Consider the following 49,343-nt stretch of genomic DNA (forward strand, 5'->3'; position numbering starts at 1 on the left):
CATGAGCTATGAAATGAGAGCTACTATCAAAATAAAGTTTCATCCAAACGATTGGATCTGTCATGAAAGCAGTGGACGCGCGCGACAGCGGCCCGGTCACCGGGTCGCAGGAGGTGGCGGCACAGACGTCCGGCAGGGCCCGCTGGCTGGCGCTGGGAGCGCTCGCGACAGCCATGCTCGCGATCGGGCTGGATACGACGGTGCTGGTGGTGGCCCTGCCCACCATCTCGGTCGACCTACACGCCGGTACCTCTGCGCTGCAGTGGTTCACCACGGCGTACACGCTGGTGCTGGCCGCGCTCATGCTGCCCGCGGGCGCGCTCGGAGATCGCTACGGCCGCAAGCGTTTTCTGCTCGCCGCGCTGGTCCTGTTCGGCGGGGCCTCGCTGTGGTGCGCGCTGGCGACCTCCTCCGGTGAGCTGATCATCGCCCGTGCGCTGCTGGGGATGGCCGCCGCCGCGATGATGCCGCTGTCGATGTCGGTGCTCCCGGGACTGTTCCCCGAGAAGGCCGATCTGCAACGGGCACTGACGGTCTGGGTCACCTCCACCGCGATCGGTATGCCGCTGGGGCCGATCGTCGGCGGCTGGCTGCTGCGAAACTTCTGGTGGGGTTCGGTCTTCCTGATCAACGTCCCGATGGTGCTGATCGGCTTGATCGCGGTGGCCCTGCTGGTTCCGGAATCGCGCAGCGAGAACACCTTCCGGATCGATCTGCTCGGTGTCGCGCTGTCCGCGGCCGGAATGCTCGGGCTCACTTACGGTTTCATCCGCCTGGGCGGACAGGGCTGGGGTGACGCGCTGGGCTGGAGTGTGGTCGCCGCGGGTGCGGTGGTGCTGGTGCTCTTCGCCGGGTGGCAGCGCCGCGCCGATCGCCCGCTGGTGGATATCGGGCTGTTCGGTGTGAGCGGATTCCGTTGGGGGACAATGTATTCCATTGTCATCAACTTCGCGATGTTCGGGATGTTCTTCACCGTGCCGCAGTATTTCCAGGCGGTGCTGGGCGTCGATTCGCTCGGCAGCGGATTGCGATTGCTGCCCCTGATCGGCGGCCTGCTGGTCGGCACCCGGCTGGTGGACAAGCTGCTGCCCAGGGCCGGACTGCGCGTGGTGCTGGTGATCGGATTCCTGCTGCTGGCGGGCGGTCTGGTGATCGGCGCACTGACCACGGTGGGCAGCGGATACGGATACACCGCACTGTGGATCACGCTGCTCGGGGCCGGGATGGGATTCGTGATGCCCGCCGCGATGGGTATGGCGATGAGCGAACTGGACGCCGAGCGATCCGGCTCGGGTTCGGCGCTGATCCAGGCGCTGCGCCAGGCCGGTGGGACGATCGGCGTCGCCGTCCTGGGCACCGTGCTGTCCACCCGATACCGCGCGCAATTGGGCGGTTACGACCATTCCCCGATATCCGACGGCGTCAGCGGGGGAGTCGCGGTCGCGCACAAGCTCGGCGACGGCGTGATGCTGGCGAAGGTGCAGACTGCCTTCGTCGGGGGCATGGGCGCGATGCTGTGGGTGTGCGCGGGAATCTGCCTGATCGCGGCCGTCGTCGCCGCGATCCGCACCCGTAGTCGGGCATCGTCCGCGCGGGCCGTGGACGATGCGGGAGAATCGGTGCATGTCGGCTGATTCGAAGGCTCCGCCAACGCAGGTCCATTCCGCGGTGAGCTCGCCGCGGATGGGCCTGCGCGAGCGCAAGAAACAACGCACCCGCCGCACCATCCGGACCGAGGCCATGCGGTTGTTCCTCGAGCAGGGCTATGCCGAGACGACGGTCGAGCAGATCGCGGAGGCGGCGGACATCTCGCCGAGCACGTTCTTCCGCTACTTCCCGTCCAAGGAGCAGGTCGTGCTGACCGACGACCTGGATCCGCCGATGATCCGGGCCGTGCAGGCGCAGCCCGCGGAGCTGTCGCCGCTGCGCGCGTTCGTCCAGGCCACCATCGAGGTCTTCGATGCGCTCGAGCCGGAGGATCTGGAATTCGAACAGCAGCGGATGAAGCTGATCTACTCGGTTCCCGAACTGGCCAGCGTCATCGCCCGCGAGACCGAGCGCAATGTGCGGATGGTCGCCCGGATGGTCGCCGACCGGATCGGCCGTTCCGCCGACGACTTGGAGGTCCGCGCGTTCGCGGGCGCGCTGATCGGCGCGATGAGCACAACGTTCGACACCGTCACCGGGCAGGGCCTGGACATGACGAAGATCAAGCGGGTCGCCGACTTTCTCGAGTCGGGGATGACGCTGTAGCGCGCCGCGCGACCACATCGTCGGTCACCGTGGCGAAGAAACCGCCCACCACGTCCTCGATCTCGGAAATCGAAGCCGCGCAATACAATACGGGCTGGTAGTGGGTGATGTCGTAGACCGCGGTGCCCATCTCGTGCACGTTCAGCGGACGCAGTTCGGCGTCGCGGAACTCCTCGATCTCACCGTAGGAGGACAGCAGACCCGCACCGTAGCAACGGATCTCGCCGTGCTCGCGGACCACGCCGAATTCCATCGAGAACCAGAACACGTCGGCCAGGAACTTCAGCGCCGCATCGGTTTCCAGCCGGGCCACCGCCGCGCCGACCTCGGCGTAGATCGCGGCGAACCGCGGGCTGGCCAATTGATTGGCGTGGCCGATGATCTCGTGGATCGCATCCGGTTCGGGCGTGTAGAGCGGGGCGGAATGATGCCGGATGTACTGGGTGGAGTGGAAGATCCGGTCGGCGAAGGAACCGAAGAACTCCCGCAGCGGCACCAGCCCGGCGGCGGGCACGTAGCGAAATCCGCTGAGCGGCACCAGTTGCGCGGACACCTCGTCGAGCTGCGGAATGTGATCGTGCGGCAGGCCGAGACGGTGCGCGCCCGCGAGCACCTCCGCCGACGCGTACCTCTCGTGTTTGCGGGACAGCTCGGCCGAGGCGATCCGCCACACCCGCTGTTCGTCCTCGGTGTACTCGATGCGGGGCGTCGGCTCGCCCCGCCGGTAGGCCAGCGCCCGTGCCGCGATCGCATTGCGGCGAGCGCGGTAGGCCGGATCGTGCACGCCGGGATGCTCCTGGCTCAGGTGCACGGTCACGTCGCCGTCGGTGCCCGTGGTCACCGGCGAGTACAGCTGAGCTTCGGAGAACATGCCTCGATGCAATCACCGCTGCGCTCAGACGACAATTAAAGATCGATTACCTTGACAAATTGACTAGTTGGTTCGGTATCGATCGGGGTTCGGAGCCATCAGAAGAAGCCGTCGTCCCGGTTGCCGTCCTCGAAACCGCGTTCGTACGCATGTTCGGAGTCATCGTCGCCGTCCAATAGCTCACCGAGCAGCATGCCGCCGACCACGCCCGCCGCACCCGCGCCGACCACCGCGGCGGTGCTGTGCCCCTGACGCTGTGCCGGGTACCCGGGCTGCTGATAGCCGGGCTGCTGATACCCCGGCTGCGGCTGATATCCCGGCTGGGGATAGCCCGGCTGCGGGTAACCGGGCTGCGGGTATCCGGGCTGGGGATAACCCTGCTGCACGGGCTGATAGAAGGGCGGCTGCGTCGTCTGAATACGTTGCGCACACATCTGGCAGACCTCGACGGGGCGCGCCACACCCCACTGTGGCAGCCACATCGCCTGCGTTACGGCCTGGCCGTGCGAGGGATCGAAGAAGCAGATCACAACATATTCCTTCTACGAAAGCGCCCGGCTCCCTACAGGAGTCGGACTTCGGGACTGTCTGGACTGCCAACGCCGGGAGCGTGCCGCGAAGTTCCCGTTCTCCTCGCCCCTCACGGTTCTGTGACCACTGCCATCCGCGTGCTCGCCCACCCGCGAATCGCCGACGGATGTGACCGGAATCCGCTCGCGCGGCGGAACCGCGGCGTCCCCGAGGTGATCACGCCACGGTCGTACGACGAAGGCCGTTCGCATCCGAGGATGCGAACGGCCTTCGGGGCCTTGCCTTTCCGGGCGTCCCGGAGCGAATCCCTACCGCGCGAACAGCAGAGCGCGCTTGACCTCCTGGATCGCCTTGGTCACCTCGATGCCGCGGGGGCAGGCGTCGGTGCAGTTGAAGGTGGTGCGGCAGCGCCACACTCCCTCGACGTCGTTGAGGATGTCCAGGCGCTCGCGGGCGCCCTCGTCACGGCTGTCGAAGATGAAGCGGTGCGCGTTCACGATCGCGGCCGGGCCGAAGTAGCTGCCGTCGTTCCAGTACACCGGGCACGAGGTGGTGCAGCAGGCGCACAGGATGCACTTGGTGGTGTCGTCGAACCGGTGCCGGTCGGTCTGCGACTGGATACGCTCGCGGGTGGGCTCGTTACCCGAGGTGATCAGGTACGGCTTGACCGCGCGGAACGCGTCGAAGAACGGCTCCATGTTCACCACGAGGTCCTTCTCCACGGGCAGGCCGCGGATGGGTTCGACGGTCATGGTGAGGGTCTTACCGCTCTTGGGCAGCATGTCGCGCATCAGCACCTTGCACGCCAGCCGGTTCACGCCGTTGATGCGCATGGCGTCCGAACCGCAGACGCCGTGCGCGCACGAGCGGCGGAAGGTGAGCGTGCCGTCCAGATAGGACTTGATGTACAGCAGCACGTTCAGGAAACGGTCGGTGGGCAGCACCGGGACCTGGAAGGAATCCCAGTGCGCGCCCAGATCGTTCTCCGGATTGAACCGGGCGATCTTCACGGTGACCATGACCGACCCGTCCGGAACGGGGGCCGGTTTCTGCCCTGCGGGAGCTTCGGCTACAGCAGTCATCAGTACTTACGCTCCATCGGCTCGTAACGGGTCTGCACGACCGGTTTGAAGTCCAGCCGGATGTCGGCGATCAGCTCCGCCGGCGTACCGGGCTCGACCTGCTTGTACGCCATGGTGTGGCGCATGAAGTTGGTGTCGTCGCGGTTGGGGTAGTCCTCGCGGGCATGGCCGCCGCGTGACTCCTTGCGGTTCAGCGCGCCCACCACGGTCACTTCCGCCAGTTCCAGCAGGAAGCCGAGTTCGACGGCCTCGAGCAGATCGCTGTTGTAGCGCTTGCCCTTGTCCTGCACGGTGATGTACTGGTAGCGCTCCTTGAACCCGTGGATATCGGTGAGGACCTGCTTGAGGGTGTCCTCGGTGCGGAACACACCGGCATTGGCGTCCATGGTGGCCTGCAGTTCGCCGCGGATGTCGGCGACGCGCTCGTTGCCGTGTTCGGACAGCAGATTGGCCAGCCAGTCCTGCACCATCGTCGCCGGGTTCTCCGGCAGGTCGACGAAGTCGTGGCGCTGGGCGTACTCCGCGGCGGCGATACCCGAGCGGCGCCCGAACACGTTGATGTCCAGCAGCGAGTTGGTGCCCAGCCGGTTCGAGCCGTGCACCGACACGCACGCGCACTCACCGGCGGCGTACAGACCGGGCACGATATCGGTGTTGTTGCGCAGCACTTCGCCGTGGATGCGGGTGGGGATGCCGCCCATGACGTAGTGGCAGGTCGGCATGACCGGTACCGGCTCCTTGACCGGGTCCACGCCCAGGTAGGTGCGGGAGAATTCGGTGATGTCCGGGAGTTTCTCCTCGAGCACGTCCGCACCGAGGTGGGTCACGTCGATGAAGACGTAATCCTTGTTCGGCCCGCCGCCGCGGCCCTCGGCCACCTCCATGACCATCGACCGGGCGACGATGTCGCGCGGGGCGAGGTCCTTGATGGTCGGTGCGTAGCGTTCCATGAACCGCTCACCCGAGGCGTTGCGCAGGATGCCGCCCTCGCCGCGGACCGCCTCGGAGATGAGGATGCCCAGACCGGCCAGGCCCGTGGGGTGGAACTGGTGGAATTCCATGTCCTCCAAGGGAAGTCCCTTGCGGAACACGATCGCCATGCCGTCGCCGGTGAGCGTGTGCGCGTTGGAGGTGGTCTTGTACATCCGGCCCGAACCACCCGTGGCGAAGATGATCGCCTTGGCGTGGAAGACGTGCAGCTTGCCGGTGGCCAGCTCGTAGGCGACCACGCCGGTCGCGACCTGGCCGCGGTCGGTGTCGGTGAGCAGCAGGTCCAGGACGTAGAACTCGTTGTAGAACTCCACGTCGTGCTTGACGCAGTTCTGATACAGCGTCTGCAGGATCATGTGACCGGTGCGGTCCGCGGCGTAGCACGCGCGCCGGACCGGCGCCTTGCCGTGGTCGCGGGTGTGACCGCCGAAGCGGCGCTGGTCGATCCGGCCCTCGGGGGTCCGGTTGAACGGCAGGCCCATCTTCTCCAGGTCCAGCACCGCGTCGATGGCCTCCTTGGCCATGATCTCCGCGGCGTCCTGGTCGACCAGATAGTCACCACCCTTGACGGTGTCGAAGGTGTGCCACTCCCAGTTGTCTTCCTCCACGTTCGCCAGCGCGGCGCACATGCCGCCCTGGGCCGCGCCGGTGTGGCTGCGAGTGGGGTAGAGCTTGGTCAGCACGGCGGTGCGGACCCGGGGCCCTGCCTCGATCGCCGCACGCATACCCGCGCCACCGGCGCCGACGATCACCACATCGTAGCGGTGTTCCTCAATCGGGTTCTCGGTCATACTGTGTCCTTTTCTTCGCATGATCGGGCGGCTTCCGTGGTTACGCACGCTGCCGCCTCCAGCCGCTGACCGCTCATGCGAGGTGGCCCGTTCCTAACTGATGTTGGGGTCGAAGGTGAAGATGACGTAGGTGCCCACGCCCATGATCAGGATCATCGCGATGACCAGCAGGGTCTTGAGCCAGAACCGGGTGGAGTCCTTGCGGGAGTAGTCGTCGATGACGGTGCGCAGGCCGTTGCCGCCGTGCAGTTGGGCCAGCCACAGCATGGCCAGGTCCCAGATCTGCCAGAACGGGCTGGCCCAGCGTCCGGCCACGAAAGCGAAGTTGAGCCGCTTCACGCCGCCGTCGAGCATCAGCATGATCGTCATGTGGCCCAGGACCAGCACGATCAGCAGGATGCCGGAGAAGCGCATGAACAGCCACGCGTACTTCTCGAAGTTGTTGCCCGAGGCGCGCCGCGGCGTGCGGGGCGAGTCGAGGCTGGCGGGGCGGTCGTAGGACTTGCCGAGAACGGGTGCGGTCATGGTCTCAGAGCTCCGTCGTGATCATGTAGAACAGCTGGCGACCCACACCCATACCGGCCACGATCACCCAGACCGCGAGCACGATCCAGAGCATCAGCCGCTGGTACTTGGGGCCCTTGGACCAGAAGTCGACCAGGATGACCCGGATGCCGTTGAGCGCGTGGAACAGCACGGCTACGACCAGGGCCATCTCCATCAGGGCGACGATCGGGTTCTTGTAGGTCTCGATCGCCCGGTTGTAGGTGTCCGGGCTGACCCGCACCAGAGCGGTGTCGAGCACGTGGACGAAGAGGAAGAAGAAGATGGTCACACCGGTGATCCGGTGCAGCGCCCAGGACCACATGCCAGGGTCGCCGCGGTACAGAGTCTTCCGCTTCGGCTGAGCCGGAGCTTCCAGCGTGGTGGTCATAGAGTGCGGTGCCTCCAACGTCGTTGTGGACCCGTCGGGCGGGCCGGCAGTCTGATCCGGTCGCAGATTTCGGCGCGGACATCAGGAGCCGTTGGAGCTGAATACACCAGCTCTGTGCCCGGAGCCGACACCCCGACGGCGGTGGCCGGCGGTGCATGGCCAAACCTGAACCGATCTTTCAGAACTGTAATCCCCGGACATTCGCGGAACTAATTCGGCGTGCCGCTCGTTGGACCGGAATTCCGTGAGTTAGGTTTGCCTTGCCTGATATCCAGAAGTGCTCGAGGTAGCTTTTCCTCGACCGTGAACGACCAGCTCGAGCGGAGCCTCGGAATGTCGGAAATTGATTGGGATATATTGCGCCACAATGCATTCGAAGTTATGCAGAATGCGTATGCCCCATACTCGGAGTATCCGGTGGGCGCCGCCGCGCGCACTGTCGATGGCCGAATGGTGCTCGGGTGCAATGTGGAAAATGTCTCATACGGGTTGGGGCTGTGTGCCGAATGTGTACTGGTCGGTAACCTCTGCGCGTCCGGCGGGGGAAGATTGCTGGCGATTGCTGTGTGCGATTCCCGCGGGGTGGTTCTGATGCCATGCGGGCGTTGCCGGCAGCTGCTCTACGAGCACGGAGGCGGCGATCTGCTGGTCGATCACGCGGACGGTCCGGTGCCGCTGAACCGTTTGCTGCCGTTTGCCTTCGGGCCCGATGATCTTGCGGCGGGACGGAAATGATGTGAGCTTTCGCACGGCTTTTCCGTGACGCTGACCGTTCGCTCGACAGGGGGTTCGTCCGGTTGGAACCGGTTTGCCGCGCGGGTGATCTGACCGTGTTTCGGAAAGTCTTGTGGTGCAACGAGTTACGGTGTCCCACCGGGTGGCCGAAGAGGCGGATGTGAGCTGCGTTACGTGCCGATCGGCCGTGCGCGAGGCCCGGTCTCGCATTCGCTGCGTCGTGACGGGATATCGGCGAACGGACATTTCTCCCCGGAATCCGCACGAGATTCCCCGGTACTCGGCATCCTCTGGGAGTCTGTCGGGCATGGTGAGTGTGCATTCGGCGGTGTCGGTGATCGCGGCCAAACGCGACGGCGGGGAGTTGACGGACGAGCAGATCGACTGGGTGGTCGACGGGTTCACCCGCGGCGAGGTGGCCGACGAGCAGATGTCGGCCTTGGCGATGGCGATCGTCCTGCGCGGGATGAATCGGCGCGAGATCGCCCGTTGGACGGGCGCGATGATCGAGTCCGGGCAGCGGATGAGCTTCGCCGATCTGCCGCGCCCGACCGTCGACAAACATTCCACCGGCGGTGTCGGAGACAAGATCACCCTGCCGCTCGCGCCACTGGTCGCCGCCTGCGGTGCGGCCGTGCCGCAGCTGTCCGGGCGCGGCCTGGGACATACCGGCGGCACGCTGGACAAGCTCGAGTCGATACCAGGTTGGCGAGCAGACGTCCCGGTCCCGCAAATGCGCCGGATGCTGGCGGATCCGGCGATCGGCGCGGTGATCTGCGCCGCCGGGGCCGATCTGGCGCCCGCCGACAAGCGGCTCTACGCATTGCGGGACGTCACCGGGACCGTGGAATCGATTCCGCTGATCGCCGCCTCGATCATGAGCAAGAAGATCGCCGAGGGCACCGCGGCGCTGGTACTGGACGTCAAGGCCGGGGCGGGCGCGTTCATGAAGACGCTCGATTCGGCGCGTGAATTGGCAACGGCCATGGTCGAACTGGGCGCCGACGCGGGCCTGCGCACCGTGGCGCTGCTGACCTCGATGGACACCCCGCTCGGCCGGACCGCGGGCAACGCCCTCGAAGTCGCCGAATCGGTCGAGGTGCTGTCGGGCGGCGGTCCCGCCGATGTGGTCGAACTGACCCTCGCCCTGGCCCGGGAAATGCTGGCGCAGGCCGGAATCCGCGACGTCGATCCGGCGGACGCCCTCGCCGACGGTCGTGCGATGGATCACTGGAAGGCGATGGTCCGGGCCCAAGGCGGCGATCCGGACGCGGCCCTGCCCGTCGCCGCGCATACCGAGATCCTCACCGCCGAACGATCCGGCACGCTCACCCGGCTCGACGCGATGGGCGTCGGCCTGGCCGCGTGGCGTCTCGGGGCCGGGCGAGCGCGTCAGGGTGATCCGGTCCAATTCGGCGCGGGCGTGGAGATGCATGCGAAACCCGGCGAGACCGTCGTCGCGGGGCAGCCGCTGCTCACCCTGCACACGGACACCCCCGAGGCGTTCCCCGCCGCCCGCGAGGCCCTGAGCGACGCGCACACCATCGATCCCGTGCCCGTGTCGGATGCGGTCGTGCACGTCTCGATCGTGCTCGACCGTATTGCCCCCTGAACGCCTGATCGCGTCGGCTCCGATGGTTGTGCCGGTCGGGCCCGAAGCGCCGCGGTCGTGATCGGCATCCGGTCGGATCACCTCTCCGTCGTAATCGCCCTCGATCGCGTGGGCTTCGACCGATCTCTCGGCTCTCTCGCGCGGGCTCGGTCGTAGGTGCTCCTGACCGCGTCGACTCGGGCCGCACGGGCCCTCGGGCGGCCGTCGGCGAGAATCGGCCAGGCTACGTGCGGGCAACCGGAAGGGGACGATTCGCCCTCGAAGGGGTGGACACCGGGAGAGTTCGCTGCGGAACTCGGCGGATGCGGCTAGCGTCGTTACATGACTGGACCGATGCCTTTGACTCTCGCCTCGATCCGCCAGGCCCCGAAGGCCGTGCTGCACGATCACCTCGACGGTGGATTGCGCCCCGCGACCGTGCTGGAACTCGCGGGACAGTGCGGTTACGACCAGTTGCCCGCCCAGGACGCCGCCGCGCTGGGCAACTGGTTCCGCGATGCGGCAGACAGCGGATCACTCGAGCGATATCTGGAAACCTTCGCGCATACCACCGCCGTCATGCAGACCGCCGAGGGCCTGCGCCGCGTGGCCCGCGAATGCGCCCTGGACCTGGCCGAGGACGGCGTGGTGTACGCCGAGGTGCGTTTCGCGCCCGAACAACATCTACAGCGCGGCCTCACCCTGGACGAGGTCGTCGAACACACCCTGGCGGGCTTCCACGAGGGCGAACGACTGGCCGCCGACGCGGGCACGCCCATCCGGGTGGTATGCCTGCTCACCGCGATGCGGCATGCGGCGCGATCGCTCGAGATCGCGGAGCTGACCGTGCGGTGGCGCGATCGCGGCGTGGGCGGATTCGATATCGCCGGGGCCGAGGCGGGCTATCCGCCCAGCCGGCACCTGGACGCCTTCGAATACATGCGGGCCAACTGCGCGCACTTCACCATCCACGCCGGTGAGGCATTCGGCCTGCCGTCCATCCACGAGGCCGTCGCGTTCTGCGGCTGCGAGCGCCTGGGCCACGGTGTGCGCATCACCGACGACATCACCGACTCCGAATCCGAGCCGAAACTCGGGCTGGTCGCCAATTACGTTCGGGACCAGCGGATTCCGCTGGAGCTGTGCCCGTCCTCGAATGTGCAGACCGGCGCGGTGCCCTCCCTGGAGAAGCATCCGTTCGACCTGCTGGCTCGGCTGCGCTTCCGCGTCACGGTCAACACCGACAACCGGCTGATGAGCGATACCAGCATGAGCCGCGAAATGCTCAAACTCGTCGACACGTTCGGTTACGGCTGGAGCGATCTCGAACGCTTCACCATCAACGCCATGAAGTCCGCCTTCATCCCCTTCCCCGAACGCCTCCGCATCATCGACGAACTCATCAAGCCCGGTTACGCGGTACTGCTGGGCTAGCCGACCCCACCCCGCGCCTGCCCGGCGCGGGGTTTCAGTCCTTGTGCAGGCGGCTCTCGAAGGCGCGTTCCAGGGCGCGCCACGCTTCGGCCTCGGCGGCGAAGGGCGGGCTGGGCGCCATCCGGCTCGGGTCGGGCTCGAGCAGGTACGAGACGTACGAGCCGAGTGAGGTGGACTTGGCCAGCGCCTGTTCCACGTCGTCGTCATCGGCGTAATCGGCCGCGTCGGTGAACAATTCGACCGCGAGGTCGAGCTGATCGAGATCCACCGCCTTGGGGCCCTCGGCCAGATCGTCGGCCAGGCCGGGCAGGACGTAGACGTTCTCGTCGGAGACCTCCACCTCCAGCGACCCGTCGATCGCGGCGGTGTGCACCTCGCCGTACGTGCTCACCGCGGCCAGATCGTGATCGTGGTCGTCGGCCAGATAGCGGGCCAGGGCGCGCTCGGAGCCGAAGACCGTGATCTGGCCGTTGCTGCCGAGGAACACCGGTTCGTCGTCGAGGTAGCAACGCAGCGTGAAGAACTGGCCCTCGGAGGTGACGATCCGGACCGGGTCGATGCCGACGCTGTGCCAGAAGGTCTCCTCCTCGTCCTCGGCCTCCTCGTCCTCCGCGTCGAGGTCGACCTGCTCGATCTCGTCGTCCTCGTCGTTCTCGGCCGCGTCCTCGGCGTCGACGATATTCTGTTCCGCCGCAAGCAGTTCCGCCTCGGCGACGGATACCGCGTCCGCGTCGACCTCGGGCGATTTCACCACCGCATCGATGGCGTCCACGACCTCGTCCCAGTCCTTGACGATGGCCGCGCCGATCTTCCCCCACAGCTCCTCGCCCTCGCGGCCGAAGAAGGCGCTCATCCCCGAGGACAGCACGCCGATCTCCGGATGCGAGTCGAAGAACTTGGTCGCCACCTCGAGCTCGCACACCTCCGCGATCGTGCGGGCCATGTCGAGCGTCGCGTCGAGCTCGGCGATGGCCTCCGGATCGGGATCACCCGCCGCCAGCTCCGGCACCGCGACCAGATCGAAGATGTGCTCTTCCTCGGGCTCCAGCTCCGCGGCCGACAATCCGGCGATGACCTTCCACGACGGATGGTCGACCAGATCGTTGTCGTCGTTGGTCCGGATGAACGCGACCAGCTCCGCGACCGAGTCGAAACCGTACAGAGCGTCCTCGTGTCCGAGGAATGCCTCCCACTCGTCCTCACCGTCGCGCCAGCGCGGTGCCCATAGGGTGACGAGATCGCCGTCGGTCAGGCCGAGCTCGATCGGGACGATGTCTCCAGAAGCCATGACCGTGAGCCTATCGACCCTGCGCCTGTGGCACTATTCGGCCCGCCCCACAACATTTCCCGCCTGCGGTGTGGCGAAGCTCGAATTGAGCGTCGCGACGACCGCCGACCGCTGTTCGCCCGCATCCTGGGCCGCCTGTGTACAGGCCTGGATGATGGCCTGCCCCACGTCGGCGGGGGGACGAGAGGTGATCGACTCGGCCAGCCGCAGGCCGACCAGGGCGCCGTCGCTGTTCACCTCGACGCTGATCAGACCGTCGTCGGTGGTGTGCTTGCCGCGCACCTGCCCGAGGCCGTGCAGCGCCGCCTCGAGCGCCTCCAGCTTCTCGGTCGCCGCGGCGACGAGAGCATCCATCTCCGCACTCATACGCTCAAACCTGCCTCATCCAGCTCGTGGGTCCGGTGTCCTCGTCGTCCATGCGGTCCAGCTCGTCCACGGCGGTCTGGCGGGTGGGCAGGCCGAGCTTGTCGAGGATCTCGACCGGCATGCCCGATTCGGCCAGCAGCTCCCGCCTGCGGGCCTTGGCCACGATCGCCGAACGCTTCGTCAGGCGCAGGATCTCCGCGGCCAGAGCCTGTGCGCCGTAACGGTATTCGCTGCGCTCGAACTTGATCTCCACCGGCATGCCCTGATCGGTCGCCCGCACGGAGATGGTGCCGGAACGATTGGTGCTCGAGGCGACCGTGACGTTCGGGATCTCCTTCTGCGGTTGCTGCGGCGCGCTCATGACGTGGGCCTGTAGAAGCCGTGGAACGCCATTCCCATGTTCTCCGTTCGAATCGCGTCGATCTGCACCGGATCTCCGGCCTCGACCATCTTCCCGTTACCCACCACCATGGCGACGTGACCATCCCAGATTGCCAGGTCGCCCGGCTCCACATCGCCGGGACCGACCTGTGTCGCGCCTTGACTCTGATCGGCTGCCAGGCGCGGCAGGTCGACACCCGCCTGGCCGTACGCGTATTTCGTCAGGCCACTGCAATCCAGGCCCTGACCAGGGGTGTTACCGCCCCACACATAGGGGGTGCCGCAGCAGCCGATAGCCGCCTTGACCGCCGTCGCGGCCTTCTGATTGGGCGCTTCGACCTGGGTGCCGTCGGGCAGCGTGATCATCACGCCGCCGTTCTTGGTGGTCTTGTCGGTACTGCTGTTCGCCGCTGTGGAGGTTTTCGAGGCCTTGGCCGAGGCGGGGGTGGTCATCGAGCCGACCGCCGAACCTCCGCTGGACAATACGCCGCCCAGCAGCGAGGACGCCGTCTCCGCGCCGCTGCTGGCCTGGGAGATCAGCGAAGCCGTATTGACCGGTGTGCCGACCGTGGACGGGGTGGACGGGGCCGGGGTCAGCTGGGTCATCGAGGCGGTGTGCGTGTCGAGGTCCGAACGCACCTGCCCGACCACGCCCACCGCCTGGCCGAAGTGGTCGATCGCCGAGGTGACCACGGTCGTCAGGCCGACGGGCGTGGTGGCGGCCGGGCCCAGCACGTTCACCTGGTGCACGAAGTCCTGCAGGATTCCGGCGAGTTTCTGCTGGCCGGTCTGCACCGTGGACGCGGCCTGACTGACCACGTCGGCCATGTTCGTGCCGCGATCGGAGATGTTCGCGGCGGAGGTCTGCACCTGCATCGCCTTGTCCATCGCGGCGTCGCCGGCGCGGCCGTTCCAGGCGTTGGTCATCTGGTTGATGCTCGCGCTACCGGCCTTGTGGATGCCGTCCAACGTCGTGGAGGTCTGGCGCAGCGCATCGGCGGGGCCGCCGGTGGGCAGCACGCCGGTGCCGAAACTGGCGACCAGATCGACCAGCGGCTTGGCCAGCGCGTCGAGGTCGATCCCGGCGATCATGCCTGGAGCTCTTCCTGTACGGCGTGCATCGCGGTGACGCGCTCGGCATCGTTCTCCGCGTAGCTGACCGAGGCGCCGGCCGCGGCGGTGCCCATGGTGCCGAGCACCGCGGACAGCTGGCCGATCGAGGCGACGTGCCCGGCGTGGGCCGCGGAGTACGCGGTGAGGAAATCACCCCCGACGAGCCCGAAGATCGGGCCGAGCAGGGCCGGGTCCGCCGCTGCCGCCGCCGTTGCGGCCGAAGCCATTTCACCGGCCAGTCCGCCGGCTGTCGCACCGTAGGCGGCAAGGCCCTCGGTGTCGACCGAGATCTTTGGCATCACAATCCCCCATCGTGCTGGTCTGGTGGCAGATTACGTCATCCGAGTAGTTTGACGCAGGCTCCACGAGAACGGTTCCACTCCGGGAGGGAGAAATTCCCGGACGGAGTGCGGGCCAGGACCCGACAGAAACCTTATCGTTCCCTCATGCGAACGCATATCGTGGATCATCCGCTCGTTTCCACCCTGCTGACCATCATGCGCGATGTGCGCACACCCAACCCGGCTTTCCGTGGCGCACTGCGGGATCTGACGGGAATCCTCATCTACGAGGCGTTGCGCGAGGCGCCGCTGACGACGTTCGAGGTCACCACTCCGGTCGCGGTCACCGAGGGTGTGCGGCTGGCGCGTCCGCCGCTGCTGGTGCCGGTGCTGCGGGCCGGGCTCGGCATGGTGGACGCCGCCAGCGAGCTGATTCCGGAATCGCGGGTCGGCTTCGTCGGCATCGCCCGCGACGAACGCACCCATCAGCCGGTGCCGTACATGGAGTCGCTGCCCGAGACATTGGCCGGTGTACCGGTATTCGTCCTGGATCCGATGCTGGCGACCGGCGGTTCGATGCGGCACACCCTGGAACTGCTGGCCGCCCGCGACGCCACCGACATCACCGCGGTCTGCGTCGTCGCCGCGCCCGAGGGCGTCGCGGCGCTCGAAGAGTCCGGACTGCCCGTCCGGCTGGTCACCGCGACGGTCGATACCGGGCTCAATGCCGATGCCTACATCGTGCCCGGACTCGGTGACGCGGGCGATCGCCAATTCGGGCCGCGCTGACCCGGATCTGGTCTCGAGCCGGGGGGCGGCGTCGGCGATCCGAATGCGGCCGCGACCGGGTGCCGCGGAAGGGTGCTGGGCCATGGAATTCCGGCGCCGGACGGCGGTGTGCCGAGAGCGATGGCGTGGTCGAGGCGAGGGGCGTGAATTCGGGGCGACGAGCTCAGAGGTTCTCGAAATACTTGCGCAGATCGGACAGGCGTTGCGCGGCAACCCGTTTCGCGCCGGGCAGCGCCGCCCGGGACGAAACCGGTTCGACCACTTCGAGATAGCACTTGAGCTTGGGCTCGGTGCCCGATGGGCGGACCACGATGCGCAGCGCGTCCGCGGTGAAGATCAGCGCGTCGGTGCGCATCGGCCCGCGCACCCGCGCCATATCGGTGCAGGTGACCGGGGTACCGGCGATGGCGTCCGGCGGGTTCTCCCGCAGACGTGCGAGAACCTGTGCGGCAGCGGCCTGATCGGTCAGACGCAGGGAGACCTGATCCCCGGCGTGCAGGCCGAATTCGAGGGCGTAGTCGTCGAGCAGATCGAGCGGCCCGCGATCGTGGGCGCGCAGCCGGGCGACGAGTTCGGCGACCGCGACCGCGGCGGAGATCCCGTCCTTGTCCCGCACCGCCGCCGGATCCACGCAGTGCCCGATCGCCTCCTCGTACGCGTAGACCAGGCGGGGCATGATCGGGGGGCCTGCGTGGTTACGCTCCGCTGCCGCTTCCGGCCCTGACCCGATCATGCCGCTACCCGCACGCGCCAGCCACTTGAATCCGGTCAACGTCTCCGCGTAGCGCGCACCACGGGCCGGGGCGAGCTTGCTCAGCAGCCGCGAGGACACGATGGTGGTCGCCACCAGAGCGTCCGCGGGGGCGTGGCGCAGCACGAAATCGCCCAGCAGCACACCGGTCTCGTCACCGCGCAGCATCCGGTATCCATCCGGTCCGGGCAGCCCGACGGCACATCGGTCGGCATCGGGATCCAGGGCGATCGCCAGATCGGCATCGATCCGATCGGCCAGGGCGAGAAGCAGATCCGAGGCTCCCGGCTCCTCCGGATTCGGGAAACCGACCGTCGGAAAATCCGGATCCGGCGCGAACTGCTCGACCACCGCCTGCACATCGGTGAACCCGGCCGCATGCAGCGCCGCCACGGCCAGCTCGCCGCCCACCCCGTGCATCGGCGTCAGCGCGATGCGGAGTGCGTTGCGCGGCAAGGGATTCGAGACGCCATCTGCTGGCGTCGTAGTGATTCGCGCCGCGCCGTCGGTAGTCGATGTGTCGTCCAGCGAATCGTGCCCGAACACCGTGCCCGATGCGGCGGCGGACGCCCCGGCGCTGCTCGATCGTGCATCGGGTTCGCCGGGCGGTGCGTCTGATCCGCCGACCAGGTCACCGGACGTGCTGGGCAGCGGACCGGGGTCACCGAGCCGGACAGGCAGGGTGGCGACGCGGTCGAGGTAGCGGCGGACGATCTCCTCGCCCAGATCGGCGACCGGAGTGCCGGGCGGCAGGGCCAGCAGTTGCGGGTCGGGGGAGGTCGGCAGGGGATCGGCGCGGGGGACCGGGTCGCGCACGGCCTCGATGTGACGCTCGATCTCGGCGTCGGCGGGCGGGATCAGCTGGGAGCCGCCGCTGAGGTAGACCTTGTAGCCGTTGTCGGTGGCCGGATTGTGTGATGCGGTGATCTGCACTCCGGCCACGGCCCCGAGTTCGCGCACGGCGAAGGCCACGACCGGGGTGGGCAGCGGGCGCGGCAGCGGCAGCACCGAGAATCCGGCCGCGGCGAGGACTTCCGCGGTGGCCGTGGCGAATTCGGCCGATCCGTGCCGGGCGTCGCGGCCGACGATCACCACGCCGCCGCCCAGGCAGCGCTCGCGCAGCCACTCGGCCAGGCCGGCGGTGGCGCGCAGCACCGTGTTCACGTTCATCCCGTCCGGACCGTCCCGCAGCGGTCCCCGCAGACCGGCCGTACCGAATCGCAGCATCAGCACATCCTTTCCGGCACATCGAATTCCGGTGCGGCCCGGCCGCATCCGCGTGGTAGAGGCCCGCCGCCTCAGAGGCGTTCGAGCACTCCGCGCAGCAGTTTGCCCAGTCGCGGGGCGGCGGCGCGTCCCTCGGCCAGCACCTCGGCGTGCGAGAGGGGTTCGCCGGTCACCCCGGCGGCCAGATTCGTGACCAGCGAGATGCCCAGCACCCGCACGCCCAGCGCGCGAGCGGCGATGGCCTCCAGCACCGTGGACATACCCACCAGATCCGCGCCCAGCACGCCGAACATGTGGATCTCCGCGGGCGTCTCGTACTGCGGCCCGGTCAGTCCCGCGTAGACGCCCTCGGTCAGGCTCGGGTCGACTTCCTTTGCCAGGCGGCGCAATTCGGGATCCCACGCGTCGACCAGATCGACGAACGACGCTCCGGTGAGCGGGGTGCGCCCGGTCAGATTGAGGTGATCGGAGATCAGCACCGGCTCGCCCACCCGCAGTCCGGGCCGGATTCCCCCGGCCGCATTGGTGAGTACGACGGTGTCCGCTCCGGCCGCGATCGCCGTGCGCACCCCGTGCACCACCTGCGCGGGTTCGTGCCCCTCGTAGAGATGTTGACGGCCCATCATCAGCAGGACCGGCGAATCGTTCACCGCCACCGAATGCACGGTGCCCTGGTGGCCCAGGGCGGTGGGCGCATCGAATCCGGGCAGCTCGGTCATGGGCACCGATGCCGTCGGGACGCCGATCTCGGCGGCGGCATCCTGCCAGCCGGAGCCGAGTACGACGGCGATACGGTGGTGCGGAACTCCGGTGCGCTCGGCGATCGCCGCTGCGGCCTGTTCGGCAAGCATGGGTTCACGATAGTGCGAAACGTCACGGCATGCGGTTTCCGGGTGACCTGCCGTCACCCGGAGTGCCTGGTAGCGTCGCGCACGCCGGACTCGCGGTGCGCGGGTGGACGTCGTGTCGAAAATGTGGTGGGAACAGAGTTGTGACTGCGCGTGAGCTCGTCGTGCTGGGGACGGCCAGCCAGGTGCCGACCCGCCAGCGTAACCACAACGGGTATCTGCTGCGCTGGGACGGCGAGGGGCTGCTGTTCGATCCCGGTGAGGGCACTCAGCGGCAGATGTCGTTCGCGGGCGTTTCGGCCGCTTCGATCACCCGGATCTGCCTGACCCACTTCCACGGTGACCACTGCCTCGGCCTGCCGGGTGTGCTCGCGCGCCTGAACCTCGATCAGGTGACGCATCCGGTCGACATCTGCTTCCCGGCGGTGGGCCGCGAATTCTATTGCAGGCTGCGCGATGTGGTGCCGTACTACGCCGGGCTGCGCGAACAGCCGGTCGCGGCGGCCGGTCCGATTCCCTTGCCGCACACGGCATTCGACTTCGAGGCGGTGCGGCTGAACCATCGCGTCGAGACCTTCGGCTACCGCCTGATCGAGCCGGACGGACGGCGCATCCTGCCCGAGCGGCTGGCCGAATTCGGTATCTCCGGACCGGATATCGGTCGTCTGCAGCGCGAGGGTTCGCTGCGGCTGTCCGAGGATCGGGTGGTCACCCTGGACGAGGTCTCCACGGTGCGCCGGGGGCAGCGCTTCGCCTTCGTGATGGACACCCGGATGTGTTCGGGCGTAGAGGAATTGGCGCGGGACGCCGATATGCTCGTCATCGAGGCCACCTTCCTGGACACCGACGCGGGCCTGGCGCACGAGTACGGCCACCTCACCGCCGCGCAGGCCGCGCGAGTGGCGCAGGCGGCGGGCGTGCGCACCCTGGTGCTCACCCATTTCTCCCAGCGTTACGCCGACCTCGAGGACCATCGGCTCGAGGCGAGCAAATACTTCGACGGCGAGCTGGTGGTGGCCGAGGATCTGATGCGCGTGCCGGTACCGACTCGCCGGTAACTTGTGCGTACGGCGTCGTTATGCTGCTGCGTATGCCGTATTTGGAACGTGACGGGGACGTGTTCGTGCTCTACCTCGGCAACGAGGGACAGGCCGACACCGAGAACCGCTTCCACCCCGACTGGATCGACACCTTCCACGGGCTGCTGGACGAGGTCGAACGGGCCGGGGTCACGCCCGAGCAGCCCAATCCGCCGGCCGCGCTGGTCACCGTCTCGACCGGCAAGTTCTATTCCAACGGACTGGACACCGACTGGCTGTTCGGCAACTTCGACCGCAGCGGCTGGTATCTGGACCGGGTGCACAGCATGTTCAGCCGCCTGCTGACCTTCCCGATGGCCACTGTCGCAGCCGTGAACGGGCACGCCTTCGGCGCGGGCGCGATGCTGGCCACCTCGCACGACTTCCGGGTGATGCGCGCCGATCGCGGATACTGGTGCCTGCCGGAGGTCCACCTCGGCATGCCGTTCACGGTGGCGATGAACGCACTCGTCACCGAGCGGCTGACCAATCAGGTCGCGGTCGAGGCGATGACCACCGGACGTCGCTACGGCGCGGACGACGCGATCGCCGCCGGGATCGTCGACGCCAAGGCCGACGCGGACGCGCTGCTGGCCGCCGCGGTCGAACGGGCCGCCGCGCTCGCCGGCAACCGCAAGCCGAATCTGCCGGTCATCAAGCGGGCCCTGCACGGCCGCGCACTCGCGGGGCTCGCGGTGCCGACCACCCAGGAGAACCTGGCCTTCCAGGCCTGATCACCGGTTACGCCCGCGGGTCGCCGTCACCGGATCCGCGGGCATCCCGGCCAACACTCCGCAACCCTGGTCTCGGGTGCGAGACTGATGCCATGGCATATCGCGGCGCCGACCGACAGCCCGAGCCTGCGGATCCGTCGCCCGACCCCATCCTCGGACCGGCCGATCCGACGCTCACCGCTGCCGCCGACGCCGGAATCGCCCGCGCCGCCGCGGAGCTGATCGCGCTGTCCCATGCCATCCACGCCGAACCCGAGCTGGCGTTCGAGGAGGTCCGCAGCGCCGCCAGAACCCTCGAGCCGCTGCGCGAACGCGGATTCGCCGTCGAGACCGGGGTTGCCGGGCTGGATACCGCGTTCACCGCGACCTACGGCCACGGCCCGCTCGTCGTGGGAATCTGTGCCGAGTACGACGCGTTGCCAGGAATGGGCCACGCCTGCGGGCACAACATCATCGCCGCCTCGGCGGTGGGAGCCGGCCTCGGGCTGGCCGAGGTGGCCGACGCGTGTGCGATCACGGTGAAGGTGTTCGGCACACCGGCCGAGGAGAGCGGCGGTGGCAAGGTACTCATGCTCGAACGCGGTGTGTTCGACGGCGTGGCGATGATGATGATGGTCCATCCGGGGCCGCACGACATCGTCGATGCGCGCTCGCTGGCCCTGGCCGATCTGTCCATCACGTTCCACGGCCGGGCCGCACACGCCAGCGCGGCCCCCGAACAGGGCCGCAACGCCGGTGACGCGGTCACCGTCGCGCAGGTTGCGTTGGGGTTGCTGCGTCAACATCTCGCGCCCGGACAGCAACTGCACGGTATAGTCGAGTCCGGCGGCGTGGCCCCCAATATCGTGCCCGAGCACGCGGAACTGCTGTATTACCTACGGGCAGCCGACTCCGCATCCCTCGAAGATCTGATGCGACGCGCATCGGCTTGCTTCGAGGCGGGAGCGCTGGCGACCGGAACCACCCACGACATCCGGACGCTCTCGCCCACGTATACCGAGCTCACGCCCGATGCGGCAGTACTGTGTGCCTACCGCGAGCAGATCGCCGGTATCGGCCGGGTACCGCTGGCTCCGGAACTGGCGGCGGCACGTCCGCTGGGCAGTACCGATATGGGCAACGTGACCAATGCCATCCCGGGCATCCATCCGGTCATCGGCATCGATGCCGCGGGATCGGTGACGCATCAGCCGGAATTCGCGGCGGCATGCGTGACCGATTCCGCGGATCTGGCGGTGATCGATGGGGCCACGGCGTTGGCGCGTACCGCGATACAGGTCGCGGGCGATCAATTCCATAGAGAACGGTTGTTGGAACACAGCGTTCAGCGACAGGAGGATTTTCGGTGAGCACAGATGGCCGAACCGCAGCGGCGGCGGGCCCGGATGAGGCGGACCCGTCGGAACCCGGTGGTCCGGGTGCGGGGCGCGCGATCGTCGACGCGTGGCTCCGTGGGAACGCGGACGATCTGATCGGGTGGCGGCGGCATCTGCACACCAACCCGGAGTTGTCCCGCACCGAATTCGCGACCACCGAATTCGTCGAGTCCTGGCTGATCAAGGCCGGACTCGAGCCGCGCAAACTGCCTACCGGAACCGGCCTGCTGTGTGATATCGGTCCCGACGGCCCGCGGATCGCCCTGCGCGCGGATATGGACGCGCTGCCGCTGCAGGAGTACACCGGACTGCCCTTCGCCTCGACCGTGCCGGGCGTCTCGCACGCCTGCGGTCACGACGCGCACACCGCGATCCTGCTGGGCGCGGCCTCGGCGCTGGCCCAGGTGCCGGATCTGCCGGTCGGTGTGCGGCTGGTTTTCCAGCACGCCGAGGAGGTCATGCCGGGCGGGGCCATCGATATGGTCGCTGCGGGTGCGATGGAGGACGTTTCGCGGACGTTCGCGCTGCACTGCGATCCCCGGCTCGAGGCCGGGCGCGTCGGCGTGCGGGTGGGTGCCATCACCTCCGCCGCGGACACCGTGGAACTGGTGCTGGACTCGCCCGGCGGGCACACCTCGCGTCCGCATCTGACGAGCGATCTGGTGTACGCGATCGGCACCGTCATCACGGGTCTGCCCGGACTGCTGAGCCGCCGCATCGATCCGCGCACCAGCACCGTGATGGTGTGGGGCGCGGTCTCGGCGGGCAAGGCTCCCAACGCGATTCCGCAGACGGGCATGCTCACCGGAACCGTCCGCACCGGCGATCACACGACCTGGTCGCTGCTCGAGCCGATGGTGCGCGAGATCGTCGACGGGCTGCTCGCGCCCACGGGCGTGCGGTATCAGCTGAACTACAAGCGCGGCGTCCCGCCGGTGGTCAACGACGAACAGGCCACCCGGATGTTCGAGGACGCCATCCGCGCCGTCGGTCCCGACGCCCTGGCCGACACACCGCAGTCCGGCGGCGGCGAGGACTTCTCCTGGTACCTCGAGCAGGTCCCCGGCGCGATGGCCCGCCTCGGCGTGTGGTCCGGCCACGGCGAACAGCTCGACCTGCACCAGCCCACTTTCGACCTGGACGAACGGGCCCTCGCCGTCGGCGTGCGCGTGCTCACCAACCTGGTCCTGAACGCGAGCTAGCACAACATCTCTCACGTGGCCGCATCCATATCGGATGCGGCCACAGTGTTCTCGACCTGGTTACCTGGTGAATCAGTGTTCTCGACCTAGTTCACCTGGTGAATCAGTGTTCTCGACCTACATCACCTGGTAAATCGAAAGGTGCGCACTTTCCCGGCCCCGCACGGAGCGAGCCTTCGAGCGACCGTTCGCGGCCGGCTCGCCGATGAGCACTCGAAGCGCATGGGCGAAGCCCGAGTCTCGAGTGGTCATCGGCGAGCCTTGGGGGCCGCGAACACGCCGGAGCGAAGCGGAGGCAATCGAACACAGCGCATGGGCGAAGCCCGAGTCTCGAGTGCTCAGCGGCGAGCCTTGGGGGCCGCGAACACGCCGGAGCGAAGCGGAGGCCAAGGATACAGCTACCCAGCCCCGGGGCCGACGTTTCGGGAGTTGCGGGTGCGTAGCGCGTGTACGTATTCGGCTGGGGCTCCGGCCTTTTCGGCGGCATCGGCGATGACGCCGATGTAGCGGGCCGAGGGCAGGCCGCCCTCGTAGGCGTCCAGGACGTACAGCCAGGCCAGCACGGGTTGTGAGCCGGTGCCCGAACTCGGGGTGACGCGCAGCCGGATCTTCTTGTGTATGCCGAAATCCGAGCCCTCCCAGCGGTCCAGGCTGACCTCGTCCTCGTCGGGGACGTCGTACAGCACGACGAACACGCGCGACCCGGGCTCCTCGACCACCGTCGCCAGCGGTCCCTCCCAGCCGATGTCGTCCCCGGCGAAGGTCAGGCGCCAGCCCTCCAACCAGCCGGTTCCGTACACGGGGGAGTGCGGACAGCGCTTGAGCATCTGCTCGGGATCCATATTGGATCCGTATGCGGCGTATATCGGCACCAGGCAAGAGTATCGAATGACTCGGAGTACGGCGAAGGTGCACGCGCCTCGCATCCGGCCGGGTCCCCGCGGCGGCCCGCAAACATGCGGCGGGCGCGCCCGCGTGAACGCGCACAGATACGCTTTCGGAGTATCGGAGATCCCGGTCGAACAGCACGAAGGCGGAGGTATCCATGACCCGCATTGCAATCATCGGTGGCGGCCCGGCAGGTTACGAGGCCGCGCTGGTGGCATCCGCACACGGCGCGGAGGTCACGGTGATCGATTGCGACGGCGTCGGTGGCGCGTGCGTGCTGTGGGATTGTGTGCCCTCCAAGACGTTCATCGCCTCCACCGGCGTGCGCACCGATCTGCGCCGCGCGCGGGATCTGGGCATCACCCTGCATCCGGCGCAGGCCCAGGTGCGGCTGTCCGAGGTGAACTCCCGGGTCAAAGCCCTGGCGCAGGCGCAGTCCTCCGATATCCGCACCAAGCTCCAGGCCGCCGGGGTGACCATCCTCAACGGGGGCGGCGAGCTGATCGATCAGATTCCGGGCCTGGCCACACATCTGGTGCGGGCCAGGCTGAACGACGGCGGGGAGCGGGTGCTCGAGGCCGAGGTGGTGCTGATCGCGACCGGCGCCAGCCCGCGCGTGTTGCCCGGCGCCGAACCGGACGGTGAGCGGATCCTGAACTGGCGGCAGCTGTACGACCTGCAGGAACTGCCCAAGACCCTGGTGGTCGTCGGATCCGGTGTCACCGGTGCGGAATTCGTCAACGCCTACACCGAGATGGGCGTCCAGGTGAAGCTGGTGTCCAGCCGCGACCGGATGATGCCCGGCGAGGACGCCGACGCCGCGCTCGTACTCGAGGACGCGCTGGCCGAACGCGGTGTGGAACTGGTCAAGCAGGCGCGCGCGGATGCGGTGGAGCGCACCGCCGACGGGATCGTGGTCAAACTCTCCGACGGCCGCACGGTCACCGGCACGCACGCCCTGATGACGGTCGGTTCCACCCCGAACACCGCCAACCTCGGCCTGGAGCGGATCGGCATCGAACTGGACAGGGGCGGCTATCTGCGGGTGGACCGGGTCTCGCGCACGTCGGTCCCGGGCGTGTACGCCGCGGGCGACTGCACCGGACTGCTCCCGCTGGCCTCGGTGGCGGCCATGCAGGGCCGGATCGCGATGTACCACGCCCTCGGCGAGGGTGTGCAGCCGATCCGGCTCAAGACGGTGGCCTCGGCGGTGTTCACCCGTCCCGAGATCGCCACGGTGGGCGTGAGCCAGAACGCGATCGACGCCGGTGAGGTCCCGGCGCGCACGGTGATGCTGCCGCTGAACACCAATCCGCGGGCCAAGATGTCCGGGCTGCGACGCGGTTTCGTGAAGATCTTCTGTCGTCCGGCGACCGGTGTGGTGATCGGCGGCGTGGTGGTCGCCCCGATCGCCTCGGAGCTGATCCTGCCGATCGCGATGGCGGTGCAGAACAATCTCACCGTGAACGATCTGGCGCAGACCTTCTCGGTGTACCCGTCGCTGTCGGGGTCGATCACCGAGGCGGCCCGCCAGTTGATGCGTCACGACGACCTCGGTTAGCCTGCGCGCGCACCGTTTTCGGCCCGGTCCGTCGCGGCTGATCAGCCCCCTCGACGAGGCGCCCCACGGGAACGAGTGCGTTTGCGCCACTGGGAATTCGGTACATGTTGCCGGAAACCTGTTCGTGTGATTCACTTCCCGCAGAGATGTGAGTGGTGGGTCGGTTGGCAGGTTTCGTGTGCGGGGGGATGGTGCCTTTCCCGACCGGAATTCGCGAGCGGCCTCCGGGGTCGCGCCAGCGGTCCGGCATCTGATGAGGGATAACAGCAGTGCGGTGGGCCTTGCGCGACGTGACGGCGGCCGTGCTCGGGAAAGGGACTGCGAGCAGTGAAACATCATCGTAGTAAGCCGAATCGGGTGCAACGCGCGGTGGCGACGTCGTTGCCGTTGGCTACCGCAGCCGCGGTGGCCACCCTGCTGGCGGCACCGGCTGGCGCGGACCCGGTGAGTCCGACCCCGGTTCCCACCACGCCCGCTCAGCCGGGCGGCACGCAGGCGGGTAACCCCAGCCCCTCGACGCAGAGCCAGTCGCCGGCGCAACCGGGCGTCACCAAGCCGGGCCAGCAGTCGAACGACAGCAACACTCCGCAGCCCGGAGTGACCCAGCCGCAGCCGGGCGTGACCTCGCCACAGCCGGGTGTCACCCAGCCCAATTCCGATGGGACGCAACCGGATCAGAGTCTGGTCGCTCCGGTCCAGCCGGGCGTGACCACGCCGCGCGTGGCGCCGCTGCCGGTGCCGGGGCAGAACGCTCAGGAGCAGAACGGCCCGGCGCAACCGGCCGTCGTGCCCGGACCGGGCGATACCCAGCCGAAGCCGAGCCAGCAGCCGCAGCCCGGTCAGGACACCAACACCATGGACGGGCTGGCCGGCAACGGCAACGCCCACCAGGGCACCGTGCAGGCGCCGCCGCGCTGGAGCTCGCCGAGTCTGCATTCCGCCCCGGCCGCTCCGGTCGTACAGATGAACGGCCCGCACACCGAGGTCGGCGCGAATATCGACGGCGGCGGCATCGCGCCCGGGTACGTGGCCAATACGCACCACTTCAACAACGCCAACGGCTACGTCGGCACGGTCGGCTACCGGACGCCTACCGGGACCGGCGACGCGGGCGTCTCGATCGAGTACGTCGAGGCCAACAAGATCAAGGTCACCACCTACACCCACACCACGGGTATCGATGACCTCAAGGCCCGCACCGGTTTCAACGACGTCAAGAACGAGACCTACATCGACTCCACCCAGGCCAATGCGGCCAAGGCGGCGGTCGAGGGCTGGATCCGGATGCAGCCGGGCGGGGTCGCCGCGCTCGATGCCGCCGCGCACGTTGGTAGGCTTCCGGAGGGGAATTACGCCCCGCAGACGGTGAATGTCGCCGGTGTCACCACGCAGTGGAGTGGTTCGGTCCAGAACTGATAATCGGTACTGGCCGGCCGGAGGACGCCGGTGCAAGCTGATTCGACGTGGGGCGGTCGTTGGTAGACCGCCCCACGCGGGTGTCATGGGGAAGGAACGGGTGATGGCCTCCATGGACGATGCGGAACACGACGAATCGGGGGAGTCGGCTCCGCCGTCGCGCGATCGTGGCGAGTCGGGTTTCGGACCGCCCGTGTCCGGATTCGGCCCGCCGGTAGGTGATTTCGGTCCCCCGGTGGATGCGTTCGGTCCGCCGACCGGCGGTGGATCGGTCGGCTGGCAACCTGCCGACGGCCCGGATCGTCCCTCGGTCGGCTGGCAGCCCGCCGATACTCCCGAGCGGCCCAGCCTTGGCTGGCAGCCGGTCGATCAGCCCGCGCCGCCCACGGTGCCCGCGCCGCCGCAGCAGTATCGCGCGCCGGATTCGACCGGCTCGCGTGAGATCGTGCAGCCGCAGCAGTATCGTGCGCCGGACTCGACCGGCTCCCGCGAGATCGTGCAGCCGCCGCAGCAGTACCGTTCGCCCGATTCGACCGGCTCCCAGGAGACGGTGCGGTATTCGGATCAGTCCGCCGGTCAGCAGGGTGGGCCGGATACGGGTTCGCGGTGGCGGACCGTGCCGCCGCGGTCGCCGGGCCAGCCCGAGCAGTCTGCCGACAAGCCGCAGTCCCAATACGGCAAGTCCGGGCAGCCGCGCTCGCTGTGGGACGACGACGATCTGGCCAAGAAACTCGCGGCTCCACGCGAGCCCAGCGTCGCGGCCCGCGGCTCTTCCACCGGCAAGGGGTCGTCGCTGTGGGACGACGACGATCTGGTTCTCAAGGTGGGCGGCGCCCCGGGGCGGCAGACCTCCGCGCCTTCCTCCGACGGGCCGCGCCGCAACCGCGGTGTGCTGATCGGCGGAATCGCCGCGGCGGTCGTCGTGGTGCTCGCGATCGTCGGCGTGATCGTGTTCGCCATGCGTGGTAGCAGCGACAAGAGCGCTGGCGGGGCGACGAGTTCCGCGCAAGCCGACAAGGGCCTGGATTGCCAGACCTTCAGCAACGGCGCGCTCACCACCGGTAACGGTCCGGGTGACACCCTCAGTGGGCCGGGTGCGATTCTCGGCTTCGAATACGGGATCTACACCGAGCGCAGCGCCGCGAAGGCGCAGCAGTTCGTGGTTCCGCACCGACTAGATGTCAGCCAGCAGGTCATCGACGCCTATCCGAAGGGGATCACGTACTGCCTGCGAATCAACACCCTGGCTCCGGACACCTTCAAGGTCGACATCACCGAACTCCATCCGAACGGCGACAAGCCGCAATACGGTGACGTGTTCAGTGTGCAGAACGTCAACGGGAAGTTCCTGATCTCGCAGCTCATCCAGAAGTCGCAGTAGGCGGACGACGCCGATATGGATTCTCAGAATGTGAGATAATAATTTCAGATTCTGGGTGAAATATGCGAGAGTGAGGCTATCGTGCCTGCTCTCGGAGGTTTCCCATGTCGCTGACTACGCCCACATTGTCTCGCCGTCTCGACGGTCTGCAGAGTTCGGCGATTCGCGACCTGCTGAAGCTGACCGAGCGGCCGGAGGTGATCGGCCTGGCCGGTGGTCTGCCGGACGAGCAGCTCATGCCGCGCGACCGGATCGCGCTGGCGGCCGAGTCCGCGCTGACGGACCGGTCGCGCTTGCAGTACACGCAGTCGGCGGGCTGGGGGCCGCTGCGTGAGGTGCTCGCCACGCGGGAATCGGCGCGGTTGGGCCGGTCGGTGCCGATCGAGGAGGTGTTCGTCACCCACGGCTCGCAGCAGGCGTTGTCGCTGCTGGGAGAGGTGCTGCTGGATCCCGGCGCACTGGTCGTGGTGGAGGATCCGGCCTATGTCGGTGCGCTGCAGGTGTTCCGGGCCGCGGGAGCGCGGATCGTGGCGGTTCCGCTGGACGAGGAGGGCATGCGGGTCGACGTTCTGGGTGAACTGCTCGAGCGTGGTGAACGTCCGGCGGTCGTGCATACGGTCAGTAACTTCCACAATCCGCGCGGGGTGACGATGAGCACGCGGCGTCGCGGGGAACTGGCCGGACTCGCCGACCGGTACGGCTTCTGGGTGATCGAGGACGATCCCTACGGTGAACTGTGGTTCGACCGGCCCTCGCCTGAACCCGTTGCGACCTACTCGCCCAACGTGATTCGCCTGTCCAGCGCGTCGAAGATCCTCGCCCCCGCGCTGCGCGCGGGCTGGATGGTCGCGCCCGCCGCGGTCTGTCGTGGCGTGGAACTGCTCAAACAGGGTGCGGACCTGTGCGGTTCGGCGCTGACCCAGCAGATCACCGCCGAACTGCTCGCCGACTCGGATTGGCTTGCCGCGCACGTGAATACGGTTCGAAGCAGTTACGGCGAGCGCGCCAAGGCATTGGTCGGCGCGCTGCGGGAGCGGTTCGGGGATCGGGTCGTCAGCACCGACGCGGCCGGTGGCATGTTCGTGTGGGCCGCCTTCACCGACGGCACCGATACCGCCGAATTGCTCTCGCGCGCAGTCGATCACGGTGTCGCCTACGTCCCCGGATCCGCGTTCGCGGTCGATTCGGACTACCGCGGCGCGATGCGCCTGTGCTTCACGACCTTCGATGCTCCGGTGTTGCGTGAGGCGGTCGATCGGCTGGCCCGCGCCCTCGGCGATTAGGACCTGGCAAGCGAATTATGCACTGCCGCAAGCAATTCGTGTCCGGACGGACAGTATTTTCCTGGCCGATGAATACGCCTGCCTGGTAGTCTTCCCATGACCACTTGGGGAGGAGTAGTTCATGATTGTGAACGGCGCAGGATAATCCTCCGTGCACCCCGGGGCCGTGGCAACCGGGAGTGTGCTGCGTGGAGCCGAACGGCAGCGTCGACTGCCACGATCATCAGGCGAGTCTCCCAGGGCCGATGGTTCCGGCCGTTCGGGCGATGGTGCACTACAGTGACGTCCAGCTACCTTGCGGTAACGGGCAGGACGTGTGCGTCACCAACGAGCGGTTCGGCATCGGCTGGAGGAGTCGAGGATGACGAAGACATCGCAATCGCAGTCTCAGCCGTCCGGTGATCTGGGGCCCGCCACGCGGGATGCCGCATGGGAGCGGTTGGGGCGCGACCATTTCGACGTCGTCGTCATCGGCGGCGGGGTGGTCGGCGCGGGTATCGCGCTGGACGCGGCGACCCGTGGGTTGGAGGTCGCGCTGGTCGAGGCCCGTGATCTGGCCTCGGGGACCTCGAGTCGTTCGTCCAAGATGTTCCACGGCGGGCTGCGCTATCTCGAACAGCTGGACTTCGGCCTGGTGCGGGAGGCGTTGCACGAACGCGAGCTGAGCCTGAAAACCCTTGCGCCGCATCTGGTCAAGCCGCTGCGTTTCCTGTATCCGCTGACCCATCGGCTCTGGGAGCGCCCGTATGTCGCCTCGGGACTGATGCTGTACGACACCATGGGCGGTGCGAAATCCGTTCCGGGACAACATCATCTGACCCGGTCGGCGGCGCTTCGGCTGGCGCCCGGAATTCGGCGGGACGCGCTGATCGGCGGGGTCACCTACTACGACACGGTCGTCGACGACGCCCGGCACACCATGACCGTTGCCCGCACCGCCGCGCACTACGGCGCGGTCATCCGCACTTCCACACAGGTGGTGGGGTTTGTGCGGGAGGCCGATCGTGTGGTCGGGGTGGCGGTGCGCGACAGTGAGGACGGCCGCACCACACAGGTGCGCGGGCACGTGGTGATCAATGCGACCGGCGTGTGGACCGACGAGATCCAGGCGCTCTCGCGTCAGCGCGGCCGCTTCAACGTGCGCGCCTCCAAGGGAGTGCACATCGTGGTGCCGCGCGACCGGATCGCCAGCGATACCGCCCTGATCCTGCGGACCCCGACCTCGGTGCTGTTCGTCATTCCGTGGGGTACGAGCCACTGGATCATCGGCACCACCGACACCGACTGGAATCTCGATCTCGCCCATCCGGCGGCGACCAAGGCCGATATCGCCTATCTGCTCGAGCAGGTGAATCAGGTGCTGGTCACCCCGCTCACCCACGAGGACATCCAGGGCGTCTACGCCGGGCTGCGGCCGCTGCTGGCGGGGGAGAGCGACGAGACCTCCAAGCTCTCGCGCGAACACGCCGTCGCGCGGATCTGCCCGGGTCTGGTCGCCATCGCGGGCGGGAAGTACACCACCTACCGGGTGATGGCCTACGACGCGGTGGACGTCGCGGCGCCGGATATTCCGCAGCGGGTCTCGCCGTCGATCACCGAGAAGGTGCCGCTGCTGGGTGCGGACGGCTATTTCGCCCTGCTCAACCAGGCCCCGCAGCTGGCTCAGACCTACGGCGTGCATCCGTATCGGATCGAGCATCTGCTCGACCGCTACGGTTCGCTGGTCACCGACGTCCTGGATCTCGCCGCGGACGATCCCGATCTGCTGCAACCGATCACCGAGTCCCCGACCTATCTGCGGGTGGAGGCGGTCTACGCGGCCACCGCCGAGGGCGCGCTGCATCTGGACGACATCCTGGCCCGTCGCACCCGCATCTCCATCGAGTACTCCCACCGCGGTGTGGCCTGTGCCGAGGAGACGGCCCGGCTGGTCGCGCCGGTCCTGGGTTGGAACGAGGAGCGCATCGCGCGGGAGGTCGCCACCTACAACGCCCGGGTGGACGCCGAGATCCGTTCGCAGACCCAACCGGACGACATCTCGGCCGACGCCTTGCGAGCAGCGGCACCGGAACCGCGTCCGGAGATTCTCGAGCCCGTCCCGATCGAGGACTGAATTCCCGCTGCGGTGAGTCGTGCCGCGGGCTCGGCAGCCGCTCATAGTCGGCCATGCCGACGAGTGCGGCACCGTTGTCGGTGATGACGAGATTCGGTCTGTCGTGGCGAGGCCCGGCCCGGGTGCGTGTGCCGAGGCGTGTTCGCGCCGGTTACCTGACAGGCGGTGATCCAGACCGCCACGCGCCCGGTCACATCCGACGACTGCCGAACGGCTCGGTGTCGGCGGCCCTCTACTACGAGGGCGAGCCGTACGAGGTGACCATGGTCGGCGATCCGCCCTTCGCGCACGGGAAATTCTTCGGCGAACGGGCACGTCGAGGATGCGTGCTGTGCCGTCGACGAGCTGCGCAACAGCCTGTAGGAGTCGAGTTGTGCGTTCGTGCGCTGAGTCGGGTTCGCGCCGCGAGCTATCCGGGGTGGTACGCAGTATGCAGTAACAGGTAGCTGAACAGCAGCATCATGGCCAGCGCGATCAGCGCGTACACCAGCTGGACGGTGATGCGCGCGATGCGTCGGGCGTTGGCTGCGGTCATGGGCGACCCGTCTCGTGTTTTCCCATCGACTGGGATGTCGTACGGGCTGAACGAGATATTAGCTATTGAGTGGCAAACATCACTGTGCAGTGGACGGGCGCGTCGTGGGGGAGATGTGCGAGTGCCGGGTTCACTCCTGGCAGCCGGTGCAGAAGTAGATCGCGCGTTCGCTGTCCGGGCCATCGCCGACGAGCGTCAGGGTGAGGGTGGTGCCGCAGCGGCGGCACGGTTGGCGATTGCGGCGGTAGACGTACGGTCGCCAGGGCGGATCGTGTGCGGCGGAGTGCAGGATTCGATGGGCGCGATCGACCAGGCTGGGCAGGTCGGGCACCGAGCCGACCGGGCGTCGCGGGTCGACGCGTTCCACGAAACAGATCTCGCTGCGGAAGATATTGCCGATTCCGGCCAGATTGCGCTGGTCGAGCAGGGCCAGGCCGATCGGGCGGTCCGGTTCGGCGGCCAAGCGGCGAACCGCCTCGGCCGCATCCCAATTCGGGCCGAGCAGATCCGGGCCGAGCCGGTCCAGGACGGTGTGTTCCTGCTCGCGCCGCAGCACCTCCACGGTTCCCAATGCGAAGCCGACGGCCTCGGCCTCGGCGGTGGCGAGGATCAGCCGCGCGGTGAACGCCGGTTTGGTCCAGCGCTGACCTTGGGCGAACACCCGCCACTCACCCTCCATTTTCAGGTGCGTGTGAACGCTGATCGTCGGGGTCCGCACGAACAGATGTTTGCCGTAACTGCCGACCTCCTCGACGGTTTGTCCGGCCAGATCCAGCGTCGCATAACGCGGGACGCGGAAATCGCTGCGTACCAACGTCTTTCCAGCCAACGCTGTCCGTAGTCTCGCCGCGGTCCGGAAAACGGTGTCACCCTCGGGCATGGTGGCCCCCGCCGGGTGATCGATCTCCGTCGTGTCGCGATGCCCGGATGCGTTCTCGTCGCGCTGTGTACCTCGGGCGCCGTGCGCACTCCGGCTCCGGGCGGGGTGCCGCACCCGATGGCTCGGATCTCCTCACACGTCCCGATCCGCCGCTGATGTGCCGAAGGACCGGGTGCCGCGGACTACCGGTTCGGCCGTGCGCGCTCAGGGTCGGCTCCGTAAGCGGAAGCCGCGGGGTGTGACGGCGAAACCGGCTTCGGTGAGGAAAGCGGCGAAGGTGTTGCCGTGCACGGAATCTCCGTCCACGCGTTCCACGACCAGTGAGTCGACGTGGCGGTCGTGCACCAGCGCGGCCAGCGCGGTGGCGGCGCGGGTGCGCTGGTTCGGGTCCTCGGTGAAGGTCAGCAGGGTCTTGCCGCCGCGTTCCAGGTAGAGGGTGAGTTCGCCGTCCACCAGGACCACGAGTGCGCCCGCCTTGCGCCCGGGCCGATGTCCCGCGCCCTCGGTCGCGCCCTTCGGCCAGGGCAGCGCCGCGCCGTAGGGGTTGGCGGGGTCGCAGGCGGCCAGCGCCAGGGCGGTATCCGAAGCACGTTGTGCGCGTTCGAATTCGGCGGATCGTTCGGTGTCGAAGGAACGCAGCCGGTCCACCACGTCGGTCGTGGAGAACTGCGCACCGCCGAGCGAATCGATGAAGTAGCCGCGGCGGCACCGGCCGCGGTCCTCGAATTCGGTGAGCACGCGGTACATCAGCGCGAATCCGCCCGGAACCTGTTCGCCCTGAACCGAACCCCGGGTCAGCACCCCGTACCGTTCCAGCAGCAGATCGGCCGTGGCGTGTGCGCGAATCGTATTGTCCGCCACTCGTTCCGGTAGCAGCGACCAGCGCCCGGCCACGGTCGGCGGCCCCGTGCGCGAGGGCATATTCGCCCGCGGCAGATACGTCCGCCCGCGTGGCGTGCGCCGGGGTGTGCGATGCGTGGTGGTGCTGCGCGCGGTCCCGGACAGCAGCGCCCGCACCGGCGCGAAGGTGTCACCGGCGACGTGTCCGGCCCACACCAGCTCCCACAGTGCGGCCGCCACCGCCGCGTCATCGAGCCGTCCGGTGGCATCGGAGAGCTGCCGGAAGAAGTACGCCCCGCCGGCCGACGGCACTACTTGGGCCCGCATCGGTTGCGCTGCCGCATGATCCGCGCTCTGTGCCGGATCGTTCGCTGGCCCGGGGGTGCTGGTCCGGGAATTCTGCGGTGTCGCGGCGTGCCCATTGTCCAGCTCCTCGGCGGGAGTATCGGGGGGCCGCCTGCCCGCCGCGCTGGGAGAACCGGTCGGGAGAGCGCGTCTGTGTGCGCCTGGTCCGCGGTTCGAGTCATCGGTGGAATCAGTCACCTGGGGGCTGCGTGCGTTCGAGTTCCGTGCCGGGGCCTTCGCCGAATTCTGTCGGCCGGGGCGATCGGTGAGCGATTCCGGGGCCGTGTCGGGCGAAGGCGGGCTGTCGCGGGATGGTTGCGGGATGACGGTGGCGCCCAGGGCCAGCAGGAGTTGGATCTGGGTTTCGGTGAGGTCGATGTCGTCGGGCGGGGGGAGGGTGAGGGAGGCCTGGTCGGTGGGGTGCATGGCGATCCAGCCGTCCTTGGCGGTGAGGGAGCCGTGGCCGGACCAGATGACCTCGCCGGTGGACATCAGCTCGTCCAGCATGGCGGGTGAGTAGTCGGGTACCCGGGCGGGCAGGATCAGGGACTCCCATGCCGAGGCCGGAATCGGTACGCCCGCAAGCTGTTCCACGACCGCGGCCACGCCGTCGACGCCGCGCAGCTGACCGGTGCCCACCTGCTGCCAGGCGGGCAGGAATCGGGCGAAGGCGGTGGTCGCGACGGGTTCGATCTCCTTGCGCGCCGCGGCCAGCGAGCGCCGCCGCAACCTGCGCAGCACCTGGGTGTCACACCATTCCGTACCGGCCGAGCCGGGGGTGAATTCGCCTTCCACGACCCGCTTTTCGGCGGCGAGCCGATGCAGGGCGGTCGCCGCCACAGCGGGGCCGATGCCGAATCGGCGGGCCAGCGCCTCCAGCCCGAACGGGCCGTGCGTGCGCGCGTACCGGCCGACCAGATCGCCCAGCGGATCGGCGACCGGCTCGATGAAGGCCGCCGGAACCCCGATCGGCAGCGGCACCCCCAGGGCGTCGCGCAGCCGCGCGGCGTCCTCGATCGCCACCCACCACTGCTGCCCGGCATAGGAAACCGCCAGGGCGCGACGGGCTCGCGCGAGTTCGGCGAACCACGGCTCGGGATCGGCGGTGCATCGCCGCGCCGCCTCGTCGGGGGTCAGCGGGCCCAGCAGACGCAGCAGATCCGCCAGCGCCTCGGCGTCGCGGGCCTGGCGTTCGGGAGTCAGGCGCTGCAACTCGCGTTCGGTGAGCTCGAGTACCGCGGCGTCGAGCAATTCCCGCAGTTCCACCCGGCCGAGCAGTTCGGCCAGCAGTCCCGAGTCCAGCGACAACGCCGCGGCACGCCGTTCGGCCAGCGGGCTGTCGCCCTCGTACATGAACTGGGCGATGTAGTCGAACAGCAGGGCATTGGCGAACGGTGAGGGCGTGGCGGTCTCGACCTCGACCAGTCGCAGCTTGCGGTGGGCGATCCCGGTCTGCAATTCGCGCAGGGAGAACAGGTCGTAGACGTCCTGCAGGCATTCGCGCGCGGTCTCCAGCAGGATCGGGAAATCCGGGAACTTGCGCGCCACATCCAGCAGTTGCGCCGCGCGCTGGCGCTGCTGCCACAGTGGTGCGCGGCGGCCCGGATCGCGGCGCGGCAGCAGCAGCGCCCGCGCCGCGCACTCCCGGAACCTGGACGCGAACAGCGCCGAGCCGCCGACCTGTTCGGTCACCACGTCATCGATCTCGTCCGGTTCGAAGACGAACAGATCCGCACCCGGCGGGTCGTCGGTGGTGTCGGGCAGGCGCACCACGATCCCGTCGTCCGAGGCCTGCGGTGCGGCGTCCACTCCGAAGCGCTCACGCAGCCGCGCGCCCACCGCCAGCGCCCACGGCGCGTGCACCGGCAACCCGTACGGCGAATGCAACACCACCCGCCAATCACCGAGCTCATCGCGGAACCGCTCCACCAGCAACGTTCGATCGGTCGGCAGATGCCCTGTCGCCGACCGCTGATCCCGCAGCAGCGCAACCAGATTGGCGGTGGCGAAATCGTCGAGCCCGGCGGCGTGGACGATATTCCCGAGGTCGTCGAGATCGGTGACGCCTCGGCCCTTGCGGCGGGACGAACTGCTCGCCCGGCCGCCTGTCGCACCGGCGTGCTCGCGATGCGAATCCGCCGATCCGCCGTCGTCCGGCGCTGTACCGCGCCGCGATGATCGGCCGGACGATACGGATTCGGCGGAACCGGAGTTCCCGGACCGGTGCTCGGTGGCAGCGCCGTCGGATGGCGACAGCTCCGAGGAGCGCGAGTGCGCGGCGGAACCCGACCGTGCGGCGGACGCGGGTGCCTGTATGTCGTTGACACCCGCCGACGTGTCGCGGCGCTGTGAGCCGCTCGATGATGTGGATTCGGGGAAGGCCTGGGCGGTCGAGTCCGGGGGGGAGGAATAGATCGGGCCGGGTGATGCCGCGGCGCCGAGCAGTGCGTCGATCCTGGCCTCGGGCGCGCGTTCGATCGCCTGACCGGCTGTACGCACGAATTCGCCCAGGGCAGTACCCAATTCGGCCGGGCGGCCCAGGGAATCGCCGTGCCAGAATGGGAGTCGGCCCGGGAGGCCGAAGGCGGGGGTGACCAGGACTCGGTCGTGGGTGATCTCCTCGATGCGCCAACTGGTCGCGCCGAGGGCGAAGACATCCCCGACCCGGGACTCGTACACCATCTCCTCGTCGAGTTCGCCGACGCGGGAAGCCTTCTCGCCCACCATGAACACCGGGAACAGGCCGCGATCCGGAATCGCGCCGCCGGAGGTGACCGCAAGGCGCTGCGCCCCCGGACGCCCGGTCAGCGTGCCCGCATCGCGGTCCCACACGACGCGCGGGCGCAACTCGGCGAACTCGTCCGAGGGGTAGCGCCCGGACAGCAGATCCAGCACCGATTCGTAGGCCGAACGCGGCAGCGTCGCATAGCTTCCCGTGCTGCGGACGATGTCGAACCAGGTGTCCACGTCGATCGGATCCAGGGCGCAGGCCGCGACGGTCTGCTGGGCCAGAATATCCAGCGGATGCGCGGGAATGCGCAGCTGTTCGATCTGACCGGCGGTCATGCGCATCGAGGCGACCGCGCAGTGGATCACGTCGGTGCGGTGTTTGGGAAAGATGACGCCGCGGGAGATCTCGCCGACCTGATGCCCGGCCCGCCCGACGCGCTGTAGGCCGCTGGCCACCGAGGGCGGCGCCTCCACCTGCACCACGAGGTCGACCGCACCCATATCGATTCCGAGTTCGAGACTGCTCGTGGCGACCACACAGCGCAGCCGACCGGTCTTGAGGTCGTCCTCGATGATGGCGCGCTGCTCCTTGCTCACCGACCCGTGATGGGCGCGGGCCAGCAGCGCCGCGCTGCCGTGATTGACATCCGAGGTCGCGCCCAGCAGCGCGGGAGTGCGCCGAGCCGGTTCGGGGGACGTCGATGTCTCCGGGATCTCGTCGCTCGCCCCGACGCGTTCGGCGTAGGACTCGTTCAATCGGGCGGTGAGCCGTTCGGCCAGCCGCCGCGAATTGGCGAAGACGATCGAGGACCGGTGTGCCAGAACGAGATCCACGATCGCCGAATCGACGTGCGGCCAGATCGAACCGGGCTGATCCGAATCACCGGCCGGATCCGGCTCGGTCATATCCGCCACCGGCACCCGCACCGACAGATCGAAGGTCTTCGGTGCGGGCGGGGCCACGATGGTGATCGGCGCGCGGCCGACCAGGAACCGGCCGACCTCCTCCGGTGGCCGCACGGTGGCGGACAGCCCGATCCGCTGCGCGGGACGCTCGGTCAGCCCGTCCAACCGGGCCAGCGAAAGTGCCAGGTGCGCACCGCGTTTGGAGCCGGCGATGGCGTGCACCTCGTCCACGATGACGGTGTGCACCGAGCGCAACGTCTCCCGCGCGGCCGAGGTGAGCATCAGGAACAGCGATTCGGGGGTGGTGATCAGAATGTCCGGCGGGGTGCGCTGCAGCGATCTGCGCGCCGCCGCGGTGGTATCGCCCGAGCGGACCCCGACGCTGATCTCCGGTGCGGGCAGCCCCAGCCGCTCGGCGGTCTGCGTGACGCCGACCAGCGGTGCGCGCAGATTGCGCTCGACGTCCACCGCCAGCGCCTTGAGCGGTGAGATGTACAACACGCTGGTACCGCCCGCCTCCCGCGACGGAGGTCGCCCCGCGAGCTGGTCGATCGCCCACAGAAACGCCGACAGCGTCTTCCCGGACCCGGTCGGCGCGATGACCAGCGTGTGCTCCCCGGCGGCAATCGCACGCCATGCGCCCAGCTGAGCGGCCGTCGGCGCGGGAAACGCGCCGTCGAACCACTCCTGCGTAGGCCGGGAGAACTGATCCATGCGCTTCAGTCTGCACTCCGCCACCGACACCCTGCCCGAACCGCATGTGGAACGGGTGCGAGGCGCGGACATGGGTACCGAAACCCGCAACGGCCGCGGCACGGCCGGAGAAAGCTCCGTTTCGCTCAGCCGAACTCGATGCCCTGCGCGAGCGGGAGCTCGGTGGAGTAGTTGATCGTGTTCGTGGCGCGGCGCATGTACGCCTTCCAGGAGTCCGAACCCGATTCGCGGCCGCCGCCGGTGTGCTTCTCGCCGCCGAACGCGCCGCCGATCTCCGCGCCCGAGGTGCCGATGTTGATGTTGGCGATGCCGCAGTCCGAGCCGTCGGCGGCGAGGAATCGTTCGGCTTCGCGCTGGTCGCGGGTGAACACCGCGGAGGACAGGCCCTGGGGGACCTGGTTGTGCAGGGTGATCGCGTCGTCGAGATCGTCGTAGGCCAGGACGTACAGGATGGGTGCGAAGGTCTCCTCGCGCACCACCTCGGTCTGCGCGGGCATGCGCACGATGGCCGGGCGCACGTAGTAGGACTCCTCGCCGTTGACGATGACACGCTCACCGCCGCACAGCAATTCACCCCCGTCGGCGAGGGCGCGGGCGAGCGCGTCCTGCATGGAGGTGTAGGCCCGACCGTTGATCAGCGGGCCGACCAGCACCCCGTCGTCGAGCGGATCACCAACGCGCAGTTGGTGATACGCGCCGCACAGCCTGTCGGTCAACGGCCCGGCGACGTCCCTGTGCGCGATCACCCGCCGCAATGTGGTGCAGCGTTGCCCAGCGGTGCCCGCCGCACTGAAAACCACTGCGCGCGTGGTCAATTCCAGATCGGCCGACGGGGTGACGATCGCCGCGTTGTTACCGCCCAGCTCCAGCAGGCAGCGGCCGAACCGAGCCGCCACCCGCGGGCCCACCGCGCGGCCCATCCGCACCGATCCCGTCGCGCTGACCAGGGCGACCCGCTCGTCGTCCACCAGGCGCTCCCCGACGTCGGCGGCACCCTGGATCAGCTGATGGATCTCCGGATCCGCGCCCACGTCGAGCGCCGCGCGCCGCACCAGCGCATGGCAGGCCAGTGCCGTCAACGGCGTTGTCTCCGAAGGCTTCCAGACCACGGTGTCACCGCAGACCAGCGCTATGGCGGTATTCCACGACCAGACCGCCACCGGAAAGTTGAAGGCCGACAGCACCCCGACCACACCGAGCGGATGCCAGGTCTCCATGAGCCGATGCCCCGGACGTTCGGAGGCCATGGTGCGCCCGTACAGCTGTCGCGACAGGCCCAGCGCGAATTCGCAGACGTCGATCATCTCCTGCACCTCGCCGCGGGCCTCCGCGCCGATCTTGCCCGCCTCCAGGGTGACCAGCTCGCCCAGCTCGTGCAGGTGCTCGCGCAGCAGCTCGCCCAGCCGCCGCACCACCGCGGCGCGCTGCGGCGCGGGCACCGTGCGCCAGGTGTGAAAAGCGTTGGCGGCCTTCGCGATCGCGGCGTCGACGTCCGCGTCGGCACTCGGCGCGAGAGTGGTCAGGGTGCCGCCGGTGATCGGTGTTCGCGCACTCAGCGAGCCGGGTGCGGGCGGGGTGACGCCCATGCTCGACAGGAGTCCTTCGGCGCGGGCGGTCGGATCGCCGACGACGGATGCGGCACGTGTCATGGGTACCTCCGTAGGGGTGCGGGTGTATGGCAGCGGCCGTGGTTCCGGCCACGAGTCCGAATCGCTGGGTTAGCCTTCGCAGATGGCGGATGCACCGGCGAAATCTGTTCTGGACGAGATCGATCGACTATTGATCCGCGAGCTGACCGAGGACGGCCGCGCCACGCTGTCCAACCTCGCGGAGAAGGCCAACCTGTCGGTGTCCGCGGTGCAGTCCAGGGTGCGCCGCCTCGAGGCGCGGGGCGTGATCCAGGGATACACCGCCAAGATCGATCCGGAGGCGCTGGGGCAGCTGCTGTCGGCATTCGTCGCGATCACTCCTCTCGACCCGTCCCAGCCCGATGATGCCCCGGCTCTGCTGCGGCACGTCCCCGGAATCGAGGCGTGTCATTCGGTGGCGGGCGAGGAGAGCTACGTCCTGCTGGTGCGGGTGGCCTCGCCCCGGCATCTGGAGCAGCTGTTGCAGGAGATCCGCGCGACGGCCAACGTTCGGACACGAAGCACCATTATTTTGCAGACATTCTATGACAAGTAATGTCTGATCGTAACTTCTACGGCAATCCGTAGAGAACGCTTAAAAATTTACGTAACCTTGAGGGGTGACCCTAGAACTGGAGCGCCCCGGGGTGGTAGCTGACGCGCCGCTGGTCACCCCCGAAAGGGTGCATGAGATCCTGCGCGCGAACATCCTGGCCGACGGGTTCGACCTGGTCCTGGATCCGGTCCGATCGCACGGCCGCCGGCTCGTGGACGCCCGCGACGGCACGACCTATCTGGACATGTTCGGATTCTTCGCCTCCTCGGCCCTGGGGATGAACCACCCCGCCCTGGTCGAGGACGAACGCTTCCGGGCCGAGCTGCTCACCGCGGCACTGAACAAGCCGAGCAACTCCGATGTCTACACCGTCGAGATGGCCCGTTTCATAGACACTTTCGCCCGCGTGCTCGGCGATCCCGCACTGCCGCATCTGTTCTTCATCGACGGCGGTGGGCTCGCGGTGGAGAACGCGCTCAAGGCGGCCTTCGACTGGAAGAGCCGGCACAACGAAATGCACGGGCGCGCAGCGGATCTCGGCACGAAGGTGCTACATCTGACCGGAGCGTTCCACGGGCGCACCGGATACACGATGTCGCTGACCAACACGGATCCGGTCAAGATCGACCGTTTCCCGAAATTCGCGTGGCCGCGGATCGAGACCCCTTATCTGGCCCATGATGTGGACATCGAGGCCGCCGAGGCGCACGCGCTGGACCGGGCGCGCGCCGCCTTCACCGAGAATCCGCACGATATCGCGTGTTTCCTGGCCGAACCGATCCAGGGCGAGGGCGGCGACCGGCATATGCGGCCCCGATTCCTGCAGGCGATGCAGGCGATGTGCCGCGAATTCGACGCGCTGTTCGTCCTGGACGAGGTGCAGACCGGCGTCGCGGCCACCGGCAGCCGCTGGGCGTACGAACAGCTCGGCCTGACGCCCGATATCGTCGCCTTCGGCAAGAAGACCCAGGTCTGCGGCATCATGGCGGGCGGTCGCGTGGACGAGGTCCCCGACAACGTCTTCGCCGTGAGTTCGCGGCTGAACTCCACCTGGGGCGGCAATCTCGCCGACATGGTGCGCGCCCGCCGCATCCTCGAGGTGATCGAGCGCGACGGCCTGGCCGAACGGGCGGCCCGCCTCGGCGCGCATCTGCTCGACCGGCTCGTCGCGCTGGCCGATCGTCATCCGCGAGTGAGCGATCCGCGCGGACGCGGCCTGCTGTGCGCGATCACGCTGGACACGGCGGAGCTGCGCGATGCGGTCGTGACCCGGCTGCGGGAAGACGAGCGCGTACTGCTGCTGGGCACCGGCGAACGCGGCATCCGATTCCGCCCGGCGCTGACGGTGACCGCCGACGAGTTGGACAGCGCGGTCGACGCGATCGATCGGGTGTTGCGCTGACCGGTGGCTCCGGGCGGCCCGATTGTGATTTTTTTCCACTCTTCCCCGGGCGGTTTTCGGTCGCTGTCACCGCATTTCATCAGGGGTTTTCAACTGGCGAACAGCCAATAAGGGTACCCATCAGTAGCCCCTACTGGAATTCCGTGCGACACCGGTACTGGCTACACTCCGGGACATGACGAGTGTCCAGCAGCAGCCAACGCCGGGGTCGGCGGGCTCCCCCGATATCCACACCACCGCCGGCAAACTGGCTGATCTGCGCAATCGGCTGGAAGAGGCCAAGCACCCGATGGGTGAGGCCGCCGTGGACAAGGTGCACGCCAAGGGCAAGATGACCGCCCGCGAGCGGATTCTGGCCCTGCTGGACGAGGGCTCGTTCGTCGAGATGGACGCCCTGGCCCGGCACCGCAGCGTCAACTTCGGCCTGGAGCACAACCGCCCGCTGGGCGACGGCGTGGTGACCGGCTACGGCACCATCGACGGCCGTGACGTGTGCATCTTCTCCCAGGACGTCACCGTCTTCGGCGGCTCGCTCGGCGAGGTCTACGGCGAGAAGATCGTCAAGGTCATGGACCTGGCCATCAAGACCGGCCGCCCGCTGATCGGCATCAACGACGGCGCGGGCGCGCGTATTCAGGAGGGCGTGGTCTCGCTCGGCCTGTACGGCGAGATCTTCCACCGCAACATCCAGGCGTCGGGCGTCATCCCGCAGATCTCGCTGATCATGGGTGCGGCCGCGGGCGGGCACGTGTACTCCCCGGCGCTGACCGACTTCGTCGTCATGGTCGATCAGACCAGCCAGATGTTCATCACCGGCCCGGACGTGATCAAGACCGTCACCGGTGAAGAGGTCACCATGGAGGAGCTGGGCGGCGCGCACACCCACATGGTGAAGTCGGGTACCGCGCACTACGTCGCCTCGGGCGAGCAGGACGCGCTGGACTACGTCAAGGATCTGCTGAGCTACCTGCCCAGCAACAACCGCGCCGAGGCCCCGCGCTTCGCGCCCACCGACCCGGTCGACGGCGCGATCGAGGACTCGCTGACCGAGGAGGACCTCGAGCTCGACACCCTCGTGCCGGACTCGCCGAATCAGCCGTACGACATGCACGAGGTGATCCGTCGCCTGGTCGACGACGACGAATTCCTCGAGGTGCAGGCCGAGCGGGCGCAGAACATCATCATCGGGTTCGCCCGGATCGACGGCCGCAGCGTCGGATTCGTCGCGAACCAGCCCACCTACTTCGCCGGATGCCTGGACATCGACGCCTCGGAGAAGGCCGCGCGTTTCGTGCGCACCTGTGACGCGTTCAACATTCCGATCATCACCCTGGTCGACGTCCCGGGCTTCCTGCCGGGCACCGACCAGGAGTACAACGGCATCATCCGCCGTGGCGCCAAGCTGCTGTACGCGTACGGCGAGGCGACCGTCGGCAAGATCACCGTCATCACCCGCAAGGCGTACGGCGGCGCGTACGACGTGATGGGCTCCAAGCACATGGGCGCGGACGTCAACCTGGCGTGGCCGACCGCGCAGATCGCGGTCATGGGCGCCTCGGGCGCGGTCGGTTTCGTGTACCGCAAGAAGTTGCAGCAGGCCGCCGCCGAAGGGGCCGACGTGGACGCGCTGCGCCTCGAACTGCAGAACGAATACGAGGACACGCTGGTCAACCCATACGTGGCCGCCGAGCGCGGCTACGTCGACGCGGTCATTCCGCCGTCACATACTCGCGGTCAAATTGTTTCGGCGCTGCGACTGCTGGAGCGGAAGATGGTTGCTCTGCCGCCCAAAAAGCACGGCAACATTCCGCTCTGATTCGACGATATGTCCAGCGCGGGGCGCACACTTTCTGTGAGACGTCCTACACTCGCCGCGCGAGCGGCGCGTCCGAGCAAAGATAGAAGAGTCGGCTTTCAGGAACACGAGAGCCACAAGGAATACCGTTCGAGGCTTCCGGAACCGCTCCGGACCCCGGACGCCGGGTCTTTCGGTCCGGCACAGGAATACAGGAGGAGCTGGCGCTGTGACGGCTGTGGCTGATGAAGAGGTCCTTCGCGCCGCTGAATTGGCTCTGTCGGTCGACGAGGTCGTCGGCACGGTGGAGCCGGTCGTGGCCGAGTCCGAATCGAGCGCGGGACCGGACATCCGGATTCTGAAGGGCTCACCCACCGACGCGGAGATCGCCGCTGTGGTGTGCGTGTTCGCGGCCGCCGCGAGCGCCGCCTCCGCCGCGCCCGCGCAGTCCGGGCCCGTGGATCTGTGGGGCAAGCCGACCATGATGCACCGTGGCGCGATGCCGTTCTCGCCGTACGCCTTCCCCTTCCTGTCGCACTTGCGCGACTGACGTGACAGGTTTCGTACTCGGGTCGGCCTCGCCTGCCCGGCTGCAGGTGTTGCGATCGGCGGGGCTGGATCCGGTGGTGCGGGTCTCCCATGTGGACGAGGACGCCGTCGCGGCAGCCCTGCCCGCCGGTACCGCCCCCGAGGGCGTGGTCTGCGCCCTCGCGCGGGCCAAGGCCGAGGCGGTGGCCGCCGCGCTGATCGCCGAGGCCGCCGACGTCGTCGCCGATTGCGTTGTCGTGGGCTGTGATTCGATGCTGCTGGTCGACGGCGAGTTGCAGGGCAAACCGCTGACTCCCGAGGCGGCGCGCAAGCGCTGGGCCGTGATGGCCGGGCGCAGTGCCGATCTGCTGACCGGGCACTGTGTGCTGCGGGTGCGCGAGTCGCGGATCGTCGCCGAGGCGGCGGACTGCACCGGCACCACCGTGCATTTCACCGCGCCCGACGCCGCCGAGCTGGACGCCTACATCGCCACCGGTGAGCCCTTGCAGGTGGCCGGGGCGTTCACCCTGGACGGGCGGGGCGGCTGGTTCGTGGACCGCATCGACGGCGATCCGTCCAGCGTCATCGGGATCGGCCTACCGCTGGTTCGTCGACTGCTTGCCGACGTGGGGGTCGCCGTGACGCAGTTGTGGGTCGGCGGGGCGCAGCTGGGGGCCGACGCGGCTGGCTGACTGGGTCGCCGCGGCGATCCGCGGTTCGGCCGCGCCCGTCGGCGCGTCGGGGTGCGCGGCGGGATCGGGCACCAGCGAATCCTGCACCGCCTCCAGGCGCGCCACACACAGTTCCGGCCCCACGAACGGGTGCAGTCGCACGTTCACCGTATCCTGCGCGCCGTTGCGGTCCAGCGCCTCGCGCAGCAGACCCATGTGCACGCCGCACACCACCTCCGAATGGGTGCGGGCCAGTTCCCGCAGCGGGCAGCCGGTCATCCGGACCAGCGCCTGATCATCGGGTTCGGGGCCGCTCTCGCGTTCGGGTGCGAAGCCGAGTTCGGACATCGCGCCGACGATCACGCTCCGGGCGTCCTCGAGACTCTCGATCGGCTGCTCGAGCGTATCCAGCTTGGCGCCCCAGGCGCGTCCGGCGGCCATGGCGGCCTCCGCCCGGCGACGTGGATCACTGCCGAGCTGATCGGCCAGCACCTGGGCCAGGTCCTGGTAGCTGACCGATCGCTGGACGGCGCTGTATCCGATCCGCGGGCGGCCGCGCCCACGTGGCGGCTGCTGGAACTGCCGCACGAGCGACTCCCGGGTGAGCACGTCGAGGTGGAATCGGACCGTCGTGACGTGCTGCCCGGTGACTCTGGCGAGTTGTTGGGCATCGAGAGGCTCGCTGGCGCCGCGTAGGATCGCAAGCAGACGCCGTCGCGGCCAAGAATCGGACATAGCTCACCCCTCCTCCCGGGAGACTTTATCGGATGAGGCTGCGACTTATTCGCTCATTCATCCGATTCGCGACTGGGAGACCAGTTGTTGTAAGGCTTCGCGCTTACCATCGGAACGGAACCGCTCGACCACCGTCTATCACGCCTGAAGGACCAATCACCGTGCCCGTCGCCTCGGACCCTCATCCTTCTTTCGGCTCGTACGCACACCCTCACCGATTGGTAACCACGCAGTGGCTGTCGGCAAACATCGGTGTGCCGGGGCTCAAGATCGTCGAGTCCGACGACGACGTCCTGCTCTACGACATCGGACATGTGCCCGGTGCCATCAAGATCGACTGGCGCGCCGAGCTTACCGATCCGCTGACCCGGGACGTCGTCGACGGTGTGCGTTTCGCCGAATTGATGCGGGCGAAGGGTATTTTGCGTGAAGATACCGTGGTTGTCTACGGAGACAAGGGCAATGGCACCGCCGCGGCCACCGCGTGGGTCTTCGCCCTGTTCGGCCACGTCGACGTGCGGCTGCTGGACGGCGGGCGCGACGCCTGGATCTCCGAGGCGCGCGACACCACGTTCGAGGTGCCCGCGGTCGGCCTGGGGGAGTATCCGGTCGTCGAGCGCGACGACAGCGTGGCGCGGGCCTTCCGGGACGATGTGCGAGGGCATCTGGGCCGTCCGCTGATCGATGTGCGCACGGCCGAGGAGTACTCGGGTGAACTCGATCGGATTTACGACCGTCCGGACGAACAGACCCTGCGCGCCGGGCACATCCCGACGGCGGTGAGCGTCCCGTGGAACTCGGCGGTCGGCGCGGACGGGCGCTTCCGCTCGCGAGCCGAACTGGATCGGATCTACGCGGGAATCCCGGCCGATGAGGAGACGATCGTCTACTGCCGCATCGGCGAGCGGGCCGCGCACACCTGGTTCGTGCTCACCTTTCTGCTCGGTCTGGCGAATGTGCGAAACTACGACGGTTCGTGGACCGAATGGGGGAATTCGGTGCGCACGCCCATCGTCAAGGGCGCTGAACCGGGGCCGGTGATATCGATGCCGGATACGGCCGTGGCGCCCGGGATCTGAAGGCTCTCCTACCGTTCGGTAGCGCGGCCCGGGTTCGGGTTCTATTGGCAGAGTGCCTACACTCGCCCGAGACGAAAGAATTCAGAGCACAGGAGGCTCAGTGCCCAACCATGCCAACGCGCAGATCACTAAGGTCCTCGTAGCGAACCGGGGCGAGATTGCCGTGCGCGTGATCCGGGCCGCCAAGGATGCCGGTATCGCCAGTGTCGCGGTGTACGCGGAGCCGGACGCCGACGCGCCGTTCGTGAAGCTTGCCGACGAGGCGTTCGCCCTGGGCGGGCAGACCTCGGCCGAGTCGTACCTGGTGTTCGACAAGATCCTCGACGCGGCGGCGAAGTCGGGTGCCGACGCGATCCATCCCGGATACGGATTCCTGTCCGAGAACGCTGATTTCGCGCAGGCGGTGCTGGACGCGGGCCTGATCTGGATCGGCCCGTCGCCGCAGTCGATCCGGGACCTGGGTGACAAGGTCACCGCCCGGCACATCGCCGAGCGGGCGAACGCGCCGATGGCCGCGGGCACCAAGGACCCGGTGAAGGACGCCGCGGAGGTCGTGGAGTTCGCGAAGCAGTACGGCGTTCCGGTCGCGATCAAGGCCGCGTTCGGTGGTGGCGGGCGCGGGATGAAGGTCGCGCACACCGTCGAGGAGATTCCCGAGCTGTTCGAGTCCGCGACGCGTGAGGCGACCGCGGCGTTCGGGCGCGGCGAGTGCTTCGTGGAGCAGTACCTGGACAAGGCGCGGCACGTCGAGGCGCAGGTGATCGCGGACAAGCACGGCAACGTCGTGGTCGCGGGCACGCGCGACTGCTCGCTGCAGCGGCGGTTCCAGAAGCTGGTCGAGGAGGCCCCCGCGCCGTTCCTGACCGACGAGGTGCGCGCGGAGATCCACGAGTCCGCCAAGCGGATCTGCAAGGAGGCCGGGTACTACGGTGCGGGCACCGTGGAGTACCTGGTGCAGGGCGACACCGTGTCCTTCCTCGAGGTGAACACCCGGCTGCAGGTCGAGCACCCGGTGACCGAGGAGACCTCCGGCCTGGATCTGGTGCGTCAGCAGTTCCGGATCGCCGAGGGGTACGAACTGTCGATCACCGAGGATCCGACCCCGCGCGGGCACGCGTTCGAGTTCCGGATCAACGGTGAGGACGCGGGCCGCAACTTCCTGCCCGCGCCCGGCCCGGTGACCGTGTACAAGGAGCCGACGGGCCCGGGTGTGCGGGTGGACTCCGGTGTCGTCGCCGGCAGCGTGATCGGCGGCCAGTTCGATTCGATGCTGGCCAAGCTGATCGTGTACGGCGAGAACCGCACCCAGGCCCTGGAGCGGGCCCGGCGCGCGCTGGCCGAGTACGAGATCGAAGGCCTGGCCACGGTGCTGCCGTTCCACAAGCACATCGTCGAGAACCCCGCGTTCATCGGTGACGGCGAGAAATTCGACGTCTACACCAAGTGGATCGAAACCGATTGGGACAACCCGATCCAGCCGTACACCGGCGGTCAGCCCATCGAGGACGAGGAAGAGCCGCGGCAGAAGGTCGTCGTGGAGGTCGGCGGGCGTCGCCTCGAGGTGTCCCTGCCGGGCCAGTTCACCGTCGGTGCGGGCGTTGCGGCCGGAGTCGGCGGCAACGGCGCCGGTGCGGTGCGCAAGAAGCCCAAGCCGCGCAAGCGCGGTACGGGCGCCGGCGCCGCGGCCTCGGGTGACTCGGTCACCGCGCCGATGCAGGGCACCGTGGTCAAGGTCGCCGTCACCGAGGGCCAGACCGTCGAAGCGGGCGATCTGATCGTGGTGCTCGAGGCCATGAAGATGGAGAACCCGGTCAACGCGCACAAGTCCGGCGTCGTCACCGGCCTGGCGATCGAAGCGGGCGCGGCCATCACCCAGGGCACCGTCCTCGCCGAAATCAAGTAGGCCACAACAGATCTCACCCGAGGGCCCGTCCGCTCACCCGAGCGGACGGGCCCTCGGGCGTTACCGGGCATGCCATTCCCGTGGGCCAGCCGGAAGTTCGGGACTGTTCGCACAGTGGCGCGAGTCGGAGTGACTCGTGCCGAGCGGTCTGCGAGTTCGGCCGGTCACTCGGCGGAACACGCCGCGTTCGGTAACTGCCCGTCATCGTCGTGTCCGGTCTCCGATGCGGTATGTGCCCGGCGTTGCCATCGAGACGGTCTGCGCTTGTAACCCGGGCGCGGGGCGGTGGAGCGCCGAGTGCGGTTTGCGGGGTGGTTACTGGCCTGCGGGCGGCCACTGCCAGGTCGGGATGACGATGCTGGGGGCCGGGGCGATGGTGAACGTGGGGGCGGGGAGTTGGAAGGTGAAGGTGAATCCGGGGATCTGCGGGACGGTCGTCGGGGCCGGTCCGCCGGGCTCGGACGTCGGGGCGGGGGCCTGGGACGTGGTCGTTCCGGGACTGGATGGGTTCACGACGTGGAGACCGCCGCCGCTCAGCAGGGCGGTGCAGCCCGCGATCACCGCGAAGACGACGACGGCCAGGATGATCAGGGCGACGATGACGCGGATCAGTCTCGGGGTGAACACCGGGCGGTGGGATGCGGGCGCGCGCATCATGTCCGGCTCGGCGTCGGCGGAGTCGCCCGGATTCGGTACGGACATGACGCGGGTCGGGCGCGGCCCCGAAACGAGGGCGGCGGCCGCGGGAGCCACGCGGGTCGGATGCGGTGCTCGGTCCGCCGATCGGCCCTCCGCCATGGCGCGCGT

At 68.2% G+C, this 49,343-nt stretch carries 41 protein-coding genes and 1 pseudogene; 22 read left to right on the top strand and 20 right to left on the bottom strand.

Annotated features, from left to right (window positions below; genetic code table 11):
* The first annotated feature begins 173 nt into the window (after positions 1 to 173).
* The gene (locus NM2_RS26380) at positions 174 to 1,634 is read left to right on the top strand and encodes an MFS transporter (protein WP_084531576.1); all 1,461 of its coding nucleotides are present in this window, start codon (positions 174 to 176) and stop codon (positions 1,632 to 1,634) included.
* A 49-nt stretch (positions 1,635 to 1,683) separates the two neighbouring features.
* Positions 1,684 to 2,253, top strand: coding sequence for an acyl-CoA-like ligand-binding transcription factor (locus NM2_RS26385; protein WP_157121323.1), 570 nt, complete (start codon positions 1,684 to 1,686; stop codon positions 2,251 to 2,253).
* Here the strand turns inward: NM2_RS26385 and NM2_RS26390 are convergent.
* From NM2_RS26390 to sdhC, 6 genes are all read right to left on the bottom strand, one after another.
* Positions 2,210 to 3,124, bottom strand: a complete 915-nt coding sequence (locus NM2_RS26390) for a phenylalanine 4-monooxygenase (RefSeq protein WP_067673952.1) — start codon at positions 3,122 to 3,124, stop codon at positions 2,210 to 2,212. The two genes, NM2_RS26385 and NM2_RS26390, sit on opposite strands and share 44 nt — an antisense overlap.
* Before the next feature lie 98 nt (positions 3,125 to 3,222).
* Positions 3,223 to 3,654, bottom strand: coding sequence for a hypothetical protein (locus tag NM2_RS26395; RefSeq protein ID WP_067673954.1), 432 nt, complete (start codon positions 3,652 to 3,654; stop codon positions 3,223 to 3,225).
* A gap of 309 nt (positions 3,655 to 3,963) precedes the next feature.
* A complete protein-coding gene (locus tag NM2_RS26400) occupies positions 3,964 to 4,737 on the bottom strand; it encodes a succinate dehydrogenase iron-sulfur subunit (RefSeq protein WP_067673956.1) in 774 nt (257 codons plus the stop codon).
* Positions 4,737 to 6,518, bottom strand: coding sequence for a succinate dehydrogenase flavoprotein subunit (sdhA, locus tag NM2_RS26405; RefSeq protein ID WP_067673958.1), 1,782 nt, complete (start codon positions 6,516 to 6,518; stop codon positions 4,737 to 4,739). Before sdhA ends, NM2_RS26400 begins: the two co-directional genes overlap by 1 nt.
* Positions 6,519 to 6,611: 93 nt before the next feature.
* On the bottom strand, positions 6,612 to 7,043 hold the full coding sequence (locus NM2_RS26410) for a succinate dehydrogenase hydrophobic membrane anchor subunit (RefSeq protein ID WP_067673960.1): 432 nt from the start codon (positions 7,041 to 7,043) through the stop codon (positions 6,612 to 6,614).
* 4 nt (positions 7,044 to 7,047) lie between these two features.
* Positions 7,048 to 7,452 (bottom strand): succinate dehydrogenase, cytochrome b556 subunit, encoded by a 405-nt coding sequence (gene sdhC / locus NM2_RS26415; protein ID WP_067673962.1) that lies wholly within the window; start codon positions 7,450 to 7,452, stop codon positions 7,048 to 7,050.
* Positions 7,453 to 7,785: 333 nt separating this feature from the next.
* On the opposite strand from sdhC, the gene NM2_RS26420 reads away from it, so the two are divergent.
* The 3 genes from NM2_RS26420 to NM2_RS26430 all read left to right on the top strand — a co-directional run bounded on the left by NM2_RS26420 (position 7,786) and on the right by NM2_RS26430 (position 11,212).
* Entirely contained in the window at positions 7,786 to 8,187 is a 402-nt protein-coding gene (locus tag NM2_RS26420) for a cytidine deaminase (protein ID WP_067674041.1), read from the top strand.
* A 316-nt stretch (positions 8,188 to 8,503) separates the two neighbouring features.
* Positions 8,504 to 9,799, top strand: a complete 1,296-nt coding sequence (locus NM2_RS26425) for a thymidine phosphorylase (protein ID WP_218025991.1) — start codon at positions 8,504 to 8,506, stop codon at positions 9,797 to 9,799.
* Positions 9,800 to 10,120: 321 nt separating this feature from the next.
* On the top strand, positions 10,121 to 11,212 hold the full coding sequence (locus tag NM2_RS26430) for an adenosine deaminase (protein WP_067673966.1): 1,092 nt from the start codon (positions 10,121 to 10,123) through the stop codon (positions 11,210 to 11,212).
* Between the two features lie 34 nt (positions 11,213 to 11,246).
* Here the strand turns inward: NM2_RS26430 and NM2_RS26435 are convergent, their stop codons facing one another.
* The 5 genes from NM2_RS26435 to NM2_RS26455 are packed head-to-tail and all read right to left on the bottom strand — an operon-like array spanning position 11,247 to position 14,659.
* Positions 11,247 to 12,500, bottom strand: coding sequence for a SatS C-terminal domain-containing protein (locus NM2_RS26435; protein WP_067673968.1), 1,254 nt, complete (start codon positions 12,498 to 12,500; stop codon positions 11,247 to 11,249).
* 33 nt (positions 12,501 to 12,533) lie between these two features.
* Positions 12,534 to 12,866 carry a YbaB/EbfC family nucleoid-associated protein gene (locus tag NM2_RS26440; RefSeq protein WP_067673971.1) on the bottom strand — a complete coding sequence of 111 codons (333 nt, stop codon included), beginning with the start codon at positions 12,864 to 12,866 and terminating at the stop codon, positions 12,534 to 12,536.
* A 4-nt stretch (positions 12,867 to 12,870) separates the two neighbouring features.
* Positions 12,871 to 13,227, bottom strand: coding sequence for a hypothetical protein (locus tag NM2_RS26445; RefSeq protein WP_067673973.1), 357 nt, complete (start codon positions 13,225 to 13,227; stop codon positions 12,871 to 12,873).
* Positions 13,224 to 14,339, bottom strand: coding sequence for an NlpC/P60 family protein (locus NM2_RS26450; RefSeq protein ID WP_067673975.1), 1,116 nt, complete (start codon positions 14,337 to 14,339; stop codon positions 13,224 to 13,226). The genes NM2_RS26445 and NM2_RS26450 overlap by 4 nt, the downstream gene beginning before the upstream one ends.
* Positions 14,336 to 14,659 (bottom strand): type VII secretion target, encoded by a 324-nt coding sequence (locus tag NM2_RS26455; protein ID WP_067673977.1) that lies wholly within the window; start codon positions 14,657 to 14,659, stop codon positions 14,336 to 14,338. Before NM2_RS26455 ends, NM2_RS26450 begins: the two co-directional genes overlap by 4 nt.
* 147 nt (positions 14,660 to 14,806) lie before the next feature.
* On the opposite strand from NM2_RS26455, the gene upp reads away from it, so the two are divergent.
* Positions 14,807 to 15,430, top strand: coding sequence for a uracil phosphoribosyltransferase (upp, locus tag NM2_RS26460; protein WP_067673979.1), 624 nt, complete (start codon positions 14,807 to 14,809; stop codon positions 15,428 to 15,430).
* A 163-nt stretch (positions 15,431 to 15,593) separates the two neighbouring features.
* Here upp and NM2_RS26465 read toward each other — a convergent pair whose 3' ends face one another.
* Positions 15,594 to 17,408, bottom strand: a complete 1,815-nt coding sequence (locus tag NM2_RS26465) for a phospho-sugar mutase (RefSeq protein WP_084531578.1) — start codon at positions 17,406 to 17,408, stop codon at positions 15,594 to 15,596.
* A gap of 71 nt (positions 17,409 to 17,479) precedes the next feature.
* Positions 17,480 to 18,259, bottom strand: a complete 780-nt coding sequence (locus NM2_RS26470) for a purine-nucleoside phosphorylase (protein WP_067673983.1) — start codon at positions 18,257 to 18,259, stop codon at positions 17,480 to 17,482.
* A gap of 140 nt (positions 18,260 to 18,399) precedes the next feature.
* Here NM2_RS26470 and NM2_RS26475 point away from each other — a divergent pair, with 140 nt between their 5' ends.
* From NM2_RS26475 to NM2_RS26490, 4 genes are all read left to right on the top strand, one after another.
* On the top strand, positions 18,400 to 19,314 hold the full coding sequence (locus NM2_RS26475; RefSeq protein ID WP_067673985.1) for a ribonuclease Z: 915 nt from the start codon (positions 18,400 to 18,402) through the stop codon (positions 19,312 to 19,314).
* Between the two features lie 32 nt (positions 19,315 to 19,346).
* Complete coding sequence (locus tag NM2_RS26480; RefSeq protein ID WP_067674043.1) at positions 19,347 to 20,069, top strand: enoyl-CoA hydratase-related protein; 723 nt, start codon at positions 19,347 to 19,349, stop codon at positions 20,067 to 20,069.
* 92 nt (positions 20,070 to 20,161) lie between these two features.
* Complete coding sequence (locus tag NM2_RS26485) at positions 20,162 to 21,418, top strand: M20 family metallopeptidase (protein WP_084531569.1); 1,257 nt, start codon at positions 20,162 to 20,164, stop codon at positions 21,416 to 21,418.
* A gap of 83 nt (positions 21,419 to 21,501) precedes the next feature.
* On the top strand, positions 21,502 to 22,647 hold the full coding sequence (locus tag NM2_RS26490) for a M20 family metallopeptidase (RefSeq protein ID WP_067674047.1): 1,146 nt from the start codon (positions 21,502 to 21,504) through the stop codon (positions 22,645 to 22,647).
* Between the two features lie 398 nt (positions 22,648 to 23,045).
* On the opposite strand, the gene NM2_RS26495 is transcribed toward NM2_RS26490, so the two are convergent.
* Positions 23,046 to 23,519: a gamma-glutamylcyclotransferase family protein gene (locus tag NM2_RS26495; RefSeq protein ID WP_067673987.1), complete on the bottom strand. Its 474-nt coding sequence runs from the start codon at positions 23,517 to 23,519 to the stop codon at positions 23,046 to 23,048.
* Positions 23,520 to 23,692: 173 nt separating this feature from the next.
* On the opposite strand from NM2_RS26495, the gene NM2_RS26500 reads away from it, so the two are divergent.
* The 5 genes from NM2_RS26500 (at position 23,693) to glpD (ending at position 31,289) form a co-directional block, all read left to right on the top strand.
* Complete coding sequence (locus NM2_RS26500) at positions 23,693 to 25,096, top strand: NAD(P)H-quinone dehydrogenase (RefSeq protein ID WP_067673989.1); 1,404 nt, start codon at positions 23,693 to 23,695, stop codon at positions 25,094 to 25,096.
* Between the two features lie 327 nt (positions 25,097 to 25,423).
* Positions 25,424 to 26,512: a hypothetical protein gene (locus NM2_RS26505; protein WP_245718230.1), complete on the top strand. Its 1,089-nt coding sequence runs from the start codon at positions 25,424 to 25,426 to the stop codon at positions 26,510 to 26,512.
* 103 nt (positions 26,513 to 26,615) lie between these two features.
* Positions 26,616 to 27,893, top strand: a complete 1,278-nt coding sequence (locus NM2_RS26510; RefSeq protein ID WP_157121317.1) for a DUF8176 domain-containing protein — start codon at positions 26,616 to 26,618, stop codon at positions 27,891 to 27,893.
* A 104-nt stretch (positions 27,894 to 27,997) separates the two neighbouring features.
* Positions 27,998 to 29,176, top strand: coding sequence for an aminotransferase-like domain-containing protein (locus tag NM2_RS26515; protein WP_067673993.1), 1,179 nt, complete (start codon positions 27,998 to 28,000; stop codon positions 29,174 to 29,176).
* 361 nt (positions 29,177 to 29,537) lie between these two features.
* Positions 29,538 to 31,289, top strand: a complete 1,752-nt coding sequence (glpD, locus tag NM2_RS26520) for a glycerol-3-phosphate dehydrogenase (protein WP_067673995.1) — start codon at positions 29,538 to 29,540, stop codon at positions 31,287 to 31,289.
* Between the two features lie 409 nt (positions 31,290 to 31,698).
* Here glpD and NM2_RS52645 read toward each other — a convergent pair whose 3' ends face one another.
* The 4 genes from NM2_RS52645 to amaB form a co-directional block, all read right to left on the bottom strand.
* Entirely contained in the window at positions 31,699 to 31,824 is a 126-nt protein-coding gene (locus tag NM2_RS52645; protein WP_281182535.1) for a hypothetical protein, read from the bottom strand.
* 130 nt (positions 31,825 to 31,954) lie between these two features.
* On the bottom strand, positions 31,955 to 32,704 hold the full coding sequence (locus tag NM2_RS26525; protein WP_067674051.1) for a DNA-formamidopyrimidine glycosylase family protein: 750 nt from the start codon (positions 32,702 to 32,704) through the stop codon (positions 31,955 to 31,957).
* A gap of 204 nt (positions 32,705 to 32,908) precedes the next feature.
* Positions 32,909 to 38,239 carry an Lhr family ATP-dependent helicase gene (locus NM2_RS51895; RefSeq protein ID WP_245718231.1) on the bottom strand — a complete coding sequence of 1,777 codons (5,331 nt, stop codon included), beginning with the start codon at positions 38,237 to 38,239 and terminating at the stop codon, positions 32,909 to 32,911.
* A gap of 125 nt (positions 38,240 to 38,364) precedes the next feature.
* Positions 38,365 to 39,825 (bottom strand): L-piperidine-6-carboxylate dehydrogenase, encoded by a 1,461-nt coding sequence (amaB, locus tag NM2_RS26540; protein WP_067674053.1) that lies wholly within the window; start codon positions 39,823 to 39,825, stop codon positions 38,365 to 38,367.
* Positions 39,826 to 39,970: 145 nt separating this feature from the next.
* Between amaB and NM2_RS26545 the strand changes: the two genes are divergently transcribed.
* The 5 genes from NM2_RS26545 (at position 39,971) to NM2_RS26565 (ending at position 44,840) form a co-directional block, all read left to right on the top strand.
* Positions 39,971 to 40,423, top strand: a complete 453-nt coding sequence (locus tag NM2_RS26545) for an Lrp/AsnC family transcriptional regulator (RefSeq protein ID WP_067673997.1) — start codon at positions 39,971 to 39,973, stop codon at positions 40,421 to 40,423.
* A gap of 64 nt (positions 40,424 to 40,487) precedes the next feature.
* A complete protein-coding gene (gene lat, locus NM2_RS26550; RefSeq protein WP_084531572.1) occupies positions 40,488 to 41,825 on the top strand; it encodes an L-lysine 6-transaminase in 1,338 nt (445 codons plus the stop codon).
* A gap of 175 nt (positions 41,826 to 42,000) precedes the next feature.
* On the top strand, positions 42,001 to 43,641 hold the full coding sequence (locus NM2_RS26555) for an acyl-CoA carboxylase subunit beta (RefSeq protein ID WP_067673999.1): 1,641 nt from the start codon (positions 42,001 to 42,003) through the stop codon (positions 43,639 to 43,641).
* Between the two features lie 208 nt (positions 43,642 to 43,849).
* On the top strand, positions 43,850 to 44,170 hold the full coding sequence (locus NM2_RS26560; protein ID WP_067674001.1) for an acyl-CoA carboxylase subunit epsilon: 321 nt from the start codon (positions 43,850 to 43,852) through the stop codon (positions 44,168 to 44,170).
* Position 44,171: 1 nt separating this feature from the next.
* A complete protein-coding gene (locus NM2_RS26565; RefSeq protein ID WP_067674003.1) occupies positions 44,172 to 44,840 on the top strand; it encodes a Maf family protein in 669 nt (222 codons plus the stop codon).
* Here the strand turns inward: NM2_RS26565 and NM2_RS26570 are convergent.
* The gene (locus NM2_RS26570; RefSeq protein WP_067674005.1) at positions 44,745 to 45,554 is read right to left on the bottom strand and encodes a helix-turn-helix transcriptional regulator; all 810 of its coding nucleotides are present in this window, start codon (positions 45,552 to 45,554) and stop codon (positions 44,745 to 44,747) included. The two genes, NM2_RS26565 and NM2_RS26570, sit on opposite strands and share 96 nt — an antisense overlap.
* Before the next feature lie 161 nt (positions 45,555 to 45,715).
* On the opposite strand from NM2_RS26570, the gene NM2_RS26575 reads away from it, so the two are divergent.
* Together NM2_RS26575 and NM2_RS26580 are read left to right on the top strand one after the other, a co-directional pair.
* A complete protein-coding gene (locus tag NM2_RS26575; protein ID WP_067674008.1) occupies positions 45,716 to 46,633 on the top strand; it encodes a sulfurtransferase in 918 nt (305 codons plus the stop codon).
* A gap of 100 nt (positions 46,634 to 46,733) precedes the next feature.
* A complete protein-coding gene (locus tag NM2_RS26580) occupies positions 46,734 to 48,536 on the top strand; it encodes an acetyl/propionyl/methylcrotonyl-CoA carboxylase subunit alpha (protein ID WP_067674011.1) in 1,803 nt (600 codons plus the stop codon).
* A 315-nt stretch (positions 48,537 to 48,851) separates the two neighbouring features.
* On the opposite strand, the pseudogene NM2_RS26585 reads toward NM2_RS26580, so the two are convergent.
* A pseudogene (locus NM2_RS26585) lies at positions 48,852 to 49,343 on the bottom strand (hypothetical protein); the annotation flags it as partial.

Origin of the sequence: Nocardia miyunensis NBRC 108239 (assembly GCF_001613065.1) — a bacterium.
GTDB lineage: Bacteria > Actinomycetota > Actinomycetes > Mycobacteriales > Mycobacteriaceae > Nocardia > Nocardia miyunensis.

Coding starts and splice junctions, on each gene's coding strand:
- NM2_RS26470 (WP_067673983.1), bottom strand. CDS start 18,259: ATGCTTGCCGAACAGGCCGCAGCGGCGATCGCCGAGCGCACCGGAGTT.
- NM2_RS26430 (WP_067673966.1), top strand. CDS start 10,121: ATGACTGGACCGATGCCTTTGACTCTCGCCTCGATCCGCCAGGCCCCG.
- NM2_RS26410 (WP_067673960.1), bottom strand. CDS start 7,043: ATGACCGCACCCGTTCTCGGCAAGTCCTACGACCGCCCCGCCAGCCTC.
- NM2_RS26445 (WP_067673973.1), bottom strand. CDS start 13,227: ATGAGCGCGCCGCAGCAACCGCAGAAGGAGATCCCGAACGTCACGGTC.
- NM2_RS52645 (WP_281182535.1), bottom strand. CDS start 31,824: ATGACCGCAGCCAACGCCCGACGCATCGCGCGCATCACCGTCCAGCTG.
- NM2_RS26400 (WP_067673956.1), bottom strand. CDS start 4,737: ATGACTGCTGTAGCCGAAGCTCCCGCAGGGCAGAAACCGGCCCCCGTT.
- NM2_RS26385 (WP_157121323.1), top strand. CDS start 1,684: ATGGGCCTGCGCGAGCGCAAGAAACAACGCACCCGCCGCACCATCCGG.
- NM2_RS26545 (WP_067673997.1), top strand. CDS start 39,971: ATGGCGGATGCACCGGCGAAATCTGTTCTGGACGAGATCGATCGACTA.
- NM2_RS26455 (WP_067673977.1), bottom strand. CDS start 14,659: ATGCCAAAGATCTCGGTCGACACCGAGGGCCTTGCCGCCTACGGTGCG.
- sdhA (WP_067673958.1), bottom strand. CDS start 6,518: ATGACCGAGAACCCGATTGAGGAACACCGCTACGATGTGGTGATCGTC.
- NM2_RS26570 (WP_067674005.1), bottom strand. CDS start 45,554: ATGTCCGATTCTTGGCCGCGACGGCGTCTGCTTGCGATCCTACGCGGC.
- NM2_RS26525 (WP_067674051.1), bottom strand. CDS start 32,704: ATGCCCGAGGGTGACACCGTTTTCCGGACCGCGGCGAGACTACGGACA.
- NM2_RS51895 (WP_245718231.1), bottom strand. CDS start 38,239: ATGGATCAGTTCTCCCGGCCTACGCAGGAGTGGTTCGACGGCGCGTTT.
- NM2_RS26465 (WP_084531578.1), bottom strand. CDS start 17,408: ATGCTGCGATTCGGTACGGCCGGTCTGCGGGGACCGCTGCGGGACGGT.
- NM2_RS26555 (WP_067673999.1), top strand. CDS start 42,001: ATGACGAGTGTCCAGCAGCAGCCAACGCCGGGGTCGGCGGGCTCCCCC.
- NM2_RS26510 (WP_157121317.1), top strand. CDS start 26,616: ATGGCCTCCATGGACGATGCGGAACACGACGAATCGGGGGAGTCGGCT.
- NM2_RS26390 (WP_067673952.1), bottom strand. CDS start 3,124: ATGTTCTCCGAAGCTCAGCTGTACTCGCCGGTGACCACGGGCACCGAC.
- sdhC (WP_067673962.1), bottom strand. CDS start 7,452: ATGACCACCACGCTGGAAGCTCCGGCTCAGCCGAAGCGGAAGACTCTG.
- NM2_RS26380 (WP_084531576.1), top strand. CDS start 174: ATGCTCGCGATCGGGCTGGATACGACGGTGCTGGTGGTGGCCCTGCCC.
- glpD (WP_067673995.1), top strand. CDS start 29,538: ATGACGAAGACATCGCAATCGCAGTCTCAGCCGTCCGGTGATCTGGGG.
- amaB (WP_067674053.1), bottom strand. CDS start 39,825: ATGGGCGTCACCCCGCCCGCACCCGGCTCGCTGAGTGCGCGAACACCG.
- NM2_RS26480 (WP_067674043.1), top strand. CDS start 19,347: ATGCCGTATTTGGAACGTGACGGGGACGTGTTCGTGCTCTACCTCGGC.
- NM2_RS26485 (WP_084531569.1), top strand. CDS start 20,162: ATGGCATATCGCGGCGCCGACCGACAGCCCGAGCCTGCGGATCCGTCG.
- NM2_RS26420 (WP_067674041.1), top strand. CDS start 7,786: ATGTCGGAAATTGATTGGGATATATTGCGCCACAATGCATTCGAAGTT.
- NM2_RS26500 (WP_067673989.1), top strand. CDS start 23,693: ATGACCCGCATTGCAATCATCGGTGGCGGCCCGGCAGGTTACGAGGCC.
- NM2_RS26450 (WP_067673975.1), bottom strand. CDS start 14,339: ATGATCGCCGGGATCGACCTCGACGCGCTGGCCAAGCCGCTGGTCGAT.
- NM2_RS26440 (WP_067673971.1), bottom strand. CDS start 12,866: ATGAGTGCGGAGATGGATGCTCTCGTCGCCGCGGCGACCGAGAAGCTG.
- NM2_RS26515 (WP_067673993.1), top strand. CDS start 27,998: ATGTCGCTGACTACGCCCACATTGTCTCGCCGTCTCGACGGTCTGCAG.
- NM2_RS26435 (WP_067673968.1), bottom strand. CDS start 12,500: ATGGCTTCTGGAGACATCGTCCCGATCGAGCTCGGCCTGACCGACGGC.
- upp (WP_067673979.1), top strand. CDS start 14,807: ATGCGAACGCATATCGTGGATCATCCGCTCGTTTCCACCCTGCTGACC.